Annotated in this window: 63 protein-coding genes and 2 pseudogenes (1 of these 65 running past the window's edge); 29 read left to right on the forward strand and 36 right to left on the reverse strand. The window is 26.3% G+C overall.

Annotation, left to right across the window (positions count from 1 at the left end; genetic code table 11):
- Nucleotides 1–80: 80 nt before the first annotated feature.
- The 9 genes from PWP28_RS05355 to PWP28_RS05395 all read right to left on the reverse strand — a co-directional run bounded on the left by PWP28_RS05355 (nucleotide 81) and on the right by PWP28_RS05395 (nucleotide 7,715).
- Entirely contained in the window at nucleotides 81–1,430 is a 1,350-nt protein-coding gene (locus tag PWP28_RS05355; protein WP_109604737.1) for a TIGR00366 family protein, read from the reverse strand.
- Nucleotides 1,431–1,560: 130 nt separating this feature from the next.
- Nucleotides 1,561–2,220 carry a 3-oxoacid CoA-transferase subunit B gene (locus PWP28_RS05360; RefSeq protein WP_109604738.1) on the reverse strand — a complete coding sequence of 220 codons (660 nt, stop codon included), beginning with the start codon at nucleotides 2,218–2,220 and terminating at the stop codon, nucleotides 1,561–1,563.
- A complete protein-coding gene (atoD, locus tag PWP28_RS05365; RefSeq protein ID WP_308644368.1) occupies nucleotides 2,217–2,873 on the reverse strand; it encodes an acetate CoA-transferase subunit alpha in 657 nt (218 codons plus the stop codon). The genes PWP28_RS05360 and atoD overlap by 4 nt, the downstream gene beginning before the upstream one ends.
- Nucleotides 2,874–3,109: 236 nt before the next feature.
- Nucleotides 3,110–4,267, reverse strand: a complete 1,158-nt coding sequence (locus PWP28_RS05370; RefSeq protein WP_109604740.1) for an ABC transporter permease — start codon at nucleotides 4,265–4,267, stop codon at nucleotides 3,110–3,112.
- A complete protein-coding gene (locus PWP28_RS05375; RefSeq protein WP_109604741.1) occupies nucleotides 4,260–5,012 on the reverse strand; it encodes an ABC transporter ATP-binding protein in 753 nt (250 codons plus the stop codon). The genes PWP28_RS05370 and PWP28_RS05375 overlap by 8 nt, the downstream gene beginning before the upstream one ends.
- A 32-nt stretch (nucleotides 5,013–5,044) precedes the next feature.
- Nucleotides 5,045–5,779 (reverse strand): hypothetical protein, encoded by a 735-nt coding sequence (locus PWP28_RS05380; protein WP_308644369.1) that lies wholly within the window; start codon nucleotides 5,777–5,779, stop codon nucleotides 5,045–5,047.
- A 31-nt stretch (nucleotides 5,780–5,810) separates the two neighbouring features.
- Nucleotides 5,811–6,458, reverse strand: coding sequence for a hypothetical protein (locus PWP28_RS05385; RefSeq protein ID WP_109604743.1), 648 nt, complete (start codon nucleotides 6,456–6,458; stop codon nucleotides 5,811–5,813).
- Nucleotides 6,448–7,344 carry an ABC transporter ATP-binding protein gene (locus tag PWP28_RS05390; protein WP_308644370.1) on the reverse strand — a complete coding sequence of 299 codons (897 nt, stop codon included), beginning with the start codon at nucleotides 7,342–7,344 and terminating at the stop codon, nucleotides 6,448–6,450. The genes PWP28_RS05385 and PWP28_RS05390 overlap by 11 nt, the downstream gene beginning before the upstream one ends.
- Nucleotides 7,344–7,715 carry a GntR family transcriptional regulator gene (locus PWP28_RS05395; protein WP_109604745.1) on the reverse strand — a complete coding sequence of 124 codons (372 nt, stop codon included), beginning with the start codon at nucleotides 7,713–7,715 and terminating at the stop codon, nucleotides 7,344–7,346. Before PWP28_RS05395 ends, PWP28_RS05390 begins: the two co-directional genes overlap by 1 nt.
- A gap of 180 nt (nucleotides 7,716–7,895) precedes the next feature.
- On the opposite strand from PWP28_RS05395, the gene PWP28_RS13815 reads away from it, so the two are divergent.
- The 11 genes and pseudogenes from PWP28_RS13815 (at nucleotide 7,896) to PWP28_RS05450 (ending at nucleotide 18,367) form a co-directional block, all read left to right on the forward strand.
- Nucleotides 7,896–8,372 (forward strand): biotin transporter BioY, encoded by a 477-nt coding sequence (locus tag PWP28_RS13815; protein ID WP_374045483.1) that lies wholly within the window; start codon nucleotides 7,896–7,898, stop codon nucleotides 8,370–8,372.
- Nucleotides 8,353–9,241 (forward strand): annotated as a pseudogene (gene bioB / locus PWP28_RS05405) (biotin synthase BioB). Before PWP28_RS13815 ends, bioB begins: the two are co-directional and overlap by 20 nt.
- Nucleotides 9,238–9,879, forward strand: coding sequence for a dethiobiotin synthase (bioD, locus tag PWP28_RS05410; RefSeq protein WP_264150637.1), 642 nt, complete (start codon nucleotides 9,238–9,240; stop codon nucleotides 9,877–9,879). The pseudogene bioB and the gene bioD overlap by 4 nt, the downstream one beginning before the upstream one ends.
- Nucleotides 9,876–11,165 (forward strand): adenosylmethionine--8-amino-7-oxononanoate transaminase, encoded by a 1,290-nt coding sequence (gene bioA, locus PWP28_RS05415; RefSeq protein ID WP_308644372.1) that lies wholly within the window; start codon nucleotides 9,876–9,878, stop codon nucleotides 11,163–11,165. The genes bioD and bioA overlap by 4 nt, the downstream gene beginning before the upstream one ends.
- Before the next feature lie 85 nt (nucleotides 11,166–11,250).
- The gene (locus tag PWP28_RS05420) at nucleotides 11,251–13,281 is read left to right on the forward strand and encodes a prolyl oligopeptidase family serine peptidase (RefSeq protein WP_308644373.1); all 2,031 of its coding nucleotides are present in this window, start codon (nucleotides 11,251–11,253) and stop codon (nucleotides 13,279–13,281) included.
- 141 nt (nucleotides 13,282–13,422) lie between these two features.
- Nucleotides 13,423–13,806: a GntR family transcriptional regulator gene (locus PWP28_RS05425; RefSeq protein WP_308644374.1), complete on the forward strand. Its 384-nt coding sequence runs from the start codon at nucleotides 13,423–13,425 to the stop codon at nucleotides 13,804–13,806.
- On the forward strand, nucleotides 13,803–14,654 hold the full coding sequence (locus PWP28_RS05430; RefSeq protein ID WP_109604751.1) for an ATP-binding cassette domain-containing protein: 852 nt from the start codon (nucleotides 13,803–13,805) through the stop codon (nucleotides 14,652–14,654). Before PWP28_RS05425 ends, PWP28_RS05430 begins: the two co-directional genes overlap by 4 nt.
- Nucleotides 14,647–15,330 (forward strand): hypothetical protein, encoded by a 684-nt coding sequence (locus PWP28_RS05435; protein WP_264150642.1) that lies wholly within the window; start codon nucleotides 14,647–14,649, stop codon nucleotides 15,328–15,330. The genes PWP28_RS05430 and PWP28_RS05435 overlap by 8 nt, the downstream gene beginning before the upstream one ends.
- 17 nt (nucleotides 15,331–15,347) lie before the next feature.
- On the forward strand, nucleotides 15,348–16,697 hold the full coding sequence (locus PWP28_RS05440) for a hypothetical protein (protein ID WP_308644375.1): 1,350 nt from the start codon (nucleotides 15,348–15,350) through the stop codon (nucleotides 16,695–16,697).
- A gap of 17 nt (nucleotides 16,698–16,714) precedes the next feature.
- A complete protein-coding gene (locus PWP28_RS05445; RefSeq protein WP_308644376.1) occupies nucleotides 16,715–17,587 on the forward strand; it encodes a DegV family protein in 873 nt (290 codons plus the stop codon).
- 21 nt (nucleotides 17,588–17,608) lie between these two features.
- The gene (locus tag PWP28_RS05450) at nucleotides 17,609–18,367 is read left to right on the forward strand and encodes a SagB/ThcOx family dehydrogenase (protein ID WP_109604755.1); all 759 of its coding nucleotides are present in this window, start codon (nucleotides 17,609–17,611) and stop codon (nucleotides 18,365–18,367) included.
- A gap of 45 nt (nucleotides 18,368–18,412) precedes the next feature.
- Here the strand turns inward: PWP28_RS05450 and PWP28_RS05455 are convergent, their stop codons facing one another.
- On the reverse strand, nucleotides 18,413–19,513 hold the full coding sequence (locus tag PWP28_RS05455; RefSeq protein WP_308644377.1) for a glycerol dehydrogenase: 1,101 nt from the start codon (nucleotides 19,511–19,513) through the stop codon (nucleotides 18,413–18,415).
- 195 nt (nucleotides 19,514–19,708) lie between these two features.
- Between PWP28_RS05455 and PWP28_RS05460 the strand changes: the two genes are divergently transcribed.
- On the forward strand, nucleotides 19,709–20,365 hold the full coding sequence (locus PWP28_RS05460; RefSeq protein WP_308644378.1) for a TetR/AcrR family transcriptional regulator: 657 nt from the start codon (nucleotides 19,709–19,711) through the stop codon (nucleotides 20,363–20,365).
- Nucleotides 20,366–20,437: 72 nt separating this feature from the next.
- Complete coding sequence (locus tag PWP28_RS05465) at nucleotides 20,438–20,815, forward strand: hypothetical protein (protein ID WP_308644379.1); 378 nt, start codon at nucleotides 20,438–20,440, stop codon at nucleotides 20,813–20,815.
- A gap of 121 nt (nucleotides 20,816–20,936) precedes the next feature.
- Here the strand turns inward: PWP28_RS05465 and PWP28_RS05470 are convergent, their stop codons facing one another.
- Nucleotides 20,937–21,971, reverse strand: coding sequence for an S-methyl-5-thioribose-1-phosphate isomerase (locus PWP28_RS05470; RefSeq protein ID WP_308644380.1), 1,035 nt, complete (start codon nucleotides 21,969–21,971; stop codon nucleotides 20,937–20,939).
- Between the two features lie 11 nt (nucleotides 21,972–21,982).
- Nucleotides 21,983–22,717, reverse strand: coding sequence for a nucleoside phosphorylase (locus PWP28_RS05475; protein ID WP_308644381.1), 735 nt, complete (start codon nucleotides 22,715–22,717; stop codon nucleotides 21,983–21,985).
- A gap of 213 nt (nucleotides 22,718–22,930) precedes the next feature.
- Here PWP28_RS05475 and PWP28_RS05480 point away from each other — a divergent pair, with 213 nt between their 5' ends.
- Nucleotides 22,931–23,707, forward strand: coding sequence for a hypothetical protein (locus PWP28_RS05480; RefSeq protein ID WP_109604760.1), 777 nt, complete (start codon nucleotides 22,931–22,933; stop codon nucleotides 23,705–23,707).
- Nucleotides 23,708–24,196: 489 nt separating this feature from the next.
- Here PWP28_RS05480 and PWP28_RS13820 read toward each other — a convergent pair.
- From PWP28_RS13820 to PWP28_RS05500, 4 genes and pseudogenes are all read right to left on the reverse strand, one after another.
- Nucleotides 24,197–24,280, reverse strand: a pseudogene (locus PWP28_RS13820) (PTS sugar transporter subunit IIB); the annotation flags it as partial.
- A 147-nt stretch (nucleotides 24,281–24,427) separates the two neighbouring features.
- Entirely contained in the window at nucleotides 24,428–25,258 is an 831-nt protein-coding gene (locus PWP28_RS05490) for an endonuclease/exonuclease/phosphatase family protein (RefSeq protein ID WP_308644383.1), read from the reverse strand.
- Between the two features lie 242 nt (nucleotides 25,259–25,500).
- Entirely contained in the window at nucleotides 25,501–25,923 is a 423-nt protein-coding gene (locus PWP28_RS05495; protein WP_109604763.1) for a NifB/NifX family molybdenum-iron cluster-binding protein, read from the reverse strand.
- Between the two features lie 165 nt (nucleotides 25,924–26,088).
- Nucleotides 26,089–26,454: a NifB/NifX family molybdenum-iron cluster-binding protein gene (locus PWP28_RS05500; protein ID WP_158274822.1), complete on the reverse strand. Its 366-nt coding sequence runs from the start codon at nucleotides 26,452–26,454 to the stop codon at nucleotides 26,089–26,091.
- Between the two features lie 217 nt (nucleotides 26,455–26,671).
- Between PWP28_RS05500 and PWP28_RS05505 the strand changes: the two genes are divergently transcribed.
- From PWP28_RS05505 to PWP28_RS05525, 5 genes are all read left to right on the forward strand, one after another.
- Nucleotides 26,672–26,854, forward strand: coding sequence for a hypothetical protein (locus PWP28_RS05505; RefSeq protein WP_109604765.1), 183 nt, complete (start codon nucleotides 26,672–26,674; stop codon nucleotides 26,852–26,854).
- 2 nt (nucleotides 26,855–26,856) lie between these two features.
- Nucleotides 26,857–27,693 carry an ATP-binding protein gene (locus PWP28_RS05510; RefSeq protein WP_109604766.1) on the forward strand — a complete coding sequence of 279 codons (837 nt, stop codon included), beginning with the start codon at nucleotides 26,857–26,859 and terminating at the stop codon, nucleotides 27,691–27,693.
- Nucleotides 27,690–28,556, forward strand: coding sequence for an ATP-binding protein (locus PWP28_RS05515; protein ID WP_109604767.1), 867 nt, complete (start codon nucleotides 27,690–27,692; stop codon nucleotides 28,554–28,556). The genes PWP28_RS05510 and PWP28_RS05515 overlap by 4 nt, the downstream gene beginning before the upstream one ends.
- The gene (locus PWP28_RS05520; RefSeq protein WP_109604768.1) at nucleotides 28,553–28,879 is read left to right on the forward strand and encodes a NifB/NifX family molybdenum-iron cluster-binding protein; all 327 of its coding nucleotides are present in this window, start codon (nucleotides 28,553–28,555) and stop codon (nucleotides 28,877–28,879) included. The genes PWP28_RS05515 and PWP28_RS05520 overlap by 4 nt, the downstream gene beginning before the upstream one ends.
- Nucleotides 28,880–28,946: 67 nt before the next feature.
- Nucleotides 28,947–29,720, forward strand: coding sequence for a TIGR00266 family protein (locus PWP28_RS05525; protein WP_109604769.1), 774 nt, complete (start codon nucleotides 28,947–28,949; stop codon nucleotides 29,718–29,720).
- A 32-nt stretch (nucleotides 29,721–29,752) separates the two neighbouring features.
- Here PWP28_RS05525 and PWP28_RS05530 read toward each other — a convergent pair whose 3' ends face one another.
- Together PWP28_RS05530 and PWP28_RS05535 are read right to left on the reverse strand one after the other, a co-directional pair.
- Nucleotides 29,753–30,496, reverse strand: a complete 744-nt coding sequence (locus PWP28_RS05530) for a GntR family transcriptional regulator (protein WP_158274823.1) — start codon at nucleotides 30,494–30,496, stop codon at nucleotides 29,753–29,755.
- Nucleotides 30,480–31,577, reverse strand: a complete 1,098-nt coding sequence (locus PWP28_RS05535; protein WP_308644384.1) for a MupG family TIM beta-alpha barrel fold protein — start codon at nucleotides 31,575–31,577, stop codon at nucleotides 30,480–30,482. Before PWP28_RS05535 ends, PWP28_RS05530 begins: the two co-directional genes overlap by 17 nt.
- A gap of 218 nt (nucleotides 31,578–31,795) precedes the next feature.
- Here PWP28_RS05535 and PWP28_RS05540 point away from each other — a divergent pair, with 218 nt between their 5' ends.
- Genes PWP28_RS05540 through trpA form a run of 10 tightly spaced genes read left to right on the forward strand, consistent with a single transcriptional unit; the run spans nucleotide 31,796 to nucleotide 41,228 of the window.
- On the forward strand, nucleotides 31,796–32,809 hold the full coding sequence (locus tag PWP28_RS05540; protein WP_305081899.1) for a BMP family protein: 1,014 nt from the start codon (nucleotides 31,796–31,798) through the stop codon (nucleotides 32,807–32,809).
- An 18-nt stretch (nucleotides 32,810–32,827) separates the two neighbouring features.
- A complete protein-coding gene (locus tag PWP28_RS05545) occupies nucleotides 32,828–34,366 on the forward strand; it encodes an ABC transporter ATP-binding protein (protein ID WP_305081900.1) in 1,539 nt (512 codons plus the stop codon).
- Nucleotides 34,347–35,381, forward strand: coding sequence for an ABC transporter permease (locus tag PWP28_RS05550; protein ID WP_109604774.1), 1,035 nt, complete (start codon nucleotides 34,347–34,349; stop codon nucleotides 35,379–35,381). The genes PWP28_RS05545 and PWP28_RS05550 overlap by 20 nt, the downstream gene beginning before the upstream one ends.
- A 2-nt stretch (nucleotides 35,382–35,383) precedes the next feature.
- The gene (locus PWP28_RS05555) at nucleotides 35,384–36,289 is read left to right on the forward strand and encodes an ABC transporter permease (protein WP_308644385.1); all 906 of its coding nucleotides are present in this window, start codon (nucleotides 35,384–35,386) and stop codon (nucleotides 36,287–36,289) included.
- Complete coding sequence (locus tag PWP28_RS05560; RefSeq protein ID WP_264150667.1) at nucleotides 36,282–36,848, forward strand: cysteine hydrolase family protein; 567 nt, start codon at nucleotides 36,282–36,284, stop codon at nucleotides 36,846–36,848. Before PWP28_RS05555 ends, PWP28_RS05560 begins: the two co-directional genes overlap by 8 nt.
- Nucleotides 36,845–37,798, forward strand: a complete 954-nt coding sequence (locus tag PWP28_RS05565) for a PfkB family carbohydrate kinase (protein ID WP_308644386.1) — start codon at nucleotides 36,845–36,847, stop codon at nucleotides 37,796–37,798. Before PWP28_RS05560 ends, PWP28_RS05565 begins: the two co-directional genes overlap by 4 nt.
- Before the next feature lie 2 nt (nucleotides 37,799–37,800).
- Nucleotides 37,801–38,574, forward strand: a complete 774-nt coding sequence (locus PWP28_RS05570; protein WP_109604778.1) for a nucleoside phosphorylase — start codon at nucleotides 37,801–37,803, stop codon at nucleotides 38,572–38,574.
- The gene (locus PWP28_RS05575; protein WP_109604779.1) at nucleotides 38,561–39,337 is read left to right on the forward strand and encodes a BtpA/SgcQ family protein; all 777 of its coding nucleotides are present in this window, start codon (nucleotides 38,561–38,563) and stop codon (nucleotides 39,335–39,337) included. The genes PWP28_RS05570 and PWP28_RS05575 overlap by 14 nt, the downstream gene beginning before the upstream one ends.
- A gap of 14 nt (nucleotides 39,338–39,351) precedes the next feature.
- Nucleotides 39,352–40,506: an iron-containing alcohol dehydrogenase gene (locus PWP28_RS05580; RefSeq protein WP_308644387.1), complete on the forward strand. Its 1,155-nt coding sequence runs from the start codon at nucleotides 39,352–39,354 to the stop codon at nucleotides 40,504–40,506.
- A complete protein-coding gene (gene trpA, locus PWP28_RS05585) occupies nucleotides 40,503–41,228 on the forward strand; it encodes a tryptophan synthase subunit alpha (RefSeq protein WP_109604781.1) in 726 nt (241 codons plus the stop codon). Before PWP28_RS05580 ends, trpA begins: the two co-directional genes overlap by 4 nt.
- Before the next feature lie 111 nt (nucleotides 41,229–41,339).
- Here the strand turns inward: trpA and PWP28_RS05590 are convergent, their stop codons facing one another.
- The 18 genes from PWP28_RS05590 to PWP28_RS05675 form a co-directional block, all read right to left on the reverse strand.
- Nucleotides 41,340–42,188 carry a patatin family protein gene (locus tag PWP28_RS05590; RefSeq protein WP_308644388.1) on the reverse strand — a complete coding sequence of 283 codons (849 nt, stop codon included), beginning with the start codon at nucleotides 42,186–42,188 and terminating at the stop codon, nucleotides 41,340–41,342.
- 159 nt (nucleotides 42,189–42,347) lie between these two features.
- On the reverse strand, nucleotides 42,348–43,271 hold the full coding sequence (locus PWP28_RS05595) for a 1-phosphofructokinase family hexose kinase (protein ID WP_308644389.1): 924 nt from the start codon (nucleotides 43,269–43,271) through the stop codon (nucleotides 42,348–42,350).
- 15 nt (nucleotides 43,272–43,286) lie between these two features.
- A complete protein-coding gene (gatY, locus tag PWP28_RS05600) occupies nucleotides 43,287–44,135 on the reverse strand; it encodes a tagatose-bisphosphate aldolase subunit GatY (protein WP_109604783.1) in 849 nt (282 codons plus the stop codon).
- Between the two features lie 43 nt (nucleotides 44,136–44,178).
- Entirely contained in the window at nucleotides 44,179–44,601 is a 423-nt protein-coding gene (locus PWP28_RS05605) for a PTS sugar transporter subunit IIA (RefSeq protein WP_158274828.1), read from the reverse strand.
- A 13-nt stretch (nucleotides 44,602–44,614) separates the two neighbouring features.
- The gene (locus PWP28_RS05610) at nucleotides 44,615–45,430 is read right to left on the reverse strand and encodes a PTS system mannose/fructose/sorbose family transporter subunit IID (protein ID WP_308644390.1); all 816 of its coding nucleotides are present in this window, start codon (nucleotides 45,428–45,430) and stop codon (nucleotides 44,615–44,617) included.
- Nucleotides 45,420–46,187: a PTS N-acetylgalactosamine transporter subunit IIC gene (agaW, locus tag PWP28_RS05615; protein ID WP_109604786.1), complete on the reverse strand. Its 768-nt coding sequence runs from the start codon at nucleotides 46,185–46,187 to the stop codon at nucleotides 45,420–45,422. The genes PWP28_RS05610 and agaW overlap by 11 nt, the downstream gene beginning before the upstream one ends.
- Before the next feature lie 17 nt (nucleotides 46,188–46,204).
- Nucleotides 46,205–46,684, reverse strand: coding sequence for a PTS galactosamine transporter subunit IIB (agaB, locus tag PWP28_RS05620; protein WP_109604787.1), 480 nt, complete (start codon nucleotides 46,682–46,684; stop codon nucleotides 46,205–46,207).
- A 28-nt stretch (nucleotides 46,685–46,712) separates the two neighbouring features.
- Complete coding sequence (locus PWP28_RS05625; protein ID WP_264150676.1) at nucleotides 46,713–47,879, reverse strand: SIS domain-containing protein; 1,167 nt, start codon at nucleotides 47,877–47,879, stop codon at nucleotides 46,713–46,715.
- Between the two features lie 87 nt (nucleotides 47,880–47,966).
- On the reverse strand, nucleotides 47,967–48,695 hold the full coding sequence (locus PWP28_RS05630) for a GntR family transcriptional regulator (RefSeq protein ID WP_264150677.1): 729 nt from the start codon (nucleotides 48,693–48,695) through the stop codon (nucleotides 47,967–47,969).
- Nucleotides 48,696–48,844: 149 nt separating this feature from the next.
- Complete coding sequence (locus PWP28_RS05635) at nucleotides 48,845–49,600, reverse strand: class I SAM-dependent methyltransferase (protein ID WP_264150678.1); 756 nt, start codon at nucleotides 49,598–49,600, stop codon at nucleotides 48,845–48,847.
- A gap of 243 nt (nucleotides 49,601–49,843) precedes the next feature.
- A complete protein-coding gene (locus PWP28_RS05640) occupies nucleotides 49,844–50,494 on the reverse strand; it encodes a hypothetical protein (RefSeq protein ID WP_109604794.1) in 651 nt (216 codons plus the stop codon).
- Nucleotides 50,463–51,758 (reverse strand): ABC transporter permease, encoded by a 1,296-nt coding sequence (locus PWP28_RS05645; protein ID WP_308644391.1) that lies wholly within the window; start codon nucleotides 51,756–51,758, stop codon nucleotides 50,463–50,465. The genes PWP28_RS05640 and PWP28_RS05645 overlap by 32 nt, the downstream gene beginning before the upstream one ends.
- A complete protein-coding gene (locus PWP28_RS05650; RefSeq protein WP_109604796.1) occupies nucleotides 51,755–52,645 on the reverse strand; it encodes an ABC transporter ATP-binding protein in 891 nt (296 codons plus the stop codon). Before PWP28_RS05650 ends, PWP28_RS05645 begins: the two co-directional genes overlap by 4 nt.
- A gap of 92 nt (nucleotides 52,646–52,737) precedes the next feature.
- Nucleotides 52,738–53,928, reverse strand: coding sequence for a HAMP domain-containing sensor histidine kinase (locus PWP28_RS05655; RefSeq protein ID WP_109604797.1), 1,191 nt, complete (start codon nucleotides 53,926–53,928; stop codon nucleotides 52,738–52,740).
- Nucleotides 53,916–54,590, reverse strand: coding sequence for a response regulator transcription factor (locus PWP28_RS05660; RefSeq protein ID WP_308644392.1), 675 nt, complete (start codon nucleotides 54,588–54,590; stop codon nucleotides 53,916–53,918). The genes PWP28_RS05655 and PWP28_RS05660 overlap by 13 nt, the downstream gene beginning before the upstream one ends.
- 117 nt (nucleotides 54,591–54,707) lie before the next feature.
- The gene (locus PWP28_RS05665; RefSeq protein WP_308644393.1) at nucleotides 54,708–56,111 is read right to left on the reverse strand and encodes a sigma 54-interacting transcriptional regulator; all 1,404 of its coding nucleotides are present in this window, start codon (nucleotides 56,109–56,111) and stop codon (nucleotides 54,708–54,710) included.
- Nucleotides 56,108–56,971, reverse strand: a complete 864-nt coding sequence (locus PWP28_RS05670) for a hypothetical protein (protein ID WP_308644394.1) — start codon at nucleotides 56,969–56,971, stop codon at nucleotides 56,108–56,110. Before PWP28_RS05670 ends, PWP28_RS05665 begins: the two co-directional genes overlap by 4 nt.
- Nucleotides 56,961–57,671: the 3' end of a hypothetical protein gene (locus PWP28_RS05675; RefSeq protein WP_308644395.1), read on the reverse strand. Its footprint extends 3,282 nt past the window's final position; only the last 711 of its 3,993 coding nucleotides appear in the window; its start codon lies beyond the right edge, outside the window; it ends in the stop codon at nucleotides 56,961–56,963. Before PWP28_RS05675 ends, PWP28_RS05670 begins: the two co-directional genes overlap by 11 nt.

Consider the following 57,671-nt stretch of genomic DNA (forward strand, 5'->3'; position numbering starts at 1 on the left):
TAAAAATAAGCATGCTCTATAATTATTTTATAAATCAAAAAAACTCTGAGAAATAATAAACTCTCAGAGTTTTTCAAACATTAAAAAATAAGCATTGAAACTGTTATTATCAATCCTGAACAAAGTAAATCAACTATACAAAACCCCATTATATCTCTTGCACCAAGTCCAGCTATTCCAAGTGCAGGCAAAGCCCAAAATGGTTGTATCATATTTGTCCATGCATCTCCCCAAGCTATTGCTAGTCCAGTTTTAGCAGTTGAAACTCCTAACTCAATTGAAGCAGGCATCATAATAGGTGCTTGAACTGCCCATTGTCCACCACCTGAAGGAACAAAAAAATTTACTATACCGGCACTCAAAAAAGTAAACAATGGAAATGTAGTTGGATTAGATATACTTACAAACCAATGTGAAATCAAACCTGCGAGACTAACTCCTGCACTATTGGCTCCAACCATCATACCCATTATTCCAGCATAAAAAGGAAATTGTAAAATAATTCCTGAAGCTCCTTTTACAGCTTCTTTAACAGCATTAATATATCTCTTAGGTGTTTGATGAAAGACAATTCCAACAGTTAAAAATATAAAATTAACTATATTGAGATTCAAATCAAAACCATTAGTATAAAAATGATAAATAATATAAATAATCCCAAATAATCCAAGAATTATAGAAATTATTTTACTATTTTCAATTTTATCTGCTGGTGTCATATCTTTATTATTAATTTCAATTTCTTCATTTTCTTTTAATAAATCAGAATCAACGCTTACAACCTTATCAGCATCTGGATGCATAGCTCTATTTATAAAAGGAAGAATTAAAATGAGTGAAACAGAAATAAATATATTTAAAGGTGAAAATATAGTATTAGAAACCGGTATAGCTTCAGAAATAGCTCCAGAAGTCATTTCAGCAAGATTTGCTGTACTTGTGGCCAAAGTTAAAGGTATTGAACCTGAAATTCCTCCATGCCAAACCAAAAATCCAGAATAAGCACTAGCTATCAAAAGTCTATAATCAACATCCTTAACTTTTCTTGCTATTTCTTTTGCATAAAGTGCTCCTATAACCAATCCAAATCCCCAATTAAGCCAACAGGCTATAGCTGAAACAAAAGAAACGGCTAATATAGCTTGTGTCGGTGTTTTTATAAATTTGGTAAGACTTATCAAAAATTTCTTTATCGGTGGTGAACTTGCAAGTGCATGTCCCGTGACAAGAACTAAAGCCATTTGCATAGAAAAAGCCAATAATTTCCAAAATCCTGAACCCCAATGAACTATCATATCTATTGGACCTTGTTGAGTAAAAATCATTCCGAGAATCCATGTTAAAAAAGTTAAAAAAATCGCAAATATGAATGCATCTGGTAAATACTTCTGAACCAAATTAACACAAGCATTACTAAACTTTTTAAACATAAAACATCCTCCCTTAATAAAAATAAAAAGGACTGCCTGCAAAAATTTATAAATTATCAGAAACAGCCCCTTAATTTTTTATAAATTTATTTTTTTAAATATTGAAGTATTTTTGCTAATCAATAATAATTTAAATTTTCATATTTTTTAAATCTTTAGATATTATTAATTCAGCCCCAGTAGCTTCTTTAACTTCTTCAACTGTAAATTCTTCATTTATTTCTTTTAAAATAAGTCCATCTTCAGAAACTTCTATAACTCCCATTTCAGTTATTATTAAATCAACTTGTGAAGCTGCAGTAAGTGGGAGATTACAATCTTTTAATATTTTATGATTTCCTTTATTGGTATGTTCCATAGCAACTATAACTTTTTTCGCTCCAACAACCAAATCCATAGCTCCACCCATACCAGGAACCATTTTACCTGGAATCATCCAATTCGCAAGATTGCCTTTTTCATCTACTTGTAAAGCACCCAAAATAGTTATATCGACATGTCCACCACGTATTATTCCAAAAGAAACGGCACTATCAAAAAAAGCACCATCTGGTTTTATAGTGACAAACATACCACCAGCATTTACAAGATCTCTGTCTTCTTTACCTTCTTCTGGTTTTGGACCAAGACCAACAAAACCATTTTCTGATTGAAAAGTAACATCTATATTTTCTGGAACATAATTTGCAACTAAGGTAGGAAGTCCTATACCTAAATTAACAACATCTCCATCTTTTAATTCTTTTGCAACTCTTTTAGCAATGAATTGTTTTATTTCATCTCTATTCATACACTTTCACCCCCAACAATATAATCAACAAAAATACCAGGAGTCATAACAAAATTAGGATCCAAATCTCCTATTTCAACTAATTCATTGGCTTCTACGATAACTGTATCCGCAGCTGTTGCCATTATAGGATTAAAATTTTTTGTGGATTTATTATAAATTATATTTCCTTTTTTATCTACTTTATGACCATAAATAAGAGCAAAATCAGCTTTTAAAGGTTCTTCCAAAAGATATATTTCTCCATTAACTTCTATTTTTTGTTTATTTTCTTCTATTACTGTTCCAACACCGGTAGGAGTCAAAATTCCACCCAAACCATATCCAGCAGCTCTAATTCTTTCAGCAAGAGTTCCTTGAGGAACTAAATCTACTTCTATTTCTTTTTCATTCATCTGTCTTCCAGTTTCCTTGTTAGTACCTATATGAGAAGCTATTACTTTTTTTACTTGCTTGTTAAAAACAAGTTTTCCAACTCCATAATCGATATAACTGGTATCATTTGCAATTATGGTGAGATCTTTAACCCCTTTTTTCACTAATGCATCAATAATTTTATGAGGAGTTCCACATCCCAAAAACCCTCCAACCATAATAATTGAGCCGTCTTTAATATTTTCAATAGCTTCTTCAATTGAAATAAGCTTATTCATAAATACACCCCCGTGATTTATAATTTTGACATTTATATATGAATCACTTATCAACACCCAAAATAATTATAAATCATAATACATAAAATATATAACTTGATTATCAAACAATTAACTATAAACTTTTATTTTTAATTTCAATTAAATCAATTAATTTCAATAATTCAAAACTTTACTAAGAAAAAAATATCAAAAAAAAACTCATATCAAAATTGATATGAGTTTTTTATTTATTTTTAAGAAACAGTATTAAGAATTTTTTCTGTATTAAATAATTTTGAAGTTGCATAAATTAATAAAGAAATAAATCCAACATTAACTATAATACTTATACTAAAGCTTAAAATGCTCATTTGATTTAATAATATATCTTTAAGACTAAATATAGAATTTATAACAGGTATAAAATAAATAACAAGGTTCTTGGTTGTATCCATTTGCATAGTAACAACCCCTGCTACTATAACTAAAATATATATGGGAGATATATATCCAGATGCCTGTTGTAAATTTTTTGCAAGACTGCCAAGATAAACAAATAATGAAGCAGCTATACCAGCTAAAGCAAGTAAAGATACGAGTAAAGCTATTATATTAGATAAAGAAAAAATTTGTATACTTCCCATTTCACCAGAACCAAATAATAGAGAATTAAGAGAAAAAGCCAATACAAGTCCCGCAAAAGAAGATATGGCATTTAAAAGACCTGAAAAAACAACATACATGACTTTTCCCATAGCTATAGAAGTTCTTGAAACCTGATTAACAAGTAAAGAGGCAAGAGAACCACGTTCTTTTTCACCTGCAGTAGTATCAAGTGCTATACTCATTGCACCTGAAAAAACATATATCAAAATCATGTATGGTATTAAAACAGAGAGAAAAAAGTTTCCTTTTGCCTCTTCTGGAGCTGTATCAACCTCTTCTATACTCAAAGTATTTAATTTATTTAAACTGAGGTTATAAGAAGATAATTTTTTATCTGTTAGATAATTTTCATATTCAGAAATAGAATTTCTTATAACATCAAAAGCATGTTGATTCTTAGTTGAATTAGAATTATAAAACACTTTAATACTCGCCTTATCACCAGGATTAAAATTATTTGGAAATACTATTTTTAAATCTTCTTCTGGTGAATATTGATCAACAACTTTGAAGTTTAAAGATCTATCCAAAATACTCAAAAACTCTGAATCTTCTATATTTTCAATGACAATATTATAAACCCTTTCTTCGGCATCTTTTTCTTGAAGTTGGCTAACATAACCTATTGAAGTAAATATCAAAGGCATGAGTAAGAGTGGAAGAAAAAATAAAGAAAAAATAGTTCTTTTTTCTTTAAAAATATTTTTTAATTCTTTTTTGAAAATAACAACAGCATCTTTAAACATTCTTTAAAAGCCCCCTTTCAACAGCCAACTTATAAAATACTTCTTCAAGTCTTTCTTCATCATATTTACTCAATATATCATCAAAAGTACCATTTTCGACTAAAGAACCATTCATTATTATTCCAATTTTGTCACAAAGTTTTTCTGCTTCTGACATTATATGAGTAGATAAAATAATAGTTTTCCCTTTCTTTTTAAAATCAAATAAAAAATCAACGACTATTTTAGATGCCAATATATCAAGTCCATTAGTAGGCTCATCAAATATTATTACATCTGGATCATGTAATATACTAACAGCAATAGAAGCTTTTTGTTTCATTCCAGTTGAAAGTTTTTGAACTGGTTTATCTAAAAAATCATTCATCCCTAAATATTCTGAAAGTTTTTCAATTTGAGTTTTTATATAACTATCATCAAGATGATTGAGTTCACCAAAAAATTGCATAAGCTCTCTCGGAGAAAGATTGCCGGATAATTTCATATCACTTGTCAACAAACCTATAATACTTCTAACTTTATTTGATTTTTTTAAAGTATCATAACCATTAACGCTGATACTTCCCTTATCTGGTTTCAATAAAGTAGCAATACATCTTAAAGAAGTAGTTTTTCCAGCTCCATTAGGTCCTAATAATCCATATATTTCTCCTGGTTTGGCTTCAAAAGAAATATCTTTTAAGACTTCTATCTTTTTAGATTTTTTACTCTTAAAAGATTTATAAATGCCATTAACCTCTACCATCTTTACACCCCCAAAAAATATTCATCAAAATTCTATTGATTAGAATCAAACTCAACAAACTCTTTTTCATAAATCATATTAAAACTATAAAAATTTTTTTCATCAGCATTACCTTTTACATTAATTCTGTAATTACCCTTTGGTACATCTATAATACTATAATTTCCTTTAGAATAAAAGTTAAAATCTGAATCAATTATAGAATCACCATTTTCATTTACTATACTAAGATTAATATCTGATTCTTTATTACTTTTAAATTTTCTTAAAAGAATTTTGCTATCCTTTAAAACATTCATTTCATGATTTAAATCTATAAATTTAGAAAAAGATACATTAGAATTGAAAATATCGAATTTGCTATTATTATTATTAAAATTTACAAAATCTGTGTAATGGCCTATATTAAAATCATATGTAGCATTTTTTTCTGAATATCCTTCAATATTTAAAATGTATTCTCCACTGGGAATTTTTAACTCTTCATAATCTTTTTTTTCATTTTTACCTTCAGTTTGAAAAATAATAGTACCATTTATATCTAATATTTTAAAATCTACACTTAAAATATTCTCATCTTTATAAGCATTGATAAAAATGATGGTATCTTTCTCAACATTCATAGTTTTGCTGAGTGAATAAACCCCTTCAAAAGATCCTTTCATATCATAAACTTGCAAAAAATGATTCTTACCTTTCACAAAAGCCATAGTAAGAGTTAAAACAAAGGCACATAAAATTAGAAAAGCAATACCTTTTTTATTCATAAAATCACCTCATATTATTAATTTAAAAATCTTAATATTTGAATTCTAATTTTTTAATTAAAAACTTATTAACAAATATAACTAAAACATTCATCAATAAGAGAAAAGAAATCAAATGAACTCCAAACATATTCATCAATATAAATCCACCAATATAATTTACAAATAATAAAATCAGTGAAGCTATAAGACAAAAAATACCAACAACATAATACCAACCATATCTCTTACCTATAAAAGAAATAAAATTAATCATATTAACTATGAAAAAAATACCTATCAAAGAAAATACTAAAATTATTCCTCTTTCAGATATATCTTCCATAAATAAAACAGAATTTATTACAGCTGTAGAAAACAAAGTAATAACGACATTCATTTTAAAAATGGATGAAAAATAATATTTTCTTGGCAATGACAACATCATAAAAATATCTATATATGTAGTTGGTGCCATTACAGCATAAACAATAGCCAATGTAATAGAAAAAATAGACATATTCATAATCACAGTACCAGATATATCGCTAAAAGTTATATTACTATACCCATCAAATAATAAAGATAAAACCACATTAAATATAGTTATAGCAAAAAAAATCAAAAAGAAGATTTTCGCATACTCCAAAAACATCTTAAAAAGAGAATTAAAAACTATTTTACTCTTATTATTTTGCATCATCATCACCACCATTAGTCAAATAATAAAGCAATTTTTGAATACTTATTTTAGATACTTCTATATCATCACTTTTCATATTAAAAATCTCTTCTTCTGTCAATCTTCCTTTAATTGCATAAGATGCGAGACTTCCAAGTTTTTCAACATTTAGTATTTTATGAAAATCTGTATACTTATTAATTTTACTTTCTCTTCCCTGCAATAACCAATAAATTTCTCTAAGAGATTCCAAATCCTCATCTATAATTATTGAACCATTATCTATGAAAATGACTTTTTCAAACATACCCTCAAGCTCATTTATAAGATGTGAAGAAATTATTATAGTTCTTGGATGTTCCATATAATCTTTTTGAAGTTCAGAATAAAAAACTTCCCTCGCAACTGGATCTAAACCAACATAAGGTTCATCAAATAAAGTAATTTCTGCCCTACTTGCAAGTCCCATAATTATACCTACTGCTGTTTTCATACCTTTTGATAATTTAGAATAATACTTTTTTTCATCTATTCTAAACTTTTTTATTAAATATTTAGCATAATCATTATCCCAATTCTTAAAAGATTTAGAGCAAAGTTCAAAAAAAACATTCATTTTAAAAACATTACTTGTTTCAAACGCTTTTCCAAGAGTTTCTCTTGCAAGACAAATATTTTCGACAACAGAACTATCTTTAGATAAACTCTTATCTCCTATAAAAATATCTCCTTTACTCGTTAAAAGTTGATTAGCTATTATTTTAAGTAAAGTGGTTTTTCCAGCACCATTTCTTCCAATAAGACCATATATTTTATCCTTTTCAAATGAAAGATTAACATCTTTTAAAGCAGCAAAATCATCATAATACTTATACACTTTATCTATTTTTATACTTTCTCCCATCATATATCCTCCCCATATTTTCTTATCATATCAATAAGATCTTCTTTAGTTATACTCAACTTCTCTGCTTCTTTTATCATTTTAAGAATATATTCTTCAAAAAAATTCTTTTTTCGTTTACTTTTTATCATATTTATTGCCCCCTTTTTTACAAACATTCCCAATCCTCTTTTTTTATACAAAATATCATCTTCCACAAGAAGATTAAAACCCTTTCTTGCAGTAGCGGGATTTATTTTAAAGGTTTGTGCAAGTTGATTCGTTGAAAAAACCTGTTCTTCCTCTTTAAAATCTCCCTCCAAAATCATATCTTCTATCATTTCAGCTATTTGTAGAAACAGAGGCTTAGTTGAATCTTCATTTAATTTCATAAAGCACCTCCTTAGTTAGTAGTTTAGTTAGTCGGTTGAGTAACTAACTACATTTTTATTATATACTAAAAAAAAATTAAAGTCAACTATTAAAATAAGATATTTTAAAAATATAACATAAAAAAGCATACAAAAATACATAATGTATTCGTAACATATTTAAAATATAAAAAAATTATAATAAAAAATAAAGTAACATTTACATTACAATATGTATTCGTTCTATTATCAGGGATTATTCTTGGATCTAAAAAAGCTTTATTATCTCAAACAATTTATTTAATAATTGGACTAATAGGAATTCCCATATTTTCACAAGGTGGTGGAATTTCTTATGTATTAAACCCAACTTTTGGTTATTTAATTGGTTTTTTAGCATGTTCCTATTTAATTGGATTATTTTCAGAAAAAATAGTTATAAAAAATTCTTTAGCTTTATTTTTATGTTCCTTACCAGGTCTTATAATAATGTATCTAATAGGTATTATATATTTTTTCTTGATAATGAAATACTATTATGCAAATGAAATAATAATAAAAACATTTCTAATAAAAATAATTCCTGATTTCATAATGGATATAGTATTAACTTATTTAACAGTTCTTATAGGAATAAATATAAAAAGGAGACTTAAAATTGATAAAAAATTTATTTGAAAAAGTATTACAAAATATCGATATAAATAAAGAAGAAGCAATTTATTTAATAAACTCTGATTCAGAAGAACTATACTATTATGCAAATAAAATAAAAAATTATTTTTGTGATGATAAAGTGGATCTTTGCAGCATAATAAATGCAAAATCTGGAAATTGCACTGAAAATTGTAAGTATTGTGCTCAATCGGCTAAGTACAAAACAAATATAAAAATTTTTCCTATGATAAAACACGAAAAAATACTTTCTGAAGCTAAAAAAATAGAAAAAAATAATATTAAAAATATATAAAAAATTAAAAAAAGAAACAAATTTAGAGCTTTGTGGTTCTCTTGGATTGTTGACTTATGAAATGGCTTTAGAACTTAAAAAAGTTGGTATATCTACCCTACATAATAATCTTGAAACTTCAAAAGATTACTTTTCTAAAATATGTACTACTCATACATATGAAGATAAAATAAACACTATAAAAAATATTCAAAAAGCAAATATAAAAGTTTGTTCTGGTGGAATAATAGGTCTTGGAGAATCTATAATAGATAGAATAAATTTAGCTTTTGAACTTAAAAAATTAAATATAAAATCAATACCAATAAATATCCTGACGCCCATAAAAGGAACTCCTCTAAATAATATAAAAATATTATCAAAAAAAGAAATTTTAAATACCATATCAACATTCAGATTCATAAATCCAAAATCTAATATAAGATTTGCTGGTGGAAGACAATTATTATCAGACAATGGAAAAAAAGGCTTATTATCCGGAGCTAATGCCATTTTAACGGGAAATTATTTAACAACAACTGGAAGTAATATAACAAAAGATATAAATATGATAAAAGAATGTGAATTAAAAATATGATAAGAATATTTATAACTTCAACAAATACAGAAATAGGAAAAACATATATATCATCTTTAATAATAAACAAATTAAAATTAACCCATAAAATAGAATATTGTAAACCTGTTGCAAGCGGTGGAGATGAAGATATAAATTATATAAAAACAAAAACAAACATTAAAACACATAATTTTTATACATTTAAAACCCCCGTTTCACCTCATCTAGCTTCACAAATAGAACATATAAAAATATGTCCAAAAACAATAAAAAATAAAATATCAAAAATAAATACAGAAATACTCTTAATTGAAGGGGCAGGCGGTTTAATAACTCCAATAACAAAAAACTATCATATATATGATTTAATAAAAGAAACAAATTCAAAACCAATATTAATAACTCATACAAATATAGGAAGTATAAATGATACATTGCTAAGCATTGAATTTATGAAAAAAGAAAATATACTCCCAGTTGGAATTATATTTAATAGATACAATAACCGTTTTTTTGAAAAGGATAATATAAACATGATAAAAAACTATACAAAATTACCAATAATTGGAATTATAAATGAAAATAATGAAAATAATGATAAATCAAAAAAAATCATAAATATAAATAAAATCATTAAAGAATGTGAAATAATATGAAAGAAAATCATATATGGTATCCATGCACTCAAATGAAAGAAATTGATTTAAACCCTCTTCCAAATATAAAAAAAGCAAAAGGATCATGGCTAATAGATAAGAATAATAATAAATATCTCGATGCAATATCTTCATGGTGGGTAAATCTTTTTGGACACAATAATCCAGAAATAAAAAAAGCCATAAATAAACAGTTAAATAAATTTGAACACATAATATTTTCAAACTTTACCCATGATCCTGCAATAAAATTTACAGATGAACTTGTAAAAGTACTTCCAAAAGGATTAGAAAAAGTATTATTTTCTTCTGATGGTTCATCAGCTGTAGAAATGGCTTTAAAACTATCTTTTCAATACCATAAACAAATAAATAATAAACAAAAAAATAAATTCATTTCAATAACTAACAGTTATCATGGTGAAACCATAGGAGCTTTAAGTGTAGGAAATATAGACATATTTACAAAAACCTATAAACCATTGATAAAACAAAATATAACTATACAAGGACCCGAATGCACAAACTGTATATATAAAAAAAACAGACTAAATTGTAATGCTGAATGTTTTGAAAATATAGAAAAAGAAGTACAAAAAAATCATAAAAAAATTTCAGCAATAATAATAGAGCCAATGGTACAATGTGCAGCTGGAATGAAAATTTACAACAAAACATATTTAAAAAAGATAAGAGATATATGTAATCAATACAATATAAATTTAATAGCTGATGAAATTGCCGTTGGGTTTGGAAGAACTGGAAAAATGTTTGCTTGTGAACATGCAAATATAAGTCCCGATATAATAACCCTTTCAAAAGGTATAACAGGCGGATTTCTTCCTTTATCTGTTACAGTATGCACCAAAAAAATATATGATGCATTTTATGATGATTATGAAAAAAACAAATCATTCTTACATTCTCATTCATACTCTGGAAATCCTATTGCATGTGCAGCTGCTCTCGAAACTTTAAAAATATTCAAAAACCAACAAATTCTAAACAAGATAAATCAAAAATCTTTATATATGCAAAAACAAATAGAACAAAATTTAAACAATATTCCTAAATTAAAAGAATATAGACATATAGGTTTAATTCATGTGATAGAAATAAATAATAAAAACCCAAGATTTAATTATGAAATTCATAAAAAAGCTTTAAAAAAAGGGCTATTAATAAGACCTATTGGAAATAATATATATTTTATGCCACCGTATACAATAAAAAATGAAGAAATTGATTTTATAATACATATATCCTCTGAAATATTGAAAAAATAAAGAAAAAATACATGAAATTAAATTTTAAAATTATTAAAAATTATTATATAATTTAATATACTAATGAAAAATGGGGGGTTTAAAAATGGGAGAGTTTAATTATCCGAAAACAAAAAAAGTAAATCAAATTGATGAATTCTTTGGAGTAAAAGTAAAAGATCCATACAGGTGGATGGAAAATGAAGATGATCCAGACTTAAAAATTTGGATAAACCAACAAAATGAAATTGTAAAAGATTATATGAAAAAAATACCTTATAAAGAAGAAATAAAACAAAAAATAAAAAATATAAACAAATATACAAAATATATGCCAACAACAAAAATAGGAACAAAAATAGTATATAGACAAAATGAAAATCTTCAAAATCAAGACATAATAAAAATGTATGATGAAACAACTGATGAAGAAAAAATATTAATAGACTGTAATGATCTTTCAATAGATGGAACAACAACTGCATATATAACGAGCAAATCAAAAGACAACAAATATATAACTTATAATATTTCAGAATCTGGATCAGATTGGCAAAAAATTAAAATTAAAAATATAGAAACTAATGAAGAATTAAAAGATGAAATAAACTGGGTAAAATTTGGAATAATAAGTTGGTATAAAGATGGCTTTTATTACACTGGTTATGAAAAACAAAATAAATTATCTTCAAAAAATGAATCTATGAAAATATACTATCATAAACTAAATACCTCACAAGAAAATGATGAAATAATATATCAAGACTCAGAAAATCCTGAACGTTTTGTTCTTGCAATGGTGACTCATGACGAAAAATATCTCATGATAATAACAACTACAGGGACATATGGTGAAGAAATAAAAATCAAAAAAATAAACTCCGAAGAAAAAGAAAAATTATTATTTGAAGGGTTTGACTATGAATACCAATATATAGGAAACATAGAAAATGAACTTCTTTTCATAACCAATAAAGATGCCCCAAATAATAAAATAATAAAAATAAATCCAGAAACATTAAAAGAAAAAGATTTTATAAAAGAATCAAATTCAAAATTAGAATACATAACAAAAACAAAAGATAAATTCTATATAAACTATCTCGAAGATGTACAATCAAAATTAATACAATTCGACATAAATGGAAAATTCGAAAAAACAATTCCTTTACCTGATAAGGGAATAATATTTGACTTAATAGGTAATCAAACAACTACAAAGATATACTATATATTCTCATCATTAACATATCCAGAAACAATAATGAGTTACGATTCAAAAACTGGAAAAACAGAAATATTCAAAAAACCAGACACATCTTTTAATTCAGAAGATTATATAACAGAACAAATATTTTATAATTCAAAAGATAATACATCAATTCCAATGTTCATAGTAAGGCATAAAAACACACAATTAAACTCAAACAATCCAACGATATTGTATGCATATGGAGGATTCGATATATCTGTAATGCCAGTATTCAATCCATATAAAATTCCATTACTTGAAATGGGAGGAATATATGCAATAGCAAATATAAGAGGTGGAGGCGAATATGGCCAAAAATGGCATAAAGCTGGAATGATGCATAAAAAACAAAATGTTTTTGATGATTTTATAGCTGCCGCAGAATATCTAATACAAAAAAAATATACTTCCAAAGAAAAACTCGCAATTGAAGGAAGATCCAATGGTGGTCTTTTAATAGGGGCTGTAATAAATCAAAGACCAGATTTATTTAGAGTTGCCTTTCCAACAGTTGGGGTAATGGATATGTTAAGATTTCATAAATTCACAATTGGTTGGGGTTGGAAAGTTGAATACGGATGTGCTGAAGATGATAAAGAACAATTCAACACCATTTATAAATACTCACCTTTACACAATATAAAACAAACACAATATCCTGCAATAATGGTTAGAACAGCAGATCATGATGATAGAGTAGTACCTGCACATTCATTTAAATATACTGCAACACTTCAAGAAATATCTCAAAGCAAAAATCCAATCTTAATAAGAATAGATACAAAATCAGGACATGGAATGGGTAAATCTATGGAAAAATTAATAGATGAAAATGCAGATACAATAGCTTTTATGCTTTATAATATGGAAATACAAAAAATATAATAAAAAATAAAAATAATCTCTCGTTTAAAACGAGAGATTATTTTTAACATCATTGAAATCTAAAATTAAAAATTTAAAATAAAATTAGGTTAATGACTTAAATGGTTAACCATTAAACCAAGAAATAATGTAATTTCAGAGGTGATAAAAATAAAAATAAATTATTCAAGTAATACTCCACTATTCATACAAATTGCTCAAGCAATAGAAGATGACATAATTTCAGGAATATATAAAGAAGATGAAATGATAATATCGACAACACAATTATCAAAGCTTTTAAGCATAAACCCTACAACTGCAGTAAAAGCAGTTGGACTCTTAAATGAAGAAAACATATTATATAAAAAAAGAGGCGTTGGAATGTTCGTATCTAAAGGAGCATTAGAAATAATAATAGAAAAAAGAAAAAATGAATTTTTCAACAAAAAAGTCAAAGAATTTTTAGATGAGGCTTTCAAAATTGGATTAAATACAAATCAAATAATAGAAATATTGAGAAAGGAAAGTGAAAACAGAAAATGAAATTAAAAGTAGAAAATCTCACTAAAAAATTTAAAAAAATAAAAGTATTAAATAACTTAAATATCTCAATAGAAAGCAATGGAATATATTGTTTACTTGGAAGAAATGGAGCGGGAAAAACAACACTATTAAAAATAATAAGTGGTTATATACCAAAATATGAAGGAAACATATATATAGATAATATAAAAATCCCAAAAGGTCAAATACCAAAAAATCTATGCTTCATTGAAGAAAAAGTAAAGCAATTAAATAAACCAATAAAAGAACTATACAAAATATCCTCTACATTCTATGAAAACTGGGATTATGAACTCGCCAATGAACTTTCTGAAAAATTTAATTTGGATTTAAATCAAAAATTCAAAAAACTTTCTTTTGGAATGCAAACAATAACAAATTCAATAATAGCTTTATGTAGCAACTCCAAAATAACGCTATTAGATGAACCAATGCTTGGATTCGATTCAATACTAAGAGAACAATTCTATGAATCTATAATAGAATCCTATCAAAGATCTCCAAAATTAATAATAATATCGACACATCTTATAGATGAAATAGCAAATTATTGTGAAAAAGTAATGATTATGAATTCTGGGAAAATAATATTAAACGAAACTATCGAAAACATAAATGAAAAATCATTTAGCATAATAGGTGAAGCAAAAGAAGTTGAAAACGCCATAAAAGATTTAAATATATTAAGCAAAGAATATGTTTCAAACTACATGCATGCAACATTATATGATGAAAACACTCAAAATTTGACTGGAAATTTCAATATAGAAAAAATATCTTTACAAAAACTATTTGGAAAAATGGTTGGAGGAAAAACTAATGAATAGATATATAAACTTTTCAAAAATAAATATAGAAAACTTAAAACTACCATTAACCATAACTTTTATGGTATCTTTATCTCAATTAATCCAAATGGCAATAATGCTAATAATACAAAGCACAGATAGTATTATAATAGGAATAGGAAACTTCTTTCTTATGAATCTTGTGATGTTTCCAATATTCACCTCTATAAAAAATTTCAGAAAATTCTTAAATCTTGGTATGAAAAAAGAAGATTTCAAATATGGAAAGCTATTTTTCTATACAAATGTTTCTATAATAACAGCCCTACTAAACATACTTTTTTATTTCATAGAAAAAAACTTATTAATAAACACTTCATTAACTTATATAAATCTATTAGATATATTTGGATGGTTCAACTTTGGATTAATAGGATGTATAATATATCAAACTTTTGCATATCTCGTACTAATGTATTTTGTTGATTTTCTAACGATAAGTAATCATCATTTAATAGGTTGGATAACAAGTGGAATATTGATAGCTTTTGTATCTGTATTCTCATCTATAAGGATATTAAGAATATGGTTTGGACAAATGTTAAAATTCATATTATTCAATGAAAACATATTAATGCAAATAATAATAGACTTATCCATAATAATAGCACTATTTATAATAAACAATTGGTTTATACAAAAAAAAGAACTCTAAAAATAAGGTGATTTAAGATGAATTTAAATAAAAAATGGTTCAAATTAGACAATGCTGGAAAGTTATATTCTTCAACAATATCATCAAAAGCAACAACAATATTCAGAATATCTGTATATTTAAAACAAAATATAAATATAAATATACTTGAAATATCCCTAAAGAACACTTTAAAAAGATATCCATACTTCAAAGTAAGACTAAAAAGGGGACTATTCTGGTATTACCTCGAAGAAACAGACAAAAATATACCCATACAAAAAGAAACATATTATCCATGTATGAACTTTAATTTTAAAAAATCAAAATCTGTGCCCTTAAGAATACTATATTATAATAACAAACTATCTCTGGAAATGTCACATGTATTAACAGATGGAAATGGAGCTATAGAATTTTTAAAATTGTTATTAGCACAATATTTTGAAATTAAAGATCAAATAAAAATTAATATACCTTCAGATATACAAATATCCGAAGAAACAGAAGACTCTTTTCAAAAATATTATAAAAGAAAAATTCCTGGAATAAAAATAGGAAAAACAGCTTTCCATTTTTCATTTAAAAAAAATAAAGAATCAATATATTCGGTAACAACCGCAAAAATAGAAACAGATAAACTATTAAAAAAATCGAAAGAACTATCAGCTTCAATAACAGAATTAATAACGGCTTTGCAAATAAACTCAATAATAGAAATAATCCAAAAAAATAAATATAAAAAAAGACCTGTTTCAATAAATATTCCTGTAAATCTTAGAAATATATATCCATCAAAAACTATGAAAAATTTTTTTATAAGTATAACTCCTACAATAGATCCAAGACTCGGAGAATTCACATTTGATGAAATACTTCAATATACAAAAAATTATATAAGACAAAATACAGATAAAAAATATTTAAATCCAATAATAACCAGAAATGTAAAAAATCAAAAAAACATATTATTCAGTATATTTCCTTTGAAAATAAAAGATATTGGAATGCCTTATATATATAAAATATTTGGAGAAAAAAATTACACCACAGGTTTTTCAAATCTTGGAATATTAAAATTTCCAGAACAAATTCAAAAAAATATAGAAGAAATAGAAGTAATACCTCCACCAAGTGAGGGCAATTTAATAAAATCAGCATTAATAACAAATGGGAAATACACCTATTTAACTTTTGGAAACCTAACAAAAGATGAACAATTTGAAACCACATTTCTAAAAAATTTAGAAAAATTAAATCTAAATTATGAATTAAATACAACAAAAAATAAAGAAAAATACCCAATTTTCAAATTAAATGACAAAAAACAAAAAAATAATTCAACAAATATAATATTAGAATTTCAAAAAAAATTTCACCTAAATTAAAGATAGGGAGTGAAAAAATGATAGGAATAATATCTGATACTACAAGTGATGTACCATCTTCAATATTAAATACAGAATTCTTAGAAGTAATATCTGCTAAAGTAATATTAAACGAAAAAGAATATAGAGATGGAAAAGAAATTCAAAATGAACAAGTGATAAAATTTATGGATGAAGGTGGATTCCCAAAAACATCTTTACCTTCATACAGTGATATCTCAGAAGCATTCAAAAGACTAATTTCAAAAGGATACAAAAAAATAATATCTATAAATGTCTCCAGCAAACTAAGCGGTACATATAATATGTTCACAAATGTAAAAAAAGATCTGCAAAAAGAATTTAAAGACATAAAAATAGAACTAATAGATTCAAAAAGCGTCTCTTTAGGATCGGGGTTACTGGTAAAAAAAGCTTTAAACTTAATAGAAAAAAACACTCAATTTGAAGAAATAGTAAAAGAAATAAAAAATTCAATAGGTAATAAAATAAATATAATGTATACTATTCCTACATTAAAATATTTAAAAGCAGGTGGAAGAATTGGAAAAGTATCGGCAACAATAGGAGAATTCTTAAATATAAAACCCATAATACCGGTGAATAATGAAGGTATATACTATACAGTGTCAAAAGAAAGAGGATTAAAAAGAGCTCAAACAACTATGGTAGATAAAATGATAGAATGGTCAGATGGAAACATTCCACAAGAACTATATATAGGAAAAACAGATAACACAGAAACAACTATGTCTACAATAGAAAAAATAAAACAAAAACTAATAAACAAGGGTATAGAAATTGAAAAAATAAAAACAGAACAAATCAATCCTTCGCTTCTTTCACACACAGGAAAAGGATTGATAGGAATAACCATATTAAAATCTTGATAAATAAAAAGGGGGATAAAAATGAACTTAAATGAAGCAATAAAGAATGGAAGAAAATTTTTAAAATCTCATCATGATGAAATAGAAGAAAACTTTCAATCAGATCAAAACAAAAAAATACCTCAGCCAGCATTAGAAAAAGAATATGATAAAAATAAAGAAATAATTGAATTAACACCAGAAGAAGAATTTGATTTTGACGAAATAAACTTAAAAGATTTAATAAAAAATAGAAAAAGTCATAGAACATTCATTGATAAACCTTTAAGTTTAAAAGAACTCTCTTTTTTGTTATGGTCGACACAGGGAACTAAAGAAATAATAAAAAATAATTATGCCGCATTAAAAACAGTTCCATCGGCAGGTGCAAGGCATCCTTTTGAAACATATCTATATATAAGAAATGTAGAAAATCTCGAACAAGGACTATACAGATACTTATCTTTAGAACACAAATTATTAAAAATAGAAACAGGAAATTTTGATGAACAAATGCTAGAAGCTGCTTTAGGACAAAGAATGGTCATTAAATCTGCGGTAGACTTTATATGGACAGTAACACCTTACAGAACCGAATGGAGATATTCAATCCTCTCACATAAAATAATAGCTTTAGATGCTGGCCATATATGTCAAAATTTATACTTATCATCTGAACTAATAAATGCAGGAACATGTGCAATAGGAGCTTACTCACAAACAAAATCTGATGAACTTTTAAAATTAGATGGAAAAGAAGAATTTACAATCTATATGGCTCCAGTAGGTAAAATAAAATAATTGAGAGTCTGCATAAGCAGACTCTCTTTATCCCAAAAGCCTTTATTAATTACCTTTAAACAGCTTTCCCAAACTATCAGCTGTTAAAATAGCTGCATAGACATCATCTGCAGTCACATCAAAAGGCATATTATGAATAGTTTCACCTTCAACAGCAGAAGCTTCTGCAACCCTCATCAAAGCTTCTTTATTAATCTCTTCTATTCCAAGATCTTCTAAAGTAATTGGTAACCCTACATCAACACAAAAGCTCATAACTTCTTCTATCTCTTTAGTAGGAGCATTTTCTAAAACTAATTGAGTTAAAGTACCAAAAGCAACTTTCTCCCCATGATATAAATTATGACATTCTTCTAAAACAGTAAATCCATTATGTATAGCATGTGCTGCTCCAAGTCCCCCACTCTCAAATCCAATACCACTCAAATAAGTATTAGCTTCTATAATTTTCTCAACAGAAGATGTACAAACCTTTTTTTCTACTGCCAATTTAGCTTTAAGACCTTCATTTATTAAAGTATCATAACATAGTTTTGCTAAAGCCATAGCAGAAGTACTCGTCAAAGCACCTGTCATAGTTTTTGAATTAGAAGCTTTACATGCACGTGCTTCAAAATAAGTTGCCAAAGCATCACCCATACCTGCAACCAACAATCTAACTGGAGCATTAACAACAACTTTTGTATCAACCAAAACAACTGATGGATTAGTTGGAAGAATCAAATATTCTTCAAAAGCTCCATCATCAGTGTATAAAACTGAAAGAGCACTACATGGAGCATCAGTAGAAGCAATAGTTGGAACTATAACAACAGGCATTTCCATATAAAAAGCTAAAGCTTTAGCTGTATCAAGAGCTTTACCTCCACCTATTCCTATAATAAAATCGCAGTTATTTTTTTCACATAATTCTTTTAAACGATTAATCTCATTTTTAGAACATTCACGATTAAAAAGTTCAAATAAACAATTCTTACCTTTATTCTTAAAACTATTTTCAACAATATCTCTTGTCAATCTCATTCCAGAAGGACTTGCAACGATAAAAGGTGCATTTCCAAAAAAACTCACATGTGATTCAATTCTTTCAAGTTCACCATAACCTTGAATATATTTACCAGGAGAAATAACTATATTAGTATTCATAAAATCACCTCTAAAAATAATAAAATGCTTTACACTATAATTCTACTATATTTGTCATTTATAAACAGTAAAGAAGATGTTTAAAAGTCATGTATTAGAGAACAATTTCACAATCATAATTAAAATAATAAACTTGACATTAAAAAAATAAAATGATATCATAAACATACTAATGGTATGTTTGTATAAAAGGAGGTGATTTTTATATCAAGAAATAAGTATCCAGAAAAAACAATTGAAAATATATTAGATGTAGCTTTAGAACTATTTATAAAAAAAGGATATGAAAATACTTCTATTCAAGAAATTGTAAATAATCTCGATGGGCTTAGTAAAGGCGCTATTTACTATCATTTTAAGTCTAAAGAAGATATTTTAAATTCCGTTGCAGAAAAAATTTATTCATCAACAAATACAATTATGATGGACATAAAAAATGATTCAAATTTAAATGGGTTAGAAAAACTGAAAAAAATGTTCTCTATTTCTTTAAAAAATCCAAATCAAAATAAAATGTTTTCAGTTGCACCCAAATTGTTAAATAATCCAAATATTCTTGCATTGCAAATGAAAGAAATTATAGAAAATACAGCCCCAAATTACATAAAACCAATCATAGAAGAAGGAATAAAAGATGGATCTATTAAAACAGATTATCCAAAAGAATTATCAGAAATAATGATATTAATTTCAAATATATGGCTAAATCCTTTAGTCTATAAAAACACAAATGAAGAAATGTTGAATAAAATAAAGTTTTATGATTATTTACTTAAACAAATAAATATAGATATTTTTGATCAAACCATGTATGATCAAATAGTAAAATTAAATGAATTATCAAATAAATAACTGTCAATTAATTTGACAGTTATAAAAAAAACATCATACATACCTACGGTCGGTATTAAAAGGAGATATTTAATGAATAAAAATTTTATATTCATTGTTATAGGACAAATAATTTCTATTTTTCCAATGATAATAACTTTAATTATCTCTAAATCTATAATAATAAACTATATAATTATTTCTATCATGGGATTTTCTATAATGACATTTGCAACAATGTTCAGCATACAAATGATTACTTTTGTTCAAATTCAAACCCCTACTGAAATTTCTGGAAAGGTTATATCTTATCTTTTAGGTTTTTCATTATGTGCAATGCCTATTGGTCAAGCTTTATATGGAATATTACTTCAAAATTGGATTTCAACTCCTTGGATAGTATTAATAATATCTCTTTTATCATCTTTAATAATTTCATTTTTTTCTAAATTTACTTTTCAAAATTTATAAAAAAACTCCAAAAAAGATATTGTGATAAATTACAGTATCTAATTTGGAGTTTCTATTTCATTTAAAAATCTTTTCTATATCTTCAGAATAATACTCAATAGTTTCAATTGTTTTATATATTTTATTCTTCAAAATAATCTTCAAGATTATAAGGTGAATAAATACCTTTATCGGTAACTATCCCAGAAACAAGTTTAGGTGGAGTTATATCAAATGAAGGATAATAACCTTTTACACCTTCCATAGCGGTTTTAATTCCCATTGCTTGAGTTACAAAATCACCATCTCTTTCTTCTATTTTTATAGTTTCAATAGTTGGATGTTCTTTATTAGGAATTCCAGTAGCAAAATAAGGTATATTCCAATAATTTGCACAAAGTGCTATTTGAAAAGTTCCAATTTTATTTACAACATGTCCATCCATAGTTATTGCATCAACAGCAGAAGTAAAAAGATCTACACCCTTTTTTTTCATAACATAACCTGGCATATTATCCGTTATTACAGTCACATCTATCCCCATATCTTGAATAACACTCGCTGTAAGCCGAGATCCTTGAAAATAAGGTCTTGTTTCAGCACTAAAAACTTTTATTCTATTATTATTTTCATTACAAAGCCTCATCAACATCCCAACAACGGTTTCTCCGAAACATTGAGTCATTATAGTTCCATTTTTAGGAATTTTTTTATACAAATATTTAGCAACTTTTTCATACCTCAAATATTTTTTATTTGCTTCATCTATTGCTACTTTTAGAACTTCTTCAACTGCATTTTTTCTATCAGATACCATTTCTAAAGCCTTTTTATGACAATTAAAAACTGCTTTTTTCATATTTTCAACAGTAGTAGGTCTTGAATGACATAAAGTATCAACAGCTTTATCAACATAATCTATATATTCATCATCAGAAAAATTTTTAGCTTCATTAACAGCCAGTACCACTCCCATATTAACTGCTATATAAGGTCCTCCACTTTGAGTAACCATATCTTTAAGAGCTTTTGATACATCTTGATGATTATTACAAATTTCATATCTTATTTCATTTGGATAAACTCTTCTATCTAAAATTTTTACTTTTTTATTTTCATACCATGCCACATTTTCATATCTAAGCATGAAAGCTAAATTCTTATCTGCTCTAAACAAAATATCCCCCCTCAAATGTTGATTATAGCATCTAATGCAATTTCTATAGTTTTATCAACAGTTTTAGTCAGTAAATCTGGATCTTGTTCACATTCATCTGCAGCATCTAAAACATCCAATGCATTACCATCAACCGATAAAATAGAACCTGCTTTAACATCGAACATACTTGCAGCTGTATACAAAGCTGCAACTTCCATTTCAAGGGCAATTGCTCCTGCTTTAGCTTGTAATTCCGTATTTGTTGGCATAATTCCTGAATAATATGCACCTTGAGTCACAATTATTCCTTTAAAAACTTCTACATTTTTATCTTCTGCACTTTTCATCAATGCATTTAAAACATCAAAATCAGCTACTGCTGGAAAAGATTCTGGAACATATATATTTGATACACCTTCTTCCTTTGAAGCCGCAGTTGCAACAACTATAGTTCCAGCTTTAATTTCTTTTTTCAATCCTCCACATGTACCAACTCTTATAATATGTTTGGCTCCACCTTTTATTAGACTTATAAAAGCAAGCATAGCCCCACTCGCACCAACTCCATGAGAAGTTATGGTTAAAGGAACCCCTTTATATTCACCATAAAAAGACCAATATTCCCTACTTTTATTCAATACTTTTTTATTATCTAACATATCAGAAATTTTTTCTGCTCTTTCTGGATCTCCACAAACTATTACTTTAGATGTAACTTCACCTTTTTTCAACTTTATTCCAGGTAATAATATATCCTTATTCATAATTTTTCCCCCTTATAATATTTATAAAAACTTTTATATTTCAATTTTATATTATAAAAAACAAAAAAAGTTAAAATCATATTATAAAATTATCACTTATAAATTTAATTATACAATATATAATATAAATAATAAAAATGAAAATATATTAAGAAAAATATAATAAATCTATTGTATAATTATTTAACAAAATTATTATATGGAGGGAACTTTATGAAAAAAATATTAATCTTTTTATTATTAATACTTTCATTAACAATATTTTCAAGAAATCTTCTTTTCATTGGAGATAAATTCATAGATAAAAACTTAGAATTAAAAAATGAAAACTATGTGTTAGATGTTTTAAATAAAAATATAGATGAAGATGATGAAATAGAAAAAATAATTTTAATAGGTGAAAAATCATCTAAAACAGATATTTACAGCGATAATTTAAAATTAATCATCTATAATAATAAAAACATAAATATAATTGAAAACATCATAAATGGCGGATATGATTCAGAAATAAATATATATAATGAAAAAGAATCAAATCCAAAAATAATTATAAAAAACTATACTGGTGGTAGTGGAAACTATCAAAATGTATCTATAATAGATTTAAAATCAAAAAAAATTATTTTTGATTCTAACATAAATAGATTTAATATAAAAGGATACTTTTTAAATGACTTTAAAATATCACTTTCAATTAATGAATTTAATTTTATTATAGACTTAAATAATAAGAAAACTAAATATATAAATGAAAATCTTTATGATGAAAATGGAACCCTAATAAATCAAAATACATCCTTGATGATAGGAGGAATTTCACAAATAAATACATTAAATTTTAATAGATCCATAATAAACATATCATTCGGAGTATCAGGTTTTTATCATGCGGATAGAATTGGTTACTTAAATATAATGATGAAATATTCAAATAATGATTGGGAAATTTTAAGCATAAGTTTTGATAAAATATTATATTCAAAATAAAAGAGATATGCAATTGCATATCTCTTTTATTTTATCAACCTTATTATTTCTTTTATAAATTGTTTGTATGTAACACATTCTGTTAATTTATAAGCATTTTCTTCCTCTAACAATAATACTATCAAATTATCATAAACATCGTAAAATATTTCTCTCTAAAATTTCATTGTAATCAGATTTTTCTATATATCCTTCCTCTTCCATAATTTTCGTCATAAATCTCAAAGCTTCTTTATCATTTTTAAACTCTAAATTTCTATAAAAAAATTTTGGATTTGATATTTTTACCAAATGTCTTTTAAGTCTTATCTTTTTTTTATTTATTTTAATTTTTTCTATTTTTTCTTTTATCATATCTATATCTTTATAATTTATAAAAGGAGTTATAATAACTGTATTTTTAGGAATATTTTCAAATATTGGAACTATTGAAATTAATAAATCAGATTTTTCAATTTTGTCAACTTCATCTATTGATGTTATAACTTTTTTTATTTGCTTTCTTATATTAGCTGCCATAAATCCACTGGATGCTCCAGAACCACAAACTAATAAAACATTTATATCTTCCATATACATCTCTCCTTCAGAATAAAATATATAATCAAATTATAGGAAAAACAAAAAAATTAATCAAATAAATATTTTCACCATAGAAGTGAAAATATTTACCAAAAAAAAAGACATCTGAAAAAATTCAGATGTCTTTTTTAAAAGTTATTAAAGTTCTATATCTATTATCACTGGCATATGATCAGAAGGATATACTCCATTCCAATTATCCGGCAAAATAGCATGATTTATAACTTTAACATTATTTTTTATAAATATATAATCAATGAGGGGAAAATCATTTATGAGTCCTTTTTGAATATTTTCAAATATCTCTAAAATTTTAAAATTATGAAAACTAAAATCACAACCGTAATGTTCATTTATACTCATATATCTCGAATCTTTGACAAAATTTTCAGATTTTCTTGTAAGAATTTTATAAACCTCACTGTTAGGAGTATTATTAAAATCTCCGGTCAATAAAACTGGAAATTTATTTGCAATATTTTTTATATTATCCAATAAAAGATAAGTGCCTTGTTCCATAGCTTCCTTCCCAACATGATCGAGATGAGTATTAAAAAAATAAAAACTATCTCCTGTTTTTATAACTTTAAATTTTGCCCATGTTACTATTCTTATACAAGCTGCATCCCATCCCATACTGCCTTTAACTTCAGGAGTCTCCGAAAGCCAAAAAACTCCCCAATCTTCGAGTATAAATTTATCTTTTTTAAAAAATATTGGTCCAAACTCCCCTTCTTCTTCTCCATCTTCTCTTCCAACTCCGACATAATCATATCCTTTAAGACCATTTTTTAAAAATATCAATTGATCTTTCAAAACTTCTTGAAGGCCTATTATATCAATATCATGAAATCTAATAAGTTCTAAAACCTTATTTTTTCTAACTACCCATGAAGTCAAACCTATATCATCTTCATTCTGATATCGAATGTTAAAACTACCTATCCTAAACATAGACTCTTTATTCATATAACATCCCTCTTTTATAATGAAATTTTGTGAACTTTTTAATTTATATATACTTTTTATTATATCTTATTTTCAAATAAATTATACCATAAAACGCTAAATCTTTTCACAAACTATTCTTAAAACTATATTAAAACTATTCTTATATATAACATTATTTTATTCAATATTATAATTTTATTAAATATAGTTTATACAATAAAAAAAGTCAATCTTTATTTTTATAAAGATTGACTTATAAATTAATGTCCGCAACATCCACCTTCATCTGAACCACAACATCCGCCTTCATGTTCATGTTCTCCATCACCGCATCCAGAACATCCACCACAACTACTTTGTTGGCTCATCAACATTTGAATAAACTGATTAACAACCTCTTCAACAGTTCCTTTAGCATCATAAAAAACCTTAATTTTAAATTCAGCTAATAGTTTACACATATCTTCACCTATAGAATCAGCAATTACAACATCTGTTTGATTTTCACCTATATATTTAGCTACTTTTTCATCTTCATCATCTTTATGAGGATTTTCAACAACACTTATTCTCGATGACTCACTCTCAAGGTCAACAAAAGCAAAATATTCTGATTTTGAAAAATTTTCATTTATATTTGATTTTATAGAATCATCACTTAAAACAGGCATTACTAATCTCATAAAACACCTCCAAAAATATTTGTAATTCAATTCTATCAATTAAAGATAACAAAAATAATAATAAAAAATAAAAAATCCAGAGCATTTAAATACTCTGGATTCATAAACTAATAATAAATATTAGTTTTCTATTTTCACAATAGACTTATAGGGTTTAAATTTTCATCAATGATGATGATCATGATTACATCCATAAGTTTCATCATCTTCAAGATTATTACTTAAATAATCTTCCATTATTTGTTTAAGATTACCGCTCACTCCTCTGTAAACTTCTATATCAAATTGATTAAAAAATTCAACAGCTCTTGATCCAATTCCTCTCACAACCATAACATCCACATTATTTTCTTTCATAAGTCCTGGAATTTGACCAGGTGCATGTTCAGACAACGGGTTTTTTTGAATATCTATATCATATCCTTCATCTTTTAAAGTTATATAGCCAAAATAAGGAGCATGGCCAAAATGTTCACTAATAACAGAATCTTTTCCATTATCATCCAACAAAGGCATAGCTAATTTTTTCATATTTATTACCTCCATAATTTTATATACAAAATAAATATATCACAAAAAAAAATATATTTCATTTCTAATTATTCTAGATTAGAGACTATTATAAGAAATTATTACCAATTAAACAAAAAAATCTTTTTATATGTTTATTTGATATATATAATTTTTTTATATATAATATATATACATATCAAATAAAAATTATCTGATTTAAAAAGGAGGATTTCTTATGCCTAATGGAGATGGAACAGGACCTTTCGGTGATGGAAGAAGAAGAAACGGTGAAAAATGCACAGGTAGAAGAAAAAATAGTTTAAGAAACGAAAACATAGAATTTACAGGAAGAAGAGGTAAAAGATGCAGCAAAAATGGTAGAGGTTGGAGAAATATAAATAATAAGGAGTTTGAATAAAATTGAAAATTGCCGTTTTATCTGGTAAAGGTGGGGTTGGTAAAACTTTGGTTTCTACCAACCTTACCAATATTTTGTCTAAATATACCAAAATAGAACTTTTGGACTGCGATGTTGAAGAACCTAATTCAAATATTTTTTTTAATTTTGAATTCAATAAAAAAGAAAAAATAAATTTATTAGTCCCAGAAATAGATAATCAAAAATGTACAAAATGTGGTTTATGTGCAGATAGTTGTCAATTTGGAGCTATAAACGTTTTTAATCATGGAGTAATGGTATTCAATTCTTTATGCCATGGTTGTGGAGTATGTTCAATAGTATGTCCGCATGAAGCTATATCAGAAAAAGAAAAATCTATTGGAACTATTGAATATGGTCAAAAGAATAATATATACTTTGGTCAAGGGCTATTAAATATAGGAGAACCTTCTGGTGTAAAGATAATAAGAACTTTAAAAAAACATTCAAAAAATATAAATCTTCAAATACTTGATGCTCCTCCAGGTGCTTCATGTTCAGTTGTAGAAACATTAAAAAATATGAATTATGCAATAATAGTTACTGAATCTACTCCATTTGGATTTCATGATATGAAGTCTGTAATTGAAATATGTCAAAAAATGGGATTAAAAATGGGTATAATAATAAATAGATATGACAAAGATTACACCGAAATAGAAGAATATTTAAACAAAAATAATATAGAAATACTCGAAAAAATACCTTTTTCTAAAGAAATAGCTTTGATGTATTCAAAAGGTGAATTAATTTCACAAAACGATAAATACAAAATAATATTTCAAAATATTTTAAATAAGATAGGTGTTGTCCAATGAAGCAAATATCTATTGTAAGTGGAAAAGGCGGAACTGGAAAAACTACATTGAGCGGTGCTTTGAATTTTTTATTTCAAAATAACACAGCAGCTGATTGTGATGTTGATGCTTCAAATTTATACTTACTTTTGAATCCAAAATTAAAAAAACAATATGATTACTATGGTGGAAAAAAAGCCTTCATTGAACAAGACAAATGTATAAAATGCGGAAAATGTCAAACATTATGTAGATTTGATGCTATTGATTTTATAAATGAAGAATTCAAAATAAATGAATATTCATGTGAAGGATGCAATTTATGTGTTCTAAAATGTCCTGTTAAAGCGATAGAATTAATAGATAATAGAGCGGGAGAATACTATTTATCTGAAAATAAAAAAATGAAAGTAATTCATGGTTCTTTAGAACCTGGAGAAGAAACCTCTGGAGGTCTTGTTGCAGAAATCAGAAAAAAAGCCATCGAAGTATCAAAAGAAGAAAAAACAGATTATATAATAATAGATGGAGCTCCTGGGATGGGATGCCCAGCAACCTCTTCAATAACAGGCGTAAACTATGTAATAATAGTTACAGAACCAACAAAGTCAGGTATTCATGATTTAAAAAGAATAATAGATACAACCAAACATTTTAAAAGAGAGTTTGGAATTGTTATAAACAGATTTGACCTAAACATTCAGAACACTGAACTAATAGAAAAATTTTGTAAAGATAATGGTATAAAACTTCTTGGCAATATATCATTTGATGAAACTGTTTTGAAAGCAACACAAAAACAAAAAAGTATAATCGAATATGATTCTAAAGCTAAAGAAGATATAATAAATATATTTAATAATTTAATGGAGGAAATATCATGAAAATAGCTTTATGTTCAAAAGAAAATAAAAAAGAATCTTTAGTAGATGATAGATTTGCAAGATCTGAATACTTTGTAATATTTGATGATGAAAAAAAAGATTTTAATTTCATAAAAAATAATTCAAATACAGAACATGGTGCAGGACCAAAAGCAATACAATTTTTAGCAGAACAAAATGTAAATATAATAATAGCTCCACCACTTGGTAAAAATGCTACAATGGCAGCTGAAGGATCAAAAATACAAGTTTATTTACAAGAAAATAAAAGTATTGAAGAAAACTTAAAAGCGTTTAAAGAAAATTTATTAAATAAACAATAATATCTTTCCTTCCTAATTTAAAAAAAATAAAGTATAATTTTATAAAAGATAATTAGGAGGGATTAAAATGGCCGATATTATAGACTATAAGATAGTTGGAGATGATATGCAACTCGTAGAAATAGAACTCGATCCTGGTGAAGGAGTAAGAGCAGAAGCGGGTGCAATGATGTATATGGAAAATGATATAATGATGCAAACAAACACAGGAGGAGGATTATTTAGAGGTTTAAAAAGAATGTTTACAGGCGAAAGTTTTTTCATAACCAACTTCGTACAAAATGGTTCTGGAAAAGGTCATGTAGCTTTTGGAGCCCCTTATCCTGGAAAAATAGTTCCTTTAAATCTTACAGATTTCAATGGTACTTTTATATGTCAAAAAGATAGTTTCTTATGTGCTGCAAATGGTATTGAAATAGAAATAGAATTAACAAAAAAAATAGGTACGGGTCTATTCGGTGGTGAAGGATTCATACTTCAAAGGTTACAAGGACATGGAATGGCTTTTATACATGCAGGTGGGGCTTTAGTAGAAAAACAATTAAATGCTGGAGAAATATTAAAAGTCGATACTGGATGTATAGTAGGATTTTCAAATTCAATCCATTATGATATAGAATTTATTGGTGGATTTAAAAATGCATTATTTGGTGGGGAAGGTATGTTTCTTGCAAAACTCTCTGGACCTGGAACTGTATATCTTCAAAGCTTGCCTTTTTCAAGACTTGCAGATAGAATAGTCGCTGCTTCAGGATATTCAAATAGAGGCGAACAAAGAAATTCTGGAACTGTTGCTGGAGACATAATAGGTGGATTTTTTGGTGGAGATAGAGAATATTAAAAAAACTTAAATAGCTTAAGCTATTTAAGTTTTTATTCTATATAGATATATTCATTACTGTATATATATTTAGAAGGCTTATAATAAATTTCCGTATATTCAACCATATCCCCATCAACATCATATGAAACTCTTGTTTTTTTTAGCAAAGGAATATTATCCTCTATTTCAAATGACATATCTGGCAAATCTTTGCCTAAAATTGCCTCCATATAATCAACAGATCTTCTCAAAACTATATTTCTATCATTAAAAATTTCATACAAAGAAACTATAGACTTTGGATTCTCAAGTAAATCCTCCAAATCGTATTTACAAGATACATATGTATCAAATTCCATGATTATCTCTTTGTTAATACTTCTTTGTCTTTTCAAAAGATAATAATGAGAATTAGTTGGAATTGCTTTATCAAAAGATTTGATATCTACTTTTACTCTTTTAAAAGACAAAATTTTAGTATGAAGCTCTATATTCATATCTCTCATTTTTTGAGAAAAACTTTTAAGTTTTATTTTTTCTTGTGTTCCCATACTTATATGTTTATTTATAACAAATGTACCTTTACCAGGTCTTTTATCAAGATAACCTTTTTTAGAAAGATCATCAATTGCTCGCCTTATGGTAATCCTACTAACATTATAAGCACTCATCAACTCTGGTTCTGGTGGTATCAATTCACCAATCTTATAAACTCCATTTATTATCTTTCTCTCTAAATCATCCATAACTTGCTTATATAAAGGTACCCCAGAATTCTTATCTATTCCTATCATAATCTCCATTCCCTTTCATAAAATTAAAATTAAATTTTTTCCAAGAATCTAAATATTTTAACATAAAAATTTCTTCTTCTTTAACTCTCGCCAATACATTCATATTTCCATTATTTTTAATATTTTTCAAAGCTATAGAAAGTTCTCCTTCATAACCTTCAGAATTCTCATTATCTATAAAAATATCACCTCTGTTTATATCATAAGAATTATTTTTAACACATATATTTTTAATCTTCTTCCTCGCTTCTAAAGTTCTTATAGTATAAACAGAATTATCTCCACGACAAGTATACAATGGAAATTCTAAATACTCCTTTTCTTTATCACTTATTCCTTTCATCGGTATTATATCAAAGCTTAAAATAGATTCTTCAAGTTCTGATAATTTTTTTATTTCATCTTCTTTTGCATAACAATTTCCTATTATAATTTTATCACTTAATTCCATATTTATTAAATGTTTAGCCTGAGTTACTATATCAAAATTTCTATGCATTTCAAGCATAGGTGTTTTAGAAATAGATGATTTTATTGAAAAATCTCCATTTTGTGAAAAAATAAACCCAGAAGTTTTTAACCCATTCAGTTTTGCAAAAGAAGTACTTTTAATATAATATTCTTCTGACAATCCAGTAAAATCTTTTGGATAATAATTATGTGACGCCCTTAAAAAACTTTTTCTTGGTCTATAACTTAAAACTTTTTCAACTATATTATAATCACTACTTATATTCAAATCAATAAATATACCAAAATCATTATAAGTCATCATAGCTTCTTCAAAACCACTAAAACCTTTATCTAATCTAATAGCATCCAAACCAATTTCTTTGATGAAAGAAATATCTTCATAATTAAGTCCATGGTCTTTAAAAACATCGAAATGTATATCTGCTGTTATAAAAAAACCCATTTCTTTTGCTATATTTATAATTCTCTTAGAATTCTCAAGATTTTCTGCAGAAAATAAACATAAAAAAAGTTCTGAAAAATTATATTTTCTAACCATTTCCAAATATTTTATATCATGTGATATACTAATATCATCAGGATACAATGCAACTCCAAACTCTATCATTTTATTTTCCACCTCATTTTTAAGCATTTTTTCAAATTTTATTAATATACCTATTTCTTTTTTATTAATTAGCCATAAAAGGTTATTATTTGAAAAAATGCTATTTTGTTTTTAAACATTATAACGTTATAATCTAATTGTAAGTTTTTTATTTTAAATATTTAAAAACTTTATAAAACAAAATCATTAAAGATTTATCCTTATGAGGAGGGAATTTTATGAAGAAAGTTTTTTTCATTTTATTATCCGTGTTAATGTTATTTTTATTAGTATCATGTGAAAAAAGCGACGAGAAAGATGGCATAAAAGTGGCTATGATAACAAGCCAAGGGGGACTCGGAGACAAATCATGGAATGACAGTGGTTATCAAGGATTAGTCAAAGCAAAAGAAGGTATGGACATAGAAACAAAAGTAATTGAACCAAAAGATGCTGCCGAAGGCGAAAAATTCTTAAATGATTTAGCTCAAGCTGGATACGATTTAATAATTACAATGGAATATGCTCATGGTGATGTTTTAAAAGAAGTTGCACCTAAATATAAAGACACACACTTTGCAATATTCAATCAAGTTGTAGATGTTCCAAATGTTGTATCGGTAGTTTTCGGAGAACATGAAGGTTCTTTCCTTGCTGGTGCTCTTGCAGCTTTAATGACTACAGATACATCAATTCCAAGAATAAATTCAGACAAAAAAATAGGTTTCATTGGTGGAATTCAATCACCTGGAATAGATAAATTTTTAGTTGGATATAGAGAAGGGGCAAAATACATAGATAAAGATATACAAGTAGTAGTAGGATATGCAAATAGTTTCGGAGATCCTAATAAGGGTAAAGAAATAGCTTCATCACAAATAAATAATGGAGTAGATATCATATATTCTGTTGCTGGTGGAACTGGTATAGGAGTTTTCGAAGAAGCTGAAAACAAAAATGTTTATGCTATAGGTGTTGACACAGATCAAGATTATTTAAAACCAGGAACAATTTTAACAAGTATGCTAAAAAGAGTAGATTTATCTATATATGAAATAATAAAACAACTTGTAGATGGGAAACTTCAAAATAATACTGTTATGACCCCTGCACTCGCACAAAAAGGTGTTTCTTTAACAGAAATGAAGTATACAAAAGATGATATTCCAGCAAAATATCTTGAAAGATTAGAAGAAATAAAACAAGATATAATAAATAATAAAATAAAGGTTACAGATATTACAGCAAAATAATTTAAGAGGTGTTTCTCAATGGAAATGATAATAAATACCCAAAAACTCACAAAACAATTTGGAGATTTTTTTGCAAATAAAGATATTGACCTTGAAATATATAAAGGTGATTTCCACGCTCTCGTTGGTGAAAACGGAGCGGGGAAAACCACCCTAATGAATATGCTTTATGGATTATACACTCCTTCTTTTGGAAAAATATTCATAAAAGGAAAAGAAATAAATATAAAAAACCCAAAAGATGCTATAAAACATGGAATAGGAATGGTTCATCAACATTTTAAATTAGTTGAAAGTTTATCAATCTTTGAAAATATTTTTCTTGGAAATGAAATAACAAAAAATAAAATGTTCATAAATTTTGAAAAAGAAAAAAAACTTGTTCAAAATTTAATAGATGAATATGGTTATTCATTCTCAGCAGATACTAAAATTAAAGACCTTTCTGTAGGTGAAAAACAAAAAGTTGAAATATTAAAAATATTATACCAAAATGCTGAAATATTAATACTCGATGAACCAACTGCCGTACTAACTCCACAAGAAGTAATAGAATTGCTGAACAACTTAAAAAAACTTCAAAAAAAAGGAAAAACAATAATAATAATAACTCATAAATTAAATGAAGTTAAAGATTTTTCAGACAATATAACAGTTTTAAGAAAAGGTGAAATAGTTGGAAAAGCAAAGACTTCTGAAGTAAGTATAGAAGATATTGCAAAAATGATGGTTGGTAGAGAGGTAATTTTAAAGGTTGATAAGGTTAAAAGTGAAATAGGAGAAAATATATATTCTATTGAAAATGTTTCATTAAAAAATAAAACAAGATCTCTTCTTGAAAATATAAACATACAAGTAAAAAAAGGTGAAATAGTTGGAATTGCTGGTGTTGAGGGTAATGGACAAACAGAATTACTCGGAATACTATCTGGAATAATAAAATGCTCAAATGGAAAAATAACTTTTAAAAATAAAGAAATAACATGTGAAGATCCGAGAAAAATAAGAAATCATAAAATAGGAATAATTCCAGAAGATAGATACGTAGATGGCTTATGTTCTGATATGCCGATATATAAAAATATGATTGCCGGATATCATTACTCTTATTCTTCACCAAAACTACATATTTTTAATTGGAATGATATAAAAAAGCACTGTGAAACTTTAAAAGAAAAATTCGATATAAGAACTAACTCAATTGAAGATAATGTGAGTTGTTTATCAGGTGGAAACGCTCAAAAAATAATAATAGCAAGAGAATTAAGTCAAAATCCAGAACTTTTAATAGTGAGTCAACCAACAAGAGGAGTAGATGTTGGTTCCATAGAATTCATTCACTCAGAAATAATGAACTGCAAAAAAAAGGGTATGGGAATTTTATTGTTTTCTTCTGAATTATCTGAAATAATGAACTTAAGCGACAGAATTATAGTAATGTATAAAGGAAAAATAGTAGGAGAACTAAACTCAAAAGAAGCCACAAAAGAAAAAATAGGATTAATGATGTCAGGACTAAGCGAGGAAGTGAATCATAATGATGAAAAAAATATTTAAATTCAATATAATGAAGTTTATAATTCCAATCTTGCTTGCTTTTCTCGTTGGAAGCATAATACTTTTAATATCAAATATAAATCCAATATCAGCTTTTTATAATCTCTTCATAGGTGCTTTTGGAAGTGGTAGAGCTTTTTTATCAACATTATACTATGCAACACCATTAATTTTAACTGGTACAGCAACAGCAATAGCTTTCAAAGCAAATCTATTTTACATGGGAGTTGAAGGAGCTTTATATATAGGTGGATTTTGTTCATCACTTGCCGGAATTTATTTTCACGGTCTTCCACCATATATACATATACCTATAGCTCTTTTAATAGGTATGATAACGGGTGGTTTATTTGCAATGATACCTGGAATTTTAAAAGGGATTTTAGATGTAAATGAGATGGTTACTTCAATAATGTTAAACTATGTTGCAATACTTGGAACAACCTATCTCGCATCTTTCCCTTTTAAAGCTAAAGATGCTGGATTTTCAGCAACTGAAATGGTAGAAAAATCTGCTGTAATCCCAAAAATATTTGACAGTTCAATGGTACATTATGGATTATTTTTGTCTTTAATATTTGCAATATTAATATATATAATGTTTAAAAAATCTACATTTGGTTATGATATAGAATCAATGGGAAAAAACGTAAATTTTTCAGAATCATGTGGAATGCAAACAGCAAAAAAAACAATATACATAATAACATTATCTGGAGCACTTGGTGGACTTGCTGGAGCAATGGAAGTTTTGGGAACATATAAAAGATTTATTGCTGGATTCTCAAGTGGGCTTGGATGGGATGGTTTAACAATATCACTATTAAGTAATAATAATCCAATAGGAGTTATATTCTCTTCTATATTTTTTGGAGGACTTTATAGTGGTGGTGCTCAAATGGAACTATTAGCAGATGTTCCAAGAACCATAATATCTGTAATACAAGGTCTAATAATATTCTTCCTTGCGGTTGACTTCACCGTTAAAAGATTCAAAAAAATTAAGAGCAGGTGAAAATGATGGAGATATTACATACAGCAATAAGAGTTACAACTCCGATAGCTCTTGCAGCTTTAGGAGGACTTTTTACACATAAAACAGGTGTTTTAAACATAGCTCTTGAAGGAATGATGTTGATGGCAGCCTTTATGGGTGTTGTTACAAGTTATTTCACAGGAAGTCCTTTACTCGCAATAATGGCTGCTTTTGGAGTTTCTTTAATAATAGGTTTAATATTCTCATTCTTTGGAATAACCTTAAAAGGAAACTTTATCATAGTTGGACTTGCAGTAAATATGACTGCATATGGAATAACAGCTTTTTGGCTTCAACAATGGTTTGGAATAAGGGGAATATTATCTTCAGATAAAATAATAGGTCTCGATCCAATAGATGTACCAATACTCAATAAAATACCTATAATATCTGATATATTCAATAATCATACACCAATAGTTTATGTATCATTTTTATTGTTATTGATAACTTATATAACCTTAAAACATACAAAAATAGGATTACATATAAGGGTAGTTGGTGAAAATGAAAACGCCGCAAAAGCCGTTGGAATAAAAGTAAACAAAATAAGATATATATCAGTATTATTAAGTTCCTTATACTGTGCATTAGCTGGAGTAAATTTATCTTTAGAAAGCTTAAATTTATTCGTCGAAAAAATGACTGCTGAAAGAGGATTCATTGCACTTGCTGCAATATTCAGTGGAAAAGGAACTGCACTTGGTACATATTTATTCAGTTTTATATTTGGTTTAGGAGAAACATTCCAAATCTCATTACAAATATTCGATGTACCTGGGTCATTAATACAAACAATACCATTTATATTTGTAATAATAATATTAACTTTTATAGGTATCAAAAATAAAAAAAATAAGATCAAAAGGGGGATAACAAATGACTAAAAAAGCATTAATAATAGTTGATATGCTAAAAGATTTTTGTGATGAAAATGGAAAAGCATACCATGAATCATACAAAAAAATAATCCCCAATATAAATGAAATAATAAAATCTGCAAGAAAAAATAACTGTCTAATAATTTTCATTCGACATTCTTATAGAGAAAACAAATTTGATAAAAGTCTTATAAATTTCGAACCAATATGTGTACAAAATACTGGTGGAGATGAAATAGTTGAGGAATTAGATTTCAACTCTAAATCAGATTACACAGTATTCAAAAGAAGATACAGTGCATTTTTTTCAACAGATTTAGATCTCATACTAAGAGAAAACAATATAAAAGAATTATTAATAACAGGTGTAAAAACAAATAATTGCATAAGAGCTACAGTTCATGATGCATATTATTTAGATTATACTCCATACGTAATAGAAGACTGTGTTTCATCAAAAGATCAACTATCACATGAAATAAATCTTAAAGATATAGATAAATATTTTGGTCATGTAATAAATAAAGAAAAAGCCTTAGAACTTCTTGAAAGAGGTGAAATATGACAAATAATATAGATATACTCGCTTGTGGATATCCAAGTTTAGACAGAATAATATATATAAATGATTCCCCTCAATTTCATAAAACAACGATAATAAAAAATGGTGATTATTCAAGAGTATATATGGGTGGTTGCAATGTAAACATAGCAACAATATTATCTGTCCTTGGAAAAACAGCCTTACCACTGATGAGAGTAGGAGATGATTTTGAAACATCCGGATTTAAAAATTTTTTAGAAGAAAGAAATGTAAATCTTGATGGAATAGAAAGAATTAAAAACGTGAATACATCTGGATCACTTTTAATAGAAGATCCTCAAGGAAATCATATAACTCTATTTTATAAGGGAGCTATGGATAGTGATTATAAAGTAAAAATAGATGAAATGCTCATAAAAAAAGCCTCATATCTCGTAATAACCGTCGGAGAATTTAATTACAATAAAAGAGCTGCGGAATTAGCTATAAAAAATAATATTCCAATAATATTCGGTATGAAATGTGATTTTGATGCATTTGATCATGACCTTTTAAAAAAAATAATACATAACTCAAGCATAATATTCATGAATGGTAGCGAAAAAATAGAAATAGAAAAAATATGTGACCTAAGCAAAATAGAAAATCTATTTAAAGACTCAAAAAAATTAAAATGTGCCGTAATAACTCATGGTAATAAACCTGCAGAAATAATATATTTAGAAAATGATGAAATAAAAAAAAGTTCAGTTGACATAATAAAAACAAACAATGTTTTAGACACAACTGGTGCTGGAGATGCTTATATGGCAGGATTTATATTTGGATTTTTAAATGGTGAAAAATATGAAAAATGTGCTCAAATAGGATCTACAATATCCTCTTTCATCATAGAAAAAAAAGGATGTCTTGAAAATATTCCTGACAAAAAAAGACTTGAAAAAAGATTAACAGAATATTATGGAGGTTGAACATGGAAAAAACATTATACTTACAAGTAAGCCCGGAAGAGATATCAAAATATGTAGTTTTATGCGGAGATCCAGGAAGAGTAGAAAAAATAGTTACAAAATTAGATAATTGTAAAAAAATAGCTTCAAATAGAGAATATTTAACTTATACAGGATTTTACAAAGGTATAAAAATAACTGCTACATCAACTGGTATAGGTGCACCTTCAGCTGCAATAGCAATAGAAGAAATGTATAACTGTGGAATGGAAGTTGCTGTTAGAGTTGGAACAATAATGGGCTTAAAAGATGATTTATTGGGAAAATTATTAATACCTTCTGCTGTAATGAAAGAAGATGGAACGAGCCCAACATATGCACCAAAAACATATCCTTCATGTGCTTCATATGAATTAGTTGAAATAATGAATGAAAGTTCAAAAGAATATGGTCTTGAATATAACAATGGAATAATATGTAGCATGGATGGTTTTTACTCACAAATGAAAGAATCTAAACTATCAAACAAGATGAAAAATAATGTAAATAAAACATTTGAAAATCTAAAAAAATACAATATAAGTGGTATAGATATGGAATCAAGTGTAATATTAACTCTAACAAATTTAATGGGAATAAAAGGCTGTATAGTTACTATGACAACAGTATTAGAAAACTTAAATGACTTTTTAAAAGGCGAAGAAAGAACAAAAGCCGAAGATGATCTAATAAACGTTGTATTAAATGGTATAGTAAAATATGCAAAAATTGAGGAGGAAAAAAATGAATTGGTTTGAAGAATTAAAAAATGGAAATTTTGTAATAGGAATGGTTCATTTAGATGCTCTACCTGGAACTGCAAACTTTAAAAACAATATGCCAGAAATATATAAAAAAGGTATTGAAGATGCTTTAGCATTACAAAATGGCGGAGTTAATGCAATAATGATAGAAAACTTTGCAGATATGCCATACAGTGAAACACTTGATTTATCTCAATCTGTAGCTTTATCAGCAGTTTCTGCAGTAATAAAATCTAAAACTAAAATACCTATAGGTATAGATGCAGCTTTCAACGATTATAAAAGTGCTTTATCTATAGCAAAAGCTATTGATGCTGATTTCGTTAGAATACCAGTATTCGTAGACACAGTAGACTCATTTATAGGAATAATAAAACCAGTATGTGATAAAGCTATAAAATATAGAAAAATGTTAAATGCTGAAAATATAAAAATATTTGCAGATATACAAGTAAAATATACTTCAAGAATAACCGAACAGTCAATTGAAGGATCGGCAAACATGGCAATAAGTTGTGGTGCTGATGCTGTAATAGTAACTGGTTCTCATACTGGTGGCGAAACACCTCTTGAATCAATAAAAAGAGTTAGAAATGCTATAAAATCCCCTGTGATAATAGGAAGTGGATTCAATAACCAAAATGCAAAAGAACAATTCAAATATGCTCATGGAGCTATAGTTGGAACAAGTTTAAAAACAGAAAACAAAATAGATTTAGAAAAAGTAAATGAATTGATGAAAATAATAAAAAAATAAAGGAGGAACAAAAAATGATGCGTCCAATGAAATTTGGTGGAGAACAATTAATGTTCGGTGAAAATTCTTTAGAACATTTAAAAACATTAAAAGGAAAAAAAGCTTATATAGTACCGGCAGATTTTTTAATAAATAGCGATTCACTAAATAAAATAGAAAGATATCTTTTAGAAGCTGGATTTGAAGTAAAAATCTTTGATGAAATAATAAACCCAGATCCAGATTTTGATATAGTTAAATCTGGGGCAAAAAAAATGTTAGAATTTCAACCTGATTTAATAGTAACAATAGGTGGAGGTTCGGCAATGGATGCTGCAAAATCTATGTGGGTATTATATGAACATCCAGAAGTAGACACAATAGAAAAATTTACAGCATTACATAATAATTTACCAAAAATGAGAAACAAAGCTATAATAGCAGCTATTCCAACAACAAGTGGAACAGCAAGTGAAGTAAGTCGTTCAGTAGTAATTTCAGATCCAAAGACACATAAAAAATGCGGTGTAAGTGATATGCAATTAATAGCTGACATAGTAATACTTGACCCAGAAATGGTCATGAGCATGCCAAAATCTGTAGCTGCATTTACAGGAATGGATGCATTAACTCATGCTATAGAATCTTATGTTTCAAAAAGAGCTAATTTCTTAAGCGATGTTCTCTCTGAAAAAGCTATAGAAGTGATATTTGAAAATATGTATGAATCATACAATAATCCAAACCCTGAATCAAGAGGAATGATGCACCTTGGATCATGTATAGCTGGAATGGCTTTTACAAATGTATCTCTTGGAATAGTGCATAGTATATCTCATACAATAGGAAGCCTTTATGGCGTTCCACACGGGCTTGGAAATGCAATACTATTACCTTATATAATAGAATTCAATATGCAAGATGAAAAAGCTAAAGAAAAATATGAATCATTGGCAAAAAAATTAAACTATACAAGTATTCTTGAAGAAGTCAAAAAATTAAATGATAAAATGAATATCCCCAAAAATTTAAAAGAATACATAAAAAATGATGAAAAATTTGAAAATCAAATAGACGAAATAACTCAAATGTCAATAAATGATGGATGTACAAAAACAAATCCAATAATTCCAGATTTTGATATGATGAAAAAATTAATATTAAAAGCTTATTATGGAGGAAAAAAATGAGTAATTGTAAATTTATAGGATACTTATCTTTTGGATATCCAAATATAGAAGAAAGTTTAAAAAGAGCAGAAGTATATGTAAATTCTGGTTGTGACATATTAGAAATAGATCTTCCAACAAATAATCCTTTTCTTGATAGCGAATTCATAGGAAATAGAATGAAAAAAGCCTATGAAAACTGTTCAAACTATGAAAAATACTTTGAAAACATACAAATATTGAGAAATAAATACAAAAATGTAGGTATGTTAATCTTAGCTTATGAACATACAATCATTGAATACGGTGTGGATAAATTCATAAACAAATGCAAAGAAACAGGAATTGAAGATATCATATTTGTTGGAAATAAAGATGAAAAAACAAAAAATGAATTAATAAAAAAAGGATTAAAAATATCAACATATGTACAATATCATCTCGATGATTTAGAAGTACAAAATGCATTAAACTCAAATGGCTTTGTCTATTTACAAGCGAAACCAGGGAAAAAAGGTTTCAAAGAAAATTATGAAACACTTAATGAAGTAATAAAATACTTAAGAAAAAAAGGAATCAAACAATCAATATACTGCGGAGTAGGAATATCAGAAAAAGAAGATTTTAAAATGGTAAATGATGCCGGTGCCGATGCAGCATTTGTCGGAAGTTCTTTATTAAAAAAAGAAACCTTTGAAGATATAGAAAACATGATAAAAACATGGAAAAATTATATAAAATAATCTTTGTAGTCTATTACAGTCTATTAATTTAAAAATATAGTTTATTTATAGTTTAATCAATTCATATATACTATATATAGTCTAAAAAAGTGTGCATAAAATTATGCACACTTATTTTTCAAAATTTTTAAGATACTTCTCAACTTTCTCTCCATCAGAATATCCCAATTCATAAAGTTTTTTAGAAGCTATTTTTTCTTTTTTTAAAGTTGTTATTCCAAAACATTCTTTCGGATCAACAATCAAAACCTCTCCAGTTTTTTCCATTTTTTTGAGTTCTTCAACTGCTTCATTATATTTTTCATTTCTTTGTTCTATTTTCTTAAAAGTTTCTGGATATTTCCTCAAACTATGTTTTATGAGAGACATATGACTCTGCTTTCCTTTAATATAATCTCTCGGTCTTGTTAAAACTACCACAACTCTGTCACATCCATCTTTAAAAGCTTTTTTAAATGGAACAGGTTCAGCAATTCCACCATCATAATAAGGAACACCCTTAACAATATAAGGTTTACAAACAGTTGGAACACAACATGAAGCCTTAAGTATATCATAATTATTGCGACTAACATCAGATTTATCAAAATAACGAGCTTTTCCTGTATTTGCTTCAGTTGCAACAACTACATATTCAGATTTAGATTCTTTAAACGAATCATAATCAACTGGATTTTCTCCACCTTCATTAGATAAATCCGAATATATATAATCAAAATCAAAAAAAGAACCTTTTATAAGCCAATTATGAAAACTCATATATTCTTTACGAAAAGCATATTCATAATAAAAAGGATAATTCCTTCCTTTTTGTTTTGCTACATATGACATGAGATTAGCACTTCCAGCAGAAACTCCAAGACAATAATCAAAGTCAATATTTCTTTCAATCAAATAATCATATACACCAGCAGAATAAATTCCTCTCATTCCACCACCAACATCTACAATACCAATCAAAAAAATTCACTCCCCCAATAATTATTATAATTAAATTTTATAATATATATGTTAAAATAAATATATATTACATATACTTGAGTATACCTATAAAAATTCAAAAAAATATCATCTTCTACCAATCAAAATAATAGAAGATGATATAATACATCAAATAAATTAAATTTTTTTTATTTCTATTTCATTTATAATATCTTTCAAAAAAATCAAATCAATATCACCAGTAGTTTTTGTAATGGCATTAGACATTCCACAAGCTGTTGCAAATTTTAATAATCTAATATCATCATAATCCTTTTCATAGCCAATCATAAAACCAGCAATCATAGAATCACCAGATCCAACTGGATTAATAACCTTGACCTTTGGAATCATAACCCTATAAAAATTATTTTTGAGTTTGGCAATCGCTCCATCCTCACCTAATGAAATTATAATATTTTCCAATTCAAGATTTTCAATCTCTTCAATAAAATTTTTCTGATTTAAATTTTTATTTAATAAACTATTAATTTCATCTAAATTAGGTTTTATAAGAAAAGGTTTTGCTTCAATTCCATTTTTCAAATACTCTCCACTGGAATCTAAAATTATTTTAATATCAAACTTATTAGAATACATTATCAGTCTTTTATAAATATCATCTTTCAAACCTTGTGGAATACTTCCAGAAACACTAACAAACCTTATATCTAAGTGTTGCTCCAAAATACTCTCAAATTTCTTTAAAAACAAATAAAAATATTCTTCAGTTATAACAGGTCCTTTCTCCAAGATCTCCGTATGAGACTCATCATCAGATAATATAGCTATACAATTTCTTGTTTCTCCATCAATATTCACAAAATCATTAATTATAGATAATCTGTCGAGTTCATCTTTTATATATTCTCCAGACTTCCCTCCCAAAAAACCCGTAGCTATTACATCCATATCAAGTTTTTTTAGAACCCTTGAAACATTGAGACCTTTACCACCAGAAGTTATTTTTTCATACTTTGTTCTATAAACCCCGTTTTTATTAAAACCTTCTACATAATAACTTCTATCAATTGAAGGATTCAGAGTAACAGTTAAAAGCAAATAAATTCACCTCTTTTAAAATTTTCCTTCACTTCCACAAAGCTTTATCTTTTTAATAACTATATCTCTCATAGCTTCTTTACCAGGAGTCATATAATTTCTTGGATCACTTTCATCTGGATGATCAACTAAATATTTTCTAACGGCTTTAGAAAAAGGTACTTTCAATTCCGTTGCTATATTAACTTTATTTATTCCATACTCAATACATTTAATAACATCATCATCTGGAAGATCTGATGCTCCATGGAGAACCAATGGAATATTCACTTTCTTATTTATTGTTTTTAATCTTTCAAAATCAAGTTTAGGCTTATTTTTATACAAACCATGTGCAGTTCCAATTGCTACAGCCAATGAATCTATATTAGTTCTATTTATAAAATCACAAACATAATCAGGGTTCGTCAAAAAAACTTCATCATCTTTAACTTCAATATGCTCTTCTCTACCACCAAGTTTTCCAAGTTCTGCCTCTACAGTGGCATTAAAATTGTGAGCATAATCAGATACTTCATGAGATATAATTATATTTTTTTCATATTCTTCCATAGAAGCATCTATCATAACTGAACCAAATCCAAGCCTTATCAAACTCTTAATTTCTTCTTTATCTACAAAATGATCCAAATGTAAAATAATCGGAATTTTATACTTTTGAATAGAAGCTTCAGCCATTTTAATCAAAAACTCAGCACCAGCATACTTCACAGTACCAGGAGTGGCCGCAATAATAACAGGAGATCTCAATTCTGCAGATGATTCTACAACAACTTGAAAATTTTCAAGATTATGTATATTAAATGCTGGAACAGCATAATTTTCATTCCTTGCTTTCTCGAGTACTTCTTTAGATGAAATCATATTTTCTCCTCCATTTTCAAAAAATTAATATTTTTTGATTCATTCAAATACCCTTCTCTACAAAGTTATTTTTATTATTTTTTAAATTAAACTCTTTTAAAGTATTTGGAAATTCTTTTTTCATAATACTTAAATTTTCATCAACAGAAGACATTCTATTCATAAAAATCTCAAGTAGTATTGGCAAATTAATACCACCAACAACCTTTACATTATTATATTTCAAAGATATTATAGAACTTTGTTTAAAAGGAGATCCTCCAGCAATATCACAAAGTATAAAAATGTCATCTAAATCTCTAAACTTAGTTATAGAACTATGAATTTTTTTATCTAAATCATCTAAATTTTCTCCATCTACAAAATTAACAATATCCACATATTTCTGTTTACCAATTATCATTTCTGCAGAAGATAAAATACCATTTGCAAAATTACCATGACTTGCTAAAATAATTCCTATCAAAATAAATCACTTCCTATACTATACCTATTAAATGACCAAATATTCCTATCAAAACAGTTATTCCTATCAACAAAATAGGTGATCTTCCTTTTTTTAAGAGTTTATACATTATCAATGTATAACCAAGAGGCAAAATATTTGGCATTATTTTATCAAGTAAATCTTTTTGAACATCAACTGTAGCTTTTCCAGCATGTATAACAGCTGTAAGATTAAAATTAATATATGAAGCAATTAATCCTCCAACAACTAAAAGCCCTAATATTCCTGCTGCTCTTGAAATTAATTTTGTATTTTCTTTAAGCTTAGTTATAGCACTAACTCCAGTATTATACCCATATCTCATAAGACCAAATCTCAAAGCAAAATGTACTATATTAAAAATAAGTAAAAATACAAAAGGTCCAGCAATACTGCCCTCTAAAGATATAGAAGCTCCAACACCTGCTGCGATAGGTAAAAGAGTCAACCAAAACAATGCATCTCCTATTCCTCCCAAAGGTCCCATAGTTGCTATTTTTATATTTCTTATAGTATCTATACTTTCTTTAGCCTCTTCCATAGCTATAACAATTCCCATTATAAAAGTTACTAAAAAAGGATGTGTATTAAAAAATTCCATATGCATTTTCATAGACTTCGATAAATCATTTTTATTTTTATGAATTTTTTTCAAACCAGGCAATAATGAATATAACCAACCACAAGCCTGCATTCTTTCATAATTAAAAGATGCTTGAAGCAATAAAGATCTCCATGCCATCTTATCCAAATCTCTCTTTGTAATTACTTTTTCTTTACTTCTATCTTCATATAAATTAGATTCCATCTGCATATTCCTCCTTTTTTTCTTCTTTATTAGGTTTATTTTTTTGATTAAAATAATCATACATTGCTATTGAAACTCCTATGAGTGCTACAGCTAAAATAGGAAGTTTTAAATAAGTTACTAAAATAAAACCTAAAATAAGAAAACCAACCTGTTCTTTTTTCAACATTATCTTCAAAAGCATTGCAAATCCTATAGCTGGCATCATTCCACCCGCAACACCTAAACCTTCAATAAGCCATGTTGGGAGAGCCTCAACTATAGTTTGAGCGGATTCTGCTCCTAAATAAACAGGTAAAAAGGCTATTACAGCATAAAATAAAAATAATCCCAAAATAGCTAAATAATTTATTTTTTCTATTCCTTTCAAATTTGTCTTTTCCGCATATTCATCCGCCTTATGCATAACAGGAGACATAATAGTAAACAAAAGTGTAACCATAGCTTGAGCAGCAACTGCAAAAGGAACTGCTATCCCTATTGCAACATTTGGATCTTGATTTGCCAAAATAGCTATAGAAGTTCCTATAACTCCACCAATAACAACATTAGGTGGTTGAGCTCCAGCTAATGGAACCATCCCCATCCAAACTAATTCCAAAGTTGCCCCAGCAATAATACCAGTAGTAACATCTCCTAAAATCAAACCAACAACAAGCCCAGTAACAACTGGTCTATGAATATGAGTCAACCCATTAAACAAATCAATACCCGCTATACCTGCCCATATAGCAATAAGTAAAGCCTGTAAAAACATTCAAATCCCCCCTTTAATTAAAAAAATTTTTTTATATCTTTACCAATTTCATCTGGAACTCTTTGTATAATACATTCAATATTTTTATCTGTAAGTTTTTTAAAAACATTCAAATCATTCTCATCTACTGAAACAGTAGAAGTAATCTGTTTTTTACCCTCAGAAAAATGCATATTTCCAATATTAACCTTCTTTAAAGGAACTCCACCTTCAACAAGCTTCAAAACATCTTCAGGTGTTCTAACAACTATAAAAATTTTTTGATGTGGTGCAGCTTTGTGAATAATATCTATACATTTTTGAATAGAAAAATACCTCGTTTGAACATTTTCTGGTGCCGCCATATCCATAAGACTTTGTTGAACTTGATCCTTTGAAACTTCATCATTTGCAACTAAAATCAAATTTGTTCCAAGATGATTACTCCAAGTAACTGCAACTTGGCCATGAATAAGTCTGTTATCAATACGTGTTAAAAGAATATTTGGTTCTCCCATGTCTAAATCCTCCCTAAGATAAATATTTTTATTTATAAATTTTTACTCCCTTAACCACCCTATTCACCTGACCATTTGGAGAAGGGTTATCGGGATTAATCTCTAACAATACAGAAGAAATAAAAGCATATATTTGAGCTAAAACTAAATAATCAAAATAAATAAGTTCTTTAATATTTAGATCCTCATAAATATCAGAAAAATCAAAATAAAATTCTGTATAATCCTTAATATTTTTAAATCCCTTAGGATCACAAATAAGAATATTTTTATAATTATTCTGAGACTTTATTTCATCAATTAAATCAATTTCATATTTATTAGTAAAATCATCTACATTCAAATAAAAAAATATATCTGTTTCTTCATTCAAAATAGACTTAGGTCCATGTCTAAATCCTAAAAAAGTTTCAAAAGAACTTTCTTTTCGTCCAGAAGTTAACTCCAAAACCTTCAATCTAGTCTCACGAATAAAACCTTTCAAAATATCAGATCCAAGAAAAACAACCCTATTAGATTTAAAATTACAAATATTTTTTATTTTCTTATAATCTTCTTCAATTATTTTTTCAGCTCTTTTAGATATTAAATTAATATCTTTCTTATATAATTCAAAATTATCAATATCGAATAAAATCATTGCTGATAAAAGCATTGAACTAAAACTTCCAGTCATAGCAAAGCCTCTATCATTTGACTTTTCAGGCATCAATATAGTTAAATCTTTTTCGCTGTTTTTAAACCTTTTATAAAGTTCTCCTTCATTATTACAAGTAATTATAATGTTGAATAAATCATCAATATAACTCTCTGCAATATCTATAGCAGCAATACTTTCTGGACTATTACCAGATCTACCAAAAGAAATTAATAATGTAGATTTTTCTCTCAATAAATATTTCTCGGGACTTGTAACCAAATCAGTTGTTGGTATATATTCACTAAAAATATTCTTTTTATATAATAAATATGGAACTAATACCTCTCCTATATAAGCTGATGTCCCAGCACCTGTAAATATTATTCTTAAATCTTTATCTTCTAATTTATTAAATAAATATTTTTCAAAATCTTCTTTTTTATCAATAAATATCTCTAAAACCTGTTCCCATAAAAAAGGCTGTTGACTAATTTCTTCTGCAGTAATAAAACCATTTTCTGATTCATTTATACAATTTCCAAAAAATTCTTTCATAATATCCACCTCTCCAATCATAATCATTATGTCATCATGTTGTTATTACCAGTTGTTCTTAAAAAATAAATAAGCATAAAAACTTATTTATTTTTCAAGAACTACATGGAATTTAAACTTATCTCCTCTTGCTATACTGGTAGTGTATTCAATAATATTATTATTTTCATAAGTTATTCTCTCTATTTTCATTCCATTAATATCTCTATTAACTTCTAAATATTTAGCTTCTTCTTCTCTTATATAAACTGGTTGAAAAACTTCTTCTGCTTTATTAAATTTAGCTTTAAATCTTTGCATAAAAATTTCGTACATTTGTGAATTTTCAAGATCTTCTTTTGTTATTCCAGGAAATCTATTATAAGGAACATACGTTGTTTCTATCATCATAGGCTCATCATCTGCAAGTCTAAGCCTTATAAATTTATAAATATTATCTCCAATATCAATATTCATTTTTTTTGATATTTTTTCATTACAATTTATTATATTAAATTCTATAACTTTAGAGGATGGCTTTTTACCTATTTTTTTCATCTCTTCACTAAAACTATAAAATTTTAGTAAATCTTGTTTAAATCTTTTAGGTGATACAAAAGTTCCCTTACCATGTTCAATATAGATATATCCATCTTTTTCAAGTTCTAATAAAGTCTTTCTAACAGTAGACCTACTAACCTGATAATAATCACACAACTCTCTTTCAGAAGGGATTTTATCATTCTCTTTATACATGCCAGAATCTATTTTTTCTACTATTATATCCATCAATTGATAATACAATGGAATTCTACTTTTTTTATCTATTTTATTCATTAAATTCCCTCCACTTATCATGTGGTAATTACCACTCTTTTTTATAATAACAAAAAATATGATAAACGTCAATTTTTAAAAAAAGGTATTATTAGTATTTAAATACTTTTTTTATCATTTTTCTTTTAATATCTTTAAATTATTATAAATTACTTTTTTCTTATTACAAAATGAATATGTTCTGCTTCACCTATAAAATATGGATCATGGCAGATCTTCAATTCATTGTTTAAAAGTTGTTCAAAATTCTTTTCAATAATATTTTCATCACAATCATCACAAATAACCTTACCAGCTAATTCAATCTTTTCAAAATCATATTTCTTACATATCTCTTCTATATCTTCCGCTGAAAAAGCCCTTGACGTAAAAATACCATCTTCAGATCCTATATTAGCTTTCTTTTTATCATATAAATAATTCAAAGCTAAAAAATCCCCTTGAGAAATTATTTGAGACATAAAAGAATAAAAACTATCAACAGAAGCAATCAAAATACCATCATTTTTCAAAACTCTTTTTATTTCTAAAAGAACTTTATCAAGATCTTCAACATAGCTTAAAACATCACCTTGTGCATTAATTATATCAAAACTTTCATCATCAAAAGGCATATCTTCTGCCAAAGCTTTAATATATTTAATGTTTTTAAAGTTTTTAGTCTTATCTTTACATATTTCAAGCATTTTTTCTGATGGTTCAAGAGCATATACCCTTTCAACTCTCTCAGACAACCAATATGTCCAATAACCAGTTCCAGCACCAAGATCAAGAATATGATATTCTTTTTTTATATATTTTTCTACAAGCTTTTTAGTTATTTCATTAAACAACATCCAATAATAATTATCATACTGTGTATCATACTTATTTGCTATCCTATCATAATAAATCCATGATTTCATCTTACAGCCTCTCTTAAACTTATAATTTTATAATAAAATTATAACATATATCGAATTTTGAAGTTTGTCATTTCTAAAAGATTATTATATAACCAATTACATATTTCAGATTAAATATCATTGCATTCATTCCTCACCTTTAGCTATTTGAATAGTTCCTTTTAAAAATCAATTCATAGAAAACATATTAAAATCATAAAAGCCAGACTTTAAAAATCTGACTTTTATGATTATTTGTTATTTTTATTTATTATTCTTTTTTATTATTATTGCCAAAATTATCAAAAGTATACCAGATATTAAAATTGGTAATTTAAATTTAAAATCTCCGTTAGACATTGAAAAAAGAAAAAAACTTTTCAAAAATTTATTCCCAGAAAAATTTAAAAGATAATACATCAAAGGTATCATATATGAAAAAATAAAATTATTTGTAATCGCAGATGAAAACATTCCAAGCCCTCCTAAAAACAAGGCATTTGAAAGTGTCCCTGTAAAATGAACTAAACTTATATCGCAATTTCTAAATTTCATATAATATAAAAAAAGTCCAAAAACAATAATTAAATATATAATAGAATATATAACTCTTATTATATAAATAAAATACAATTCAAACGGCTTTGACGAAATAAGTTCATATATTTCTTTATCTTGTTCTGAATCAAAAAGATTAGCTAAAATCAAAATACCCATGAGAGAAACAAACATCTCAAGAGGTATAGCAGAAGCCTCTTTATCTAAATTTGAAATCCCAAATAATACAGGAGTTAAAAAAATAGAAATAATTGAAATAAAACATTTTTTTAAAAAAGTATTGTTAAAATCTATTCTTAAAATAATAAATAACCTTTTGAAGAACTCAGGAGTGCTTTCTGAATAATCTAATTCCATGAATTATCCCCCTTCTCTTCAAATCATAAATTAAAACAGTTACAAAAACTAAAATTATAGACAATAAAAATAAAGAAACTCTATTAAAATATAAAGTATTTAAGTTATCAAAAAAAATCTTAGAATTTCCCAATTCATTATGACGAGGTATCAAAGAATACTTCAAAAAGCCACCTTCCATATAAGCAACTCCAAAATTTAAATCTAACCAATGCCAAAAAAATTGAACTAATATAGCAATGGGAGTCTCTGTTAATTCCGTTAAAAGCATTCCAACAGCTAAAGAAGCCATAACAGTTGGCAATACCCATACAAAATCATATTTCAAAGCTGCAAAATAATCCAATTCAAACCCTTTATACAAACCCCATGTAGGAATATTTGAAATATAAGATAAAGCAATAACAATAATCATATAAGACAAAACTAAAGCAAAATATCTATAAAAAATCAATTTAAAAGACGATGTTCTTCTGGTATATATCAATTCTTGCACTTTAGAATACTTATCACTCAATGAAATAGAAACAGCTAGAAACACAGGTATAAAAGAAGCTATTATTCCCATATAATCACTAAATAATCTTGAATAAGCTCCCGTAAAATTATCTTTTTCCTTAATATAATTATAATCTTCTAAAGCTTCTTCATAACTCTTATCAACAACACCAAATCTTTTAATATAAACATCAGAATACTTAGAACCTCCACCTATTAAATCATCGACCTCATTCATATAATTTGAAAATTCTTCATAAGTAATACTATCTTTAGGATTAAGATTATCATATATATATTCATAAGTATCATCTTTTTTAGGAATATATATAGAAAAACTATCTTTATTATCTTTAGAAATAGAATCTTTATCAAAAACTATATTATTTTGCTTATAATTCTCATCTTCAACATTACTCAAAAGAATTTTTTTAGAAATTCCAGTAATATCAGATATTATTTCAGACATTCTTTCTATCTTTTCACTACTCAACTTAACATTTTTATACAAACCAATCGGATATGCAGTATAATTATTACGTGAAAATTCAAAAAATAAAGATTCCAAAGCTGCAGGCATTATTATTTCTGGAATTTCTTCATAATTCGAACCATAATCTTCTTGACCAAAAATAGGTTTTTCTATTTCATGATTTTTAAAGTTAAAAACTCCTTGAACTTGAATCATTACTACAGTCAAAATCAAAACAGCTAAAAATGTTTTAGAAAAGATTATCTTTTTAAACTCTTTTTTAAACAACATCATACTTCAACTCCATTTCCTGAAGTAGTTTTATCCAAATAAAACATATAAGCATCTTCTATATTAGGAGTACATAACTCTGCATCAGTTACCAAACTCTCAGATATAAATCTAACAATAACTTTATCTCCAGAAGTATGCATTCCAGTTATCTTATATTTTTTCTTAAGAATTGGTAATTCATTCTTATTAGTAGTTATTTTATAAACTTTATTATTAGCTTTTTCTATTAAATCATCAACTTTTCCATTATATAAAAGACTACCTTCATTTAAAATGCCAATCTTTTCACATGTAGCTTCTATATCTCCAACTATATGTGTAGAAAGAATTACAATTCTATCAGTTGAAACTTCACTCAAAAGATTTCTAAATCTCACTCTCTCTTCTGGATCTAATCCTGCAGTAGGTTCATCAACTATCAAAATTTTAGGTTCATGTAAAAGTGCCTGAGCTATACCAAGCCTTCTTTTCATTCCACCAGATAAAGCTTTAATTTTCATATTTTTTTCTTCTATCAAATTAACTTTTTCAAGCATATACTCGATTCTTTTATTCAATACTTTTGTAGAAATTTTTGATAAACAACCAAGATACTCAAGAGATTCATAAACTTTCATAGAAGGATAAATAGAAAAATCTTGAGGTAAATACCCTATATTCTTTCTTATCTGTTTAACATTTTTTATATTAATTCCACAAACATCTATATCTCCACTTGTATAAGTCAAAGTTGAAGCTATAATTCTCATCAAAGTTGTTTTTCCTGCTCCATTTCTTCCAAGAAGTCCAAACATTCCTTTTTCAATAGATAAATTTATATCTTTTAAAGCCTGTTTCTTTCCATAAAATTTGTTCAAATTTTTTATAATTATTTTATCTTCTGACATAAAATGTCTCCTTTCATTCATCTTTAAAAACATTTTAAAATAAAATTATCAACTTTTTATCTACAAAAAAAAGATTCGGATAAATCCGAATCTTAAAATACAGCTTCTACAAAAGCTCCATCATTATTATAGATTTTTAAAAAACCTCCATGCTTTTCGCATAAAGTCTTACATATATAAAGACCTATGCCAAAATGAATACCCTCTTTACCTTTTTTAGAAGAATAAAATGGATCTGAAACACTTAAAATATCATCTTTAACAAAACCTTCTCCATCATCTGAAATAGTTAATTTGAAATAATCTTCATTATCTAAAATTATATTTATAGTACTTTTCGAAAATCTAATAGAATTAGATAAAATATTCTCATAAACTTGCATTATCATTGAAAAATCTCCAAAAATAAATTCATCTTCAATATTATTTGTAAAATTCAAAATAAAATTTTTGCATAATATATCAGCAGTTTCTTTCATTCCTTTTATCAAATCTTTCATATAAATTTTTTCTTTTTTTATTTCAATACTCTCTATACTCTGTATTTTATTCATAGTTTTGGTATAATCTTCAAGTCTATTTATATGGTTTTTCATAGTATTTAAAACATCAATTGTCTTTTCAACAGAGATTTTATTCATTGGAATATATTTCAATAACATTTCATTCTGACCTTTCAAAACTGTCAACGGAGTTCTTAAATCATGAGAAAAAGCTGCATTTATTTTTCTTTGATTATTCATTATTCTCCACATCTCATAATTATTTTCTTGAAGAGTATACCTCATCTTTTCAAATGAACAACATAAATCACCAAACTCATTATCATTATTACATTTTATTTCAAAATCAAGGTTATTTTTAGATATATTATCCGCTGCAATACCCAAAATCTCAAAATTAGGCTTTAATAATTTATTATAAAAAATTACAGATGCAAAAATCACTGAAATTAAAAACCAAAAAGGAATCAAAAAACTCTTTAAAATATTTAAAACATCATAAAAAAATTTATCCATTTTAGAAAAAAAAGAAATAAGATCTTTCTTATAAAAATAAACCATACCTTCTAATTTAGAACCATTATTTAAAACAATTTCACCTTCTTTTAAATCTTTTTCAAATCCCTTTTGATACTTAGAAAAAATAAGCTCTACTCCATAATCACATAAACTCGAACTTATAAGAGATAAACAAAATGCTATCAAAATACATGTAGATGTATAAAATATAAAATGTGATTTTACAGACATCCTACTAAATTTAGAAATTAACCATTCCATTTATATCCTACTCCCCAAACTGTTTCAATAACCTCTTTAAGATCAAAACAGTTCAACTTAAATCTGATTCTTCTTATATGCTCTGCAACAACAGAACTATCTCCTTCACTATCAAATCCCCATATACGCTCATAAATAAGCTCCTTGTCATATATTTGTCCTGGATTTTGAGATAAAAGTTCTATTATATCAAACTCTTTTTTTGCAAAACTTATAAATTCATCATTAAAATAAACTTTTCTCTCCGAATAATTTATAGTCAATCCTTTTTCAAACTTAACCTTAGAAATATTTTGTTTTCTTCTTTCTCGTCTCAAATGAGCAAATATTCTTGCTCCAAGCTCATCAATAGAAAAAGGTTTAACTATATAATCATCTCCACCAGCACCAAACCCTTTTATCTTATCACTATTTTGAACTCTTGCCGTTAAAAATATTATGGGACAAGATACAAAATCTCTTATTCTCTTACAAACCTCTAATCCATCTATATCATTCATATTAATATCCAAAAGTATTAAATCTGGGTTATTTTCAGATCTCTTTATAGCTTCTTTCCCACATGAAGCTGTAATTACTTCATAATCATTTATCTCCAAATAATCTTTTATCATACTCAATATATCTTCTTCATCATCTACAATTAAAATTTTTTCTTTCAAAAAAACACCTCCTCTGTATACAATTATAATAGTAAAAATTCAACTTTTTATCAAATTTTTTTAAAAAAAATAGTAGTGAATAATTCACTACTATAAAGTAAAATTACTATCGCTTATTCAAAATATTATATGTTCAGGTAATATAATATCAATTTCATTATAAATAGCTCTATTAACAGCAAACTTAATAATATATTCTAACTCTCTAAAATTACCGGGATATTCATAATTTTCCAATTTTTTTATAGCTTCCATAGATATCTTATTAACCTTATAAAATCCATTATCTCCTAAATCATTAATATATGGATTCTGCATAATAAAACTTATTAAAAATCTCATATCTTCTTTTCTTTCTTTAAGAGATGGAATTCGTATTTTGTACTTAAATCTATGATATAAATCAGTTCTAAAATCATTATTTATCATCATATCTCTTAAATTTCGATTTGTTGCACCTATAACAAAAGTAGGAACAGGAATTGATTTTCCATCATAACCTTCAGGATTTATCTTATAATCATCTAAATAAAGTAATAATTTAGTTTGTGTTTTTGTAGGAATCTCTGCAATTTCATCAAAAAAAACAAAATTACCTATATTATTTAAAAGCCTTCCTTTTCTGTCTTCATCTGCTCCCGTAAAAGCTCCTTTTGCATTACCAAAAATTTCACTATCTATTAGATTTTCAGATATATTAACAAGAGAAAATTTATATAAAGAACTTTCTTTTACTTTATCTGATATTATACTTGCAAGTAATGATTTTCCAGTACCAGTTTCACCTTCAATTAATAAAGATGGAAGTTTAAAATCTTCTCTAAATTTTTTATTTAATATTTCAGAAATCTCATTTATAGAATTAATTGATTCAGTATCTTTTTTTAAGTTCAAGAATGATATTTCATTAAAGCTATTTTTAAAATCTTTTATAATAGAATTCAATTGATTATAAAAATTTCTCATACTCGGATCTAAAAACATACTAACATATTTTTTTTTACTATAAAATTCTTTAGTTTTATTGATACTTTTAAAATCCATCTTAAATTTCCAATCTAAATCTTTAAAAGTATATTTTTTATTAAAATAGCTATCTCTTCCTTCATTACTTAATTTACTATTTAAATCTCTTATTATTTCCTTTAATAATTTTTCTAATTTTCCTTTTTCTTCTAATTCAAATTCCAATCTTTTCTTTCTAAAAACACCAAGTACTTCATACTCTGTCATAATATCAAATATACTATCTTTCAAATTTTCTTCGACTAATAATATAAACTTATATTTTGAAATGTTATTTTTATAAATTTTTTTTATTTTTAATCCAGTTTTATCTTCAAAGTCATTATTAAATTTATATTTTTTAAAAAAAGTCTCATCTACAATGCAATATTTTATATTTTCATTTAATTCATCACTAAACAAATCTTTTTCAAATTTTTCTTTTTTATATTTAAATTGTTTATCTAATGATTCTATAATTTCAGAAATCAAATCATAATTATTAGTATAAATCATTTTAAATCACCATAAATTTCTAAAATATTTTTTAAATTATTCATAACATAATCTACTTCTTTTTTTACTCTTTCATCATTATATAATGAAATAATTTCTTTCAATTCACACTTTCTTTTTTCCTCTGTCAAATCTTCTCTATTAGAAAATAATAAAGCCCAATACACAAATAATTCAAAATTACAATCAAAATTATAATAAAATTTATACTGTTCAAAAATATTTTTATAATTTTTTTCACCTTCATCAGTAAAATAAAACTTTAAATTATTCATAAAAAGATCAAAATTATAATATTCAAACATAAAAACTCTATAGTTATAATATTCCAAATTTTTTTTAGAACTCTTCCTGTATAAAAGTCTCAAAGGATATTCTTTACCATTTGGAAGTCTTATAAAATAATAAAAATTTAATTCTTTACTTAATCTAAAATATTCTAAATTATTCTTTTTATCATTTCTAACCATAGTATTCTCTATTGTATTTTTATCTAAATTTATAAAAACAGGAATACTTCGAAATAACTCACTAACTTGATTCACAATACTTTTATTCGATGATTGAATCAGTAATTTATATTCTTTTTTTGTCTTATAAACATTAATATACAAACTTCTTTTAGTTTTTAAAGGAACTTCTATATTATTTTGTATAATCTCATTTCTCTCAATTTCTGTATTTGAATAATCATCATCACTAAAATCATCATATTCATCTTCATATTCTTGATTATTATTATTAATTAAACTATTAGTTTGAATTATATCTTTATCTTTATTAAAACTCTTTCTCTTTTCTATATTTTTTTCCTTATTTTTATTTTTATTTTTTGAACTTCCAACTTTCTTATCTATCATCATCACCCCCGATAACATAAAAGTTTCTAAAACTTGTTTCTGTATACTTCTTATCAAAATCTATGTCAGTTAATACACCATACCCAGATTCAAAACTCATAGTTGTAAAAGGACCCCTATACAAATAATCAGAAAAATAATCTTTTACAGATTTATATAATTTATTATTTTTTAACGACTCTTTTTTAGACAATAATTTAGTAAAAGAGTATAAAATTTCAAAATATATGGAATTAATATCAAACTTACTCAAGATATCTATCCCTTCTATATCAAAAAAATTGTCTATAAACTTCATATAACTATTATTATTTTCTTCAAAATTATATGAAAAAGCTTTATTGCTTATAGTAATTATAGGAAGAGAACTATCTCCAGCATGAAATGTTTCCATAGATAATTGTGTTCCTCTTTCACCAAGTAAATGCCCAGTAAAAACTCCTATATATTCTCCAACTTCAAATTCATTTAAAGTAGATAAATCATTCCCCAAATATTTTTTAGATATTTCAAAAACATTACTTGAAGTTTCAATAATCTTAGGACTTAATATAACTAATTCTTTAAAATTTTTATACTTATCTATATTATCTTCTGTTAATTTTATAATCTCATCATCAATTTTAATATATCTATTTAAAAAATCATATATTGAAAATTTCTTTCCCATTTCTAAATTAAATTCTTCATAGTCATCAAA

This window comes from Oceanotoga sp. (assembly GCF_030445905.1).
GTDB lineage: Bacteria > Thermotogota > Thermotogae > Petrotogales > Petrotogaceae > Oceanotoga > Oceanotoga teriensis.

Bases quoted from the DNA above. Each gene is read 5' to 3' on its own strand.
- PWP28_RS05625 (WP_264150676.1), bottom strand. From the start codon at position 47,879: ATGAAAGAATTTTTTGGAAATTGTATAAATGAATCAGAAAATGGTTTT.
- PWP28_RS05355 (WP_109604737.1), bottom strand. From the start codon at position 1,430: ATGTTTAAAAAGTTTAGTAATGCTTGTGTTAATTTGGTTCAGAAGTAT.
- PWP28_RS05440 (WP_308644375.1), top strand. From the start codon at position 15,348: ATGAATTTAAATAAAAAATGGTTCAAATTAGACAATGCTGGAAAGTTA.
- PWP28_RS05530 (WP_158274823.1), bottom strand. From the start codon at position 30,496: ATGATAGGAATAGATAAGAATTCTGGGGTACCTTTATATAAGCAAGTT.
- PWP28_RS05430 (WP_109604751.1), top strand. From the start codon at position 13,803: ATGAAATTAAAAGTAGAAAATCTCACTAAAAAATTTAAAAAAATAAAA.
- PWP28_RS05640 (WP_109604794.1), bottom strand. From the start codon at position 50,494: ATGGAATTAGATTATTCAGAAAGCACTCCTGAGTTCTTCAAAAGGTTA.
- PWP28_RS05535 (WP_308644384.1), bottom strand. From the start codon at position 31,577: ATGATAGAGTTTGGAGTTGCATTGTATCCTGATGATATTAGTATATCA.
- PWP28_RS05540 (WP_305081899.1), top strand. From the start codon at position 31,796: ATGAAGAAAGTTTTTTTCATTTTATTATCCGTGTTAATGTTATTTTTA.
- PWP28_RS05455 (WP_308644377.1), bottom strand. From the start codon at position 19,513: ATGAATACTAATATAGTTATTTCTCCTGGTAAATATATTCAAGGTTAT.
- PWP28_RS05505 (WP_109604765.1), top strand. From the start codon at position 26,672: ATGCCTAATGGAGATGGAACAGGACCTTTCGGTGATGGAAGAAGAAGA.
- PWP28_RS05395 (WP_109604745.1), bottom strand. From the start codon at position 7,715: ATGAAATTAAATGAAGATTCAACTAAGCCTCTGTTTCTACAAATAGCT.
- trpA (WP_109604781.1), top strand. From the start codon at position 40,503: ATGAGTAATTGTAAATTTATAGGATACTTATCTTTTGGATATCCAAAT.
- PWP28_RS05580 (WP_308644387.1), top strand. From the start codon at position 39,352: ATGATGCGTCCAATGAAATTTGGTGGAGAACAATTAATGTTCGGTGAA.
- PWP28_RS05650 (WP_109604796.1), bottom strand. From the start codon at position 52,645: ATGTCAGAAGATAAAATAATTATAAAAAATTTGAACAAATTTTATGGA.
- PWP28_RS05435 (WP_264150642.1), top strand. From the start codon at position 14,647: ATGAATAGATATATAAACTTTTCAAAAATAAATATAGAAAACTTAAAA.
- PWP28_RS05645 (WP_308644391.1), bottom strand. From the start codon at position 51,758: ATGATGTTGTTTAAAAAAGAGTTTAAAAAGATAATCTTTTCTAAAACA.
- PWP28_RS05565 (WP_308644386.1), top strand. From the start codon at position 36,845: ATGACAAATAATATAGATATACTCGCTTGTGGATATCCAAGTTTAGAC.
- PWP28_RS05520 (WP_109604768.1), top strand. From the start codon at position 28,553: ATGAAAATAGCTTTATGTTCAAAAGAAAATAAAAAAGAATCTTTAGTA.
- PWP28_RS05560 (WP_264150667.1), top strand. From the start codon at position 36,282: ATGACTAAAAAAGCATTAATAATAGTTGATATGCTAAAAGATTTTTGT.
- PWP28_RS05420 (WP_308644373.1), top strand. From the start codon at position 11,251: ATGGGAGAGTTTAATTATCCGAAAACAAAAAAAGTAAATCAAATTGAT.
- PWP28_RS05575 (WP_109604779.1), top strand. From the start codon at position 38,561: ATGAATTGGTTTGAAGAATTAAAAAATGGAAATTTTGTAATAGGAATG.
- PWP28_RS05450 (WP_109604755.1), top strand. From the start codon at position 17,609: ATGAACTTAAATGAAGCAATAAAGAATGGAAGAAAATTTTTAAAATCT.
- PWP28_RS05390 (WP_308644370.1), bottom strand. From the start codon at position 7,344: ATGGGAGAAAGTATAAAAATAGATAAAGTGTATAAGTATTATGATGAT.
- agaB (WP_109604787.1), bottom strand. From the start codon at position 46,684: ATGGGAGAACCAAATATTCTTTTAACACGTATTGATAACAGACTTATT.
- PWP28_RS05655 (WP_109604797.1), bottom strand. From the start codon at position 53,928: ATGGAATGGTTAATTTCTAAATTTAGTAGGATGTCTGTAAAATCACAT.
- PWP28_RS05670 (WP_308644394.1), bottom strand. From the start codon at position 56,971: ATGATAGATAAGAAAGTTGGAAGTTCAAAAAATAAAAATAAAAATAAG.
- PWP28_RS05635 (WP_264150678.1), bottom strand. From the start codon at position 49,600: ATGAAATCATGGATTTATTATGATAGGATAGCAAATAAGTATGATACA.
- PWP28_RS05385 (WP_109604743.1), bottom strand. From the start codon at position 6,458: ATGCAAAATAATAAGAGTAAAATAGTTTTTAATTCTCTTTTTAAGATG.
- PWP28_RS05550 (WP_109604774.1), top strand. From the start codon at position 34,347: ATGATGAAAAAAATATTTAAATTCAATATAATGAAGTTTATAATTCCA.
- PWP28_RS05515 (WP_109604767.1), top strand. From the start codon at position 27,690: ATGAAGCAAATATCTATTGTAAGTGGAAAAGGCGGAACTGGAAAAACT.
- PWP28_RS05545 (WP_305081900.1), top strand. From the start codon at position 32,828: ATGGAAATGATAATAAATACCCAAAAACTCACAAAACAATTTGGAGAT.
- PWP28_RS05525 (WP_109604769.1), top strand. From the start codon at position 28,947: ATGGCCGATATTATAGACTATAAGATAGTTGGAGATGATATGCAACTC.
- PWP28_RS05445 (WP_308644376.1), top strand. From the start codon at position 16,715: ATGATAGGAATAATATCTGATACTACAAGTGATGTACCATCTTCAATA.
- PWP28_RS05360 (WP_109604738.1), bottom strand. From the start codon at position 2,220: ATGAATAGAGATGAAATAAAACAATTCATTGCTAAAAGAGTTGCAAAA.
- PWP28_RS05500 (WP_158274822.1), bottom strand. From the start codon at position 26,454: ATGAAAAAATTAGCTATGCCTTTGTTGGATGATAATGGAAAAGATTCT.
- PWP28_RS05570 (WP_109604778.1), top strand. From the start codon at position 37,801: ATGGAAAAAACATTATACTTACAAGTAAGCCCGGAAGAGATATCAAAA.
- bioD (WP_264150637.1), top strand. From the start codon at position 9,238: ATGATAAGAATATTTATAACTTCAACAAATACAGAAATAGGAAAAACA.
- PWP28_RS05630 (WP_264150677.1), bottom strand. From the start codon at position 48,695: ATGAATAAAATAGATAAAAAAAGTAGAATTCCATTGTATTATCAATTG.
- PWP28_RS05465 (WP_308644379.1), top strand. From the start codon at position 20,438: ATGAATAAAAATTTTATATTCATTGTTATAGGACAAATAATTTCTATT.
- PWP28_RS05495 (WP_109604763.1), bottom strand. From the start codon at position 25,923: ATGAGATTAGTAATGCCTGTTTTAAGTGATGATTCTATAAAATCAAAT.
- PWP28_RS05475 (WP_308644381.1), bottom strand. From the start codon at position 22,717: ATGAATAAGGATATATTATTACCTGGAATAAAGTTGAAAAAAGGTGAA.
- bioA (WP_308644372.1), top strand. From the start codon at position 9,876: ATGAAAGAAAATCATATATGGTATCCATGCACTCAAATGAAAGAAATT.
- agaW (WP_109604786.1), bottom strand. From the start codon at position 46,187: ATGTTTTTACAGGCTTTACTTATTGCTATATGGGCAGGTATAGCGGGT.
- PWP28_RS05370 (WP_109604740.1), bottom strand. From the start codon at position 4,267: ATGTTTAAAGATGCTGTTGTTATTTTCAAAAAAGAATTAAAAAATATT.
- PWP28_RS05555 (WP_308644385.1), top strand. From the start codon at position 35,384: ATGATGGAGATATTACATACAGCAATAAGAGTTACAACTCCGATAGCT.
- PWP28_RS05480 (WP_109604760.1), top strand. From the start codon at position 22,931: ATGAAAAAAATATTAATCTTTTTATTATTAATACTTTCATTAACAATA.
- gatY (WP_109604783.1), bottom strand. From the start codon at position 44,135: ATGATTTCATCTAAAGAAGTACTCGAGAAAGCAAGGAATGAAAATTAT.
- PWP28_RS05665 (WP_308644393.1), bottom strand. From the start codon at position 56,111: ATGATTTATACTAATAATTATGATTTGATTTCTGAAATTATAGAATCA.
- atoD (WP_308644368.1), bottom strand. From the start codon at position 2,873: ATGAATAAGCTTATTTCAATTGAAGAAGCTATTGAAAATATTAAAGAC.
- PWP28_RS05610 (WP_308644390.1), bottom strand. From the start codon at position 45,430: ATGGAATCTAATTTATATGAAGATAGAAGTAAAGAAAAAGTAATTACA.
- PWP28_RS05490 (WP_308644383.1), bottom strand. From the start codon at position 25,258: ATGAATAAAGAGTCTATGTTTAGGATAGGTAGTTTTAACATTCGATAT.
- PWP28_RS05375 (WP_109604741.1), bottom strand. From the start codon at position 5,012: ATGGTAGAGGTTAATGGCATTTATAAATCTTTTAAGAGTAAAAAATCT.
- PWP28_RS05380 (WP_308644369.1), bottom strand. From the start codon at position 5,779: ATGAATAAAAAAGGTATTGCTTTTCTAATTTTATGTGCCTTTGTTTTA.